Below are 57,671 nucleotides of genomic sequence, written 5' to 3'. Positions count from 1 at the left end.
CTCGCTGAGAAGAGCCGGGTCATCGGCCAGTGAGAGCCAGCGCGTCGCCGGCCACTCGTCGGCGAGCGCCGCACGTACTTGGTCCCAGTCCGGGCTGTCGCGGCCATCGCGCAGTCCGCTGTTCCGCGATGCGTCCAAGGTGTGGCGGACCGCGTCCTGCAGAGGCGCGGGCAGGTCACCTGGGACAGGCTGTGCGGTTTCCGCGAGAAGAGTGGCCACCAGCAAGTCCGATGGTACGTCCCCGGCCTCCGGGGTGTCCCGCAGCCCGGAAGAGCGAGAAGGGAGGGCGAGATCGACGAATCGGTCGTCCGCGCCGAGATCACCCCAGTAGACGGGTACCAAGGTCGTGTCCGCGGCCACCTGCAAGGCCGCGACGGTAGCGGTAAAGGCGTGCGGGTCGCGGTTGCCGACGCCATGAATGACGAAGACCGGATGGTCCATGTCTCTCCTGTTCCGGGTGTGCTGGTGTCTCCTAGGGGATGGCGGCGCGTGCTGCGGGGCTGCCGTAGACGGCGTACGCCAGCCAGGTGGGGTCCCCGCCCTGATCACGGATGGCCCGTCGTGCGTTCAGCGTGGCCTGCCCCAGGCTCTGCCGCTGGGTGACCAGACGCTCGTAGAAGGTGTCGGCGAAGAGCAGCGCGGAGTCGGACCGTACCGGCCACAGGGTGCCGACGAAGGCGCCCGCGCCGGCCTGCAGGAACTGCGCTGCCCAGCCCAGGCTGGTGGAGAACCAGTCGATCTGTCCCGCGCTGCGACAGGCGTTGAAGAACACCAGCGGGTGGGTGGTGCGCAGAGCACCGGACTGGGTGGCGTAGGCGAGATCGATCGGGTCGAAGAGGCCGTCCGCCATGGTGACGTGAGAACCGGAGCTGGTGAAGGCGTTGTGGCAGGCGAAGTGCAGCAGCCCGTCGAGCCCTTCGTCGATGAGGCCGCTCACTGCGGCGCGATGGGTCAGCGTGCCGCCGTCGGTCACGGCATCGCCCAGTCTGGCCCGGAGGGCGACCACTTCGCGTTCCGCTTCGGGAGGCGAGCCCGGTGGCACCACGAAGGCGGCGCGGGACAGGGACAGTTCGCGCACCCGGTCCTGCCCGAATACCCGGCGGACCACGGGAAGCCACTCGGCGAGGAATCCGTCGCCCTCCCGCTGGCCGTCCAGGGGATACAGCAGTTCCCAGGGCACGGCATCGTGGTCACCGAGGACGGTCAACGAGGTGACGCGCCCCGCTTCCGCCCAGAACTGCTGGCGCACGGCGTCGGGCACCGCCGTCGCCCACAGCTGCACACCGAGGTTGATCAGCCGTCGGCGTGCCTGGCTGTGATCCCCGCCGCTGTCCCGCCCGGCCGCGGCGGCCGTACGCCGCAGTTCGTCGTAGATCCGCTCGCGTGCGCCGTGGGATCCGCCCGCCACGAGGTGGAAGGACTCGGGTGCGTACGTGGTTTCGCTGAGCAACTGGAAGCTGTAGGCGCCGTCCGTGCCTTTGAGGACCTGCAAGGTCACCTCGCCCGGGTCGAACGCGAGAGTGGTGAGCGGCGCCCGGCGCGGCGGGCCCGCCCTGGCCGGTGTGTCGGGCCGCACGGAGACCTGGGTGCGCAGTTCACCGAGGAAGGTCCCCTGGTGGAAGGCCCGCACGGTGACGGTGTGCAGGCCGGGCGCCATGGTCCGCAGGCCGAATTGCAGCCAGGGTGAGTCCTGGCCGGGACGAACGGTGAGCCACTGCTGCAGATCTCCCAGCGCCAGCAGACCTGGAGCGTGCACGGTGATGAGGAGCCGTGCTCCCGCCGCCGGGATGGGAAACGCCCGGAGCGCCACGCCGGAACCATCCGTTTCCCGGGTGACCCGCACATGTAGCGGAACCTCCCGGTCGGGAGGCGCCTGCTCGACCAACTCCGCTTCCAGGAGCCGCGGCTCCCCGCCGTGCCTCTCACTCCCCGTCGAGACGCCCTGTTGCTGTGGCACCTGCGGGACACCACTTACGGATTCCGGCCGGCTCGGGGCTTCACCAGGTGGTCTCCTCGTGCGGGCCGCTTTGGTCGACCGTATTTCCAGGGTCGTCGCATCGGCGTCCGCGGCCTTGGCTCTGAGCCGCACGGTGCCGGTCGCGGCATCGACCACGTCGACCAGCCGCGCCAGCAGTTTCACTGTGTCTTGGTTCCCCAGAGCGTGCGCCAGCTGAACCGCCCTGCCCAGTCTGTCCGTTGCCCGGTCGTCGTCACCGGCCTTGCGGGCGTCGAGGCCTTCCTGGATGGCCCGGGCCAGGTCCGCCTGCCCTGTGTGGCGCGCCACCTGCTCATCGATCGACGTGGACGCCTCCGCGTCGGCGGTCCACTGGGCGCGTACCAGGGCCTGGGCGAGGGTTGTCGCGGCACCATCGTCCTGCGGGATCACCAGCTCGACCCGGACGGCGAGCATTTCCTGGCCCGTGCCACCGGCCGGGACCCGGGCGCGGATGTGGTAGTCGCGGGACTCCAAGCCCCAGGAACCCGTCGGATAGTCCCCGGCGCGCGGTCCCGCCGCACTGCGCCTGCCGGTCAGGTCTTCGAGGGTGGGCGCGACCTGCTTGACCGACACGACGTCCACGCCCATAGGCGTCCACAGCCGCAGGGCGACGTTCTCGGTCCCCTTGCCCGTCACTTCCGACATGATCTGCGTGAGCTCGTCGGGGAGCCGGGCCGGGTCGGCGATGATGTCGACGCTGCCCAGCAGTGCGGAAGCGATGGCCGCGAGCTCCTTCACGTCCCCGTCCGTACCGACGCCGCGCACATCGCAGATGAACCGTCCCGCGCAGGCGTCGAGCGCCGCCTTGAGTGTCTCGGGCGACTCGTGTTCGTTGCGGCCGGCGGTGAGCAGGATGCCGTGCCGGTACGGTCCTTCGGCCGACCGCAGCAGCCGCTCGGCGAGCCGCAGCCAGCTGCCGAACGCGGTTCCGCCGCCCGCGGTGAGCCCTTGCAGCGCCTGTTTGGCCAGTTCGCGGCTGGCCGCATTCGCCACTGCCAGCCGGCCGTCCCCCGGAAAGACCTCGGCGGCCCGGTGGGTGCCGCCGACCACGGCGAATTGCGTGCCGTCGCGCAGCATGTCGATGGCGGCGGCCGTGGCTTCCCTGGCACCCCGCATCGTGATCGGCGGACAGTCCATGGAGCCGGAGCAGTCCACCATGATCACCACGGCGGCGTCCGGGCCCCGCGCGGCCCGGGGCGGTCCTACCCTGTTCCCCCTGACGATGGCGTTGACGTCGCGGCCACCCTCCGGCAAGTACGCGTTCTGGTAGACGTCGACACGGAACGTCGAGGATCTGGCCATCAACTCGCTCCCCCTCAACCGTGCCACGGCTGGGCGGCGTCCCTTTGCAGCGTGCTCGCAGATTCGGGCCAGGGTCGGCGGCCACGGTGGAAGACGAACGGCTTCATAGCCGTCAACATACCGATCTCGAAAACAACACCGCCCGGGAAGGCGGAAGTTGGCCGGGCGGCCCCAGGTTCGCTCCGGCCAACCGCGGACCCCGCGTCGCGCTGACTCCCCAACCCTCAAGCGCCGGATTCCGACGGTGCCCCTGGCCTCGCTCCAGCAGTAACAGCTCGTGCCGGGCGCTGAGAGCGGCGCCGAACCTCTACACGGCAGAAGAGAACGCCGGGAGATACCCGCCGGACTGGCCACTGGCCGTGGGGTGGTACGACTCTTCCACGGGCAGGGTGACGCTGTGGAGCCACGGGTCGCCGGAGCAGATCTCGTGCCCCTTGAAGGTCGCGTTGACGCCGGCGAAGGAGAATCCGTGGTCGGCGGCACGCTTGGCGATGACGGCATTGATGTCGTCGTCGGCGGCGTTGAGGGCGGCGCGTGACTTCTCGCTGATGCCCACAGCGCAACCACCCCCCAGCTTGTAGAAGCGTGGATAGCCCATGACGACCACCTCAGCGCTGGGCGCCTTGCTGTGGATGGCGTCGTAAACCTGGTCCAGCTTTCCGGGGAGGGTGGTGCTGATGTACGAACGGGCTTGGACGACGCGTTGCAGGCAAGCACGCTCGCCCTGCAGAACGCAGGTCGTCACTGTGTCGGCGAACCCGGCGTCGTTGCCTCCGATGGTGATGCTCACCAGCGACGTGGACCGGTTCAGCGGGCCGAGCTGGTCCTCGACGACATCGCCGGTGCGGGCGCCCGCGCAGGCCGTGAACGCGAAGGAGGACGGTGAGTGCGCGGCGCGCCACAGAGCCGGGTAGGACCTGATGCTGCGTTTGCAGTCGCCGCTGGCTCCGTCGTAGCCACCAGCCCCGAGGCCGGCGGAATAGGAGTCGCCGAGGGCAACGTAACCGCCGGTGCCGGGCGCCGCGGAGGCTGCGAACGCAGGCGCTGTCGCCGCAACTCCGTTGAGGACAAGGGCGGACAGCGAGCAGAGAAGCGCGGCCCATCGCCGTCGCCTCACGACGCCCCGCCGAGCAGGGGCAGATACGCGACGGTACGCATACGGAAAGTCAGTCACGCCCCAGGCAACGACCCAGGAGGCCACCCGGACACGGGCCCGGTAACGGCTCAACAGCCTGCACGGCGGACACTGGCGATCAGCTCGGTTCGCGACCCCGTCGCCCGTCTCTGCGGGCCGCCTCTACCTCTGGCCGATGGTGGCGGGCGGCGGGGTCCAGCGGGCTGTGGGCAGGACGGTGGTGCTCACTCCGTAGTCGGCCTTGAGGTGTTCGGGGATGGCGTAGTGCATGACGCGTCCGCGGGTGAGCGACGACAGTTCGAGGACGCTGGTGAGGTACCCGAGCCGGTCGAGGGCCCACGCGACGACCGGCGAGCGGTCCTCAAGGGATTCCAGTACGCCAAGGACCGCGGGAGCCGCCTTGACGAGGGTGTCCCAGGGGGTGCGGGGAACCTTCAGCCAGTCGGCGCAGGTGTCCCCGATCAGGTAGCGGATCAGGGCGGAGACGACGGGGTCGAAGAAGGTGCCCGGCACGACTTCCTCGTAGAGGTCGATGAGCTGCCGGGTGAGCAGGGCGCCTTCCTCGCTGGGGCCCATGTGGCGGGTCATGTACAGATCGGAGAAGACGCGGGCGTCCTGGATTGTTTGGGGTACGTGGGCCTGGTCCACGCCGAGGAAGGCGCCCACGACCCGCCAGGCGTAGTAGTAGGCGTCGGCGCCTTCGTTGCTCATGTGGATGCCGAGTCGGTGCAGGGCGTCGAGGACCTGGATGGAGAACATCATCTGCCCGCCGATCATGTCCTCCTGACAGATCGGGGTGCCCAGGGCCGCGATGTCCCAGAGGCCCTCGCGCTTGAGGTGGTGGCGGATGGAGGCGTGCAGCAGGCGTACCTTCTGGGCGGCCGGGATGAAGCGGCTGCCGGCTTCGAAGGCGTCGGGGCGCATCAGGTAGACCGTGAACTGCCCTGTCTCGGCCATCCTTTTGGAGGGGTACTTCAGCGAGTGGGTGGCCGAGAGCAGCTTCGCGACGTGCGGCAGGACGTAGCAGGCCGGCATCGAGGCGAAGGACAGTGCGGTGGAGATGTGCACGTTGTTGTCGATGAAGAAGAGCCGGGCCTTCTCCATTTCGGCCCAGTCCACCCAGTCCGGTGGTGCGCCGGTGGCGTGCAGGTATTCGCGGGCCACGTCGGGCAAGCCTTCGGGCAGGTCCTGGCCGACGGTGGAGACGTAGCGCATGAGGGTGTTGAACTTGCCGACTTCGCCACGCTCGAACAGGGCAGTCACGGTCGCGTCGGCGAGTTCGTCGCCCTGGGTGCGCAGGGCGTCCAGGGAGGCGGAGGTGTAGGTCATCACGGTGCTCCAGGGGTCAGTGGGTGCGGGTGGTGGCGTCGGCCGCCAGAGTGGTGAGCGCGCGGCGGGCCTCCCCGGTCACGTCGGCGCCCGCCAGTGCGTCCTGTGCCGCGCGCTGCCGGGCGGTGATCATCTCCTCGACACGGGTGACGGCTCCGGTGCGACAGGCGATGTCCCGGACCTGCTGCACCTGCTGCTCCGTGAGTCCTTCCTGGCCCAGCAGGCCGCGCAGTTCCTCGCGTTCGGCCGGACCGGCGCAACCGAGCGCATGGGCCATCAGCACGGTGGGGCGGTCGCCGGTCACGTCATCAGCCGGATCCTTGCCCGTCTCGGCGGGATCGCCGAACAGGCCGAGCAGGTCGTCGCGGAGCTGGAAGGCTTCGCCCAGCGGAAGGCCGTAATCGCTGTAGGCCTGCAGGAGGCGCGGCGTGGCGCCGGCGAGGAGACCACCGAGCTGCAAGGGGTGTTCGACGGTGTACTTGGCGGTCTTGTACCGGATCACCTTCACCGATGCATCCAGTTCGGGATCGCGCCCGGTCCGCAGGATCTCCAGGCATTCCCCGGCCACCAGTTCGCGGGCCAATACCGTCCACAGGGGCCGGGCTCTGTGGAGGAAGGCGCCGGGCAGGCCCGAGCTGGTGAACAGCTGTCCCGCCATCGCCATCAGCAGGTCTCCCACCAGCATCGCCAGTGCCCGGGCGCTGGGCTGAGGGCGGTCACGGCCGCTCGGGCCACGGTCGGCGTCGCGGACCTGGCCGCAGGCCGGCCGACTCAGGGCCGTGTGCACGGTGGGGCGGCCGTGCCTGGTGCTGCTGTGGTCGATCAGGTCGTCGTGCACCACGGCGGCCGCGTGGACCAGCTCGATGGCGGCGGCGGCCCGTACCAGCGCGTCGCTGTCGGGCTGTCCCGTGCCGCGCCAACCCCAGTAGCAGAAGGCGGCCCTCAGGCGTTTGCCGTGCCCGGTCGCGGCGTGGAGCTGCTCCGAGACCGGTTGCAGAGCGGCGTCGATGTCAGCCAGTGCATGTGCTTCAGCCGTGACGAACTCCTCCAGGACCGAGTCGATCCGTTCCTTGAGGAGGCTGTTCCCGGTGTTGTCCGTCACGAGGCGGTCGTCTCCCGCGAGTGTGTCCCGACCGTGCGGGCCAGGACCTCCAGATGTGCCGGTGTCGCACCGGCGTGACGGTCGAGAAACAGTCGGCCACGGGCCTTGGCCTCATCCTGACCGTCCGCCAGGAGCTCTCCGAGATCTGCGCGGCGCAGCAGGTTGTTGGCGCTGCCGACCGCGCTGCTCAGCCCGCTGAGAGCGAGATCGGCAAGCCCGGCCAGCAGGGTCACCACTTCTTCGGCCAGGTTCGCCTGGCGGTCGCCATGGTGAGTCACGATCGGCTCCTTGGTTTCTGCGCGCCGGGTTCGGCCTCGGCAGTTGAGGCCTACCGGCCGTGGCGGTCGGGGGTGGTGGGCCGCCATCGCTGTCAGGGCGAGGCCGTGTGACAGGACCAGCGGCGGTCCAGCCGGGTCAGGAGATGAGGGTGAGGGCCCCGGCGACAGCCATCACCCGACCGGAACGGAGCAGGTTAGACATGTAACGGTCCATCAGGCTCCCGGGCCCGGGAAGGCGCGCGCACCCCCGCATCAGGGCGCGAACCGATCTATGAAGTGCGCAGGGGGCGTGAGAAGGCAAGGCCTCCGGCGTACGCCACTGCCCGCGCCAGCGCTCTGCGCAACGCTCCAGCAAGTGGGTGCCTCTCGTGATCACGGTCGGCATGTGGTTCGCGCGCGGAGTTTTAATCGGCGCGCCTGCCCCGGAACGGACGGTGCATTCCTCCATCTCCAGCTCTTCATCACATCGAAGTCCAGCCCGTTGCGGCCGCGCCGGAAGCGGTGTTGAAGGCGTGTGGACATGCGCGATGACGATGGTGTGCAGTACGCCGCTCTGCTCGGGGGCTACTGGCTTGAGCCTTGCCTGCTCACCGAGGTTCCCCGGATCGCCAGGCGAGGGGCGGCCGGGTACGTCGGAGGGCGGTGGGTGGCTCGGTGCGTCCTGGTCGGCGTCGCCGCGGTCATGGTGATCGCGGCTGTGGCCGTCACCCTGCTGGAGTGAAACCGCGTGCGGTGGTGCACAAGCCGCGGGAGGCGGCCTGCTCCCTACACTCCGGTCGTGATCTCGATCAGCTCGGGGCTCTGCAGAACCCGCAGAGCGAACCGCCAGAGCTGGCCTTCCCAAGTGCTGACGTACAGCACACCATTGTCGAGGTCCAACGCGACGCCGAGAGCGGAGAAGCTGCCCGTGGCCTTGACCGCCACGCGCTGGGCGCCGCTGGCCAGGTCAACCTTGTACAGGACGTCGCCCCAGTGATCGCTGATGTACGCCGTGCCCGCGCCGTCCAGCGCGATGTCGCCGCTCTGCCGGGAGAGGGCGGTCACCGCACGCTTGGTGGGCCGGTCGGCCAGCAGGTCCACCTCCCACAGATTCCCTACGTGGTTCCAATTGCCGGTGTACGCCTTGCCGTTGCCGTCCAGCGTCGCTCCCGAGGTGGACGGCCCCAACCCGTCGACGATCAGCTTCTTGGTGTCCTTCTTCCCCAGATCGACCGCGAACAGCTTTCCGTCCAGACCGGTGACGTAGGCAGTCTTGCCCTCTGTGTCCAGCTTGACGGCGTAGGCCTGAACGCCGGTGACAACCGTCTCGGTGGTGCCGTTGGACAGATCGACTCGAACGAGGCGATTGCCGCTGTGGTCGGTGACGTAGGCCTTGCCCTCTCCGTCCAGGGCCACTCCCCCGGGACTTCCCAGGCTTTCGGTCGTCACGAACTCGCGCTTGACGTGATGGGTGAGCGAGACGCTGTAGAGCTTGCCGCTGTCCGTGACGACGTAGGCCTTCTCCTGCGCCGGGTCCAGCGCGACGCCCACGGCATGGCCCGCCATCCCGCCTGCGACAAGGAGGGCGCCCTCGGTCTGGTACCGAGTCCTGTCCAGATTCCTTCGCATGTCGTCGCTGATGTGCGGCTGATCTTCATCGCGAATTTTTGCCGCTTTCCTGAATTCCTCCTCTTCGGTCGAGGACTTCATCGTTGATGATGCCGTGCCGGATGTCGGCTTGGGGTCTTCGCTGACTTGACGCTGACGCTCGGCTGTCGCCTGGAAACTCGAGAAATGCGGACCGAGGAAGCCCTGCATGACATCCAGTGCCCCGTGTGCGGTCTGGCGCGGATGCCATGGGTCGCGCCCCTTCTCCAGACTCTGCACATAGGCCGACACGTCTCCCGATACGCTCTCCTCGTCTTCGTCCCAGGCGCCGTGGCCGGCACCAGGGATCGCCTTGCCGAGTTCCTCGGCGGACTTCTCGGCCTCTTTGGCCCGGTCGCTGCCGCTGTTGAAGGCGTTACCAAAAAGGTCATACCTCCCCGTGGGCCCGCTTTCTCGCTCGCCGCCGGTTTGGCCTTTGCCGTCAGACATGAGCTTCCCTTCTGCGTTCCCTCGCGGAACGACGCGTCGGCTCTGGCTTCAGCTCTTGTAGAACGGTGCTTCCTGCCCCTCGACGAAGCCGTCGCTGAGGGTGAGCTTTTCCAGCTCGAACACCTCCGCTTCCCCGGCCAGGACGGAAACGATCTCCGCCTCCCCTTTTTGACTCAAGTAGTCCCTGCCGTCCTCGATCAACTCAAGTACGTCGACCGCCCGCGCGACCACGTGATAATACTTCTCGGGTTCTGCTACTCCGCGTTGATCCTGCGTCTGCGCGCGCTTGCGCGTCTCATCGTCCTCTGCCCCTTGAATGCTCTGGATGCCGCTGAATTCCACGGGCTCCGCGTAGTACAGCGCCACCACTCCGCCGAAGGTAATGGGGAGTTCATAGTCGAACCTGCTGACCTTGCGCCGCTGGGTGGCCCGCACCACGGCCCGGGTGTCGACGGTGCCGCTCAGCGAGAACGAACCTTTGAACTGGGTGGTGAACGATCCGCTGACGGAAGCGCTGATCCCGAGCATCAACTGGACCGACAGTTCTCCGGTACCCGTAGCCGTACCGGTCGCCGTGGTGGTGCTCGTCCCCTGCGACTGCGACTCCGAGTCGACGCCCTGGTTGTCCTTGCTGTTCTTCAGGGTCGTCTTCTGGGACTGATTCAGGGCCATACTCTGCTGCAGTTGCTGTTGCAGGGACCCAGTGGCTTTCGCGCCGAACGTGAGCTGCACCTGGCCTTGGAGGGACCAGCTGACCGTGTTCGAAACCGAGTATTCGAAACCAGCGGTCCAGGTAACCGGCCGCGGGTCGGTTCGATTGACGAACGTGTTCTCATAGATCACGTCAGGGGGAGGCTGCTGAATGTCGCTCCGCTCCTCGATGAGCGGCACACCCATGTTCATGTAGGTGCCCCACCCGCGCCCGTGCGCAGAGTCTCCCTCCGGGAAGGTGCCATATGTCACCTTGTTGATGGAGAACCCGATGGGAGCGATCCAGCGGTCCGGCTCATCGGCGGATGCCTTCTGGACTTTTCCCTTGACCTTGTCCCACTTCCCGCTGACCGTGCTCCATTCCGGCGGTTTTTTCTCTGCTCGGCTCATGTCTTCCCAGCTTTTCCACCTGCCCAGGATGGGTGGAGGCTCGCTGGTGAGGAGCCTGAGTTCCCTCTGATTCTTGCGCGTGAGCGGGTGACGCATAAACCGCGTGGGTTTATAGGTCTTGCCCACCGCATTCTCACTTCCGGCTTCGGCGGGGCCGGGGACCTTTCCGGTCACTGGGGAGATAGCCATACTTCAGGCCTCCTTGCGTCGCGGAGGTGGCACGGAGTGATTTGTCTGCAGCGACTCTCAAAGCTGCATATCTTCGCATTATCCTCCGGAAGGCCTACCCGACCTTGCGACGCGAAACCCGGCGGGACGTACCGCACCGGGGAGCGTGCGGAAGCAGAAGAGGCGCGCTGACGACAATCCGGTAGTTGTCTTTTTATATGACTGAGTCGAGACCGGCTCTGCTTCAGGGCCGGCCCGAGGTGCTCCACGCGACCATGGCAGAATCACGGCCCGTGATCACAAAAGGGATGCGCACCACGCCGAGTCAGGCACGACGCGCTCGGGAGGCATCGTGAGTGTGCGTTCGGTACTGATCGTCGATGCCGCGAACGTCGTCGGCTCCGTCCCGGACGGATGGTGGCGCGACCGCAAGGGCGCCGCTGAGCGGCTGCGGGACCAACTGGCCGGAAGGGACGCCGGCGAAGAGGTGATCCTCGTCGTCGAGGGTGCCGCCCGGGGTGTCGAGTCCGTGGCCGGGGTGCGGGTCGAGTCCGCGCCCGGCAGCGGCGACGACCTCATCGTGGAACTCGCCGCCGCCCACGCCGACCGGCCCTGCACGGTCGTGACCGCCGATCGGGCGCTGCGCGAACGCGTCCGAGCTCACGGCGCCGGGTGCGTCGGCCCCCGTACGGTTCGACCCGCCTGACGCCCAGTCGGCCCCGCCGCGGTGGGCGCCATGAGGCCGGTGCGGTTCCCGGGGCGGCAGCGGCAGGTCCTACCGGGTGGGGCGGGCGGGGTGGTGGGGCGTCCGCGCGGGGCAGTCGGCGCGGGGGCCGTCGTCCTCGGAACGCGGCCAGTAGCGGCCTTCAAGGGCCTCGGCGCTGCGGTTCAGCCGGACCAGGATGCCCTCCAGCTCCCGTACCTCCTCGGGGGACCAGTCGGCGACGACCTGTGCCAGGCAGGACCGGTTGGCCTCACGGTCCTGGGCGAGGCGGCGCCCGCCCTCGTCGGTGATGCGCAGTTTGCGGGCCATGCCGCCGTCCGGGTCCGCCACGCGCTCGGCCAGTCCGCAGCGCAGCAGGGCCGCCGTCTGGCGGTTCACCGTCGAGGTGTCGAGTCCGAAGGCTTCCGCCAACTCGCCGATGGACATGGGGCCTTGGGTGTCGATCCGGCTGAGCAGCAGGTACGCCGACCGCTCCAGGCGTTCGGGGTCACGCTCACGCCGGGCGAGCACCTGGTGTCGTGAGAGCAGCATCAGCTCCCGCTCCAGCTTTTCCAGCACCACGCCTCCCAGCCATTCCGTCGCTCCATTGTCGCCGACCCGCCGACCACCGAGGCGAGCCCCCCTTCGAAGTCGACGCGTGGTGCCACCCCGGACGGATCGAGCGCCGGGTCTCGGCCACCACGTCGCGGCCCGCGGGCCCCTACCGCACCGAGGCGCCGCCGGGTGCCCCATCAGGGCGGCTCCTCCCCCACGAGCACGCAATATGCATGATACACAGCATGTGTACTATGCACTTCTCGTCGTACCCGGACGAGCCCCCTCATCCCTCGGAGGACCCGCATGACCGTCACCCCGTCCACCGCCTCTCGCGCGGCCGACATCCTGTCCCGGCCCGTGACCCTGAACGGTCTGACCGTCCCCAACCGCATCGCGATGGCCCCGATGACGCGGATGTTCTCCCCCGGCGGCGTGCCCGGCGAGGACGTACAGGCCTACTACGCCAGCCGGGCGGCCGCCGGTGTGGGCCTCATCGTCACCGAGGGGACCTACGTCGGGCACGAGTCCGCCGGACAGAGCGACCGGATCCCGCGCTTCCACGGCGAGGACCAGCTGGCGGGGTGGGCCAAGGTCGCCTCGGCCGTGCACGAGGCCGGCGGCACGATCGTGCCGCAGCTGTGGCACATAGGCATGGTGCGCGAGCAGGGTCAGGCGCCGTACGCCGACGCGCCCGCCGTCGGCCCCTCCGGCATCCGCGTCGACGGGACCGAGGGAACCGGCAAGGCCATGACCCGCGCGGACCTCGATGACGTCATCGGCGCGTTCGCCGACGCTGCCGCGGAGGCCGAGCGCATCGGCTTCGACGGCGTCGAACTGCACGGCGCCCACGGCTACTTGCTCGACCAGTTCCTGTGGGAGCGCACCAACCGCCGCACCGACGCCTACGGCGGCGACGCGGTCGCACGCACGAAGTTCGCGGCGGAGATCGTCGCCGCGGTCCGCGAACGCGTGTCGGCCGACTTCCCGGTGATCTTCCGCTACTCGCAGTGGAAGCAGGAGGCCTACGACGCCCGCCTCGCACAGACCCCGGAGGAACTGGAGGCGATCCTCGCCCCGCTGGCGTCCGCGGGCGTGGACGTGTTCCACGCCTCCACCCGGCGCTACTGGCTCCCGGAGTTCGAGGGCTCGGACCTCAACCTTGCGGGCTGGACCAAGAAGCTCACCGGCCGGCCGACCATCACCGTCGGCTCGGTCGGCCTCGACGGTGACTTCCTCGGCGCCTTCGCCGGTGAAGGCTCGGCTCTCGGCGACATCAACAACCTCTTGGACCGCATGGAGCGCGACGAGTTCGACATGGTCGCTGTCGGCCGCGCACTCCTGCAGGACCCGCAGTGGGCGGCGAAGGTCCTCGGCAACCGCTTCGACGAACTGCAGCCGTACGACGCGGCGGCTCTCAAGACGCTCAGCCGGTAGCCGGACGGCTCGGCCCGGGCCGCCGCGGCGATGACAACCGGGAGGGCGGCGGCCAGAAGCCGTCCTCCCCTGCCGCGTCAGTGTGGACGACACCCGGAGGCCCTGCACCCACGCGCTCGTGACAGCGTCGCCTCCGCGCCGGCCCTGGGAAGCAAAGCCTCACAACCCTGGGACGGCCGGGAAGTGCGTCGGCATCGCCGAACCGCCCACGAGCCCCGCCCGAGATGAACCCGCGCACAGGAAGCATCCGCGCGTGCCAGAGGAAGGTTCAGTGCGGGAACGTCCTCGGGGGGCGCTGACGGGGCAGCGTGGTGCGGAACTCCTCGATCACGGAACCCACCTGCCGCATCAGCACCGTCCGTTCCAGCAGGCCGAGGTAGAGATTGCGGCCTGCCAGTCCAGGCAGGTCCACACAGAAGTACAGCGCCATCAGCGGGTTGATGAACAACTCGCTGCCCTTGGTCCTTTCCGTGACCCGGACGTTGCCGAAGTCACCCCGCACGGCGGCGGCCACGGAACCGTTCACGATGCTCGGGTGGCTCGCGGTGTGACGCTCGGCGTGCGCGACCGCGTCGAGATACAGCGCGCCCTCCCGCCCCGCGCCGAGCAGCGAGAACGCGCCGAGATAGGAGCCGTCCCGGTCCAGGGCGGCCAGGTTCTCCAGCACGAGCGAGTGGTTCACGCCGTGATACGCGTCCACCCCGAACCCGAGACAGGCCACGAGCCGGTGCGGAACCTCGTCGAGTCCGTTCACTGCGGCCAGGCTCGCCATGTCCTCCTCCGGGGTGCCGAGACCGTGCTCGTCGCCGCGCATCAGAATGTCCGTGCCGCCATCCACCAGCACGACCGCGTCGACACCACCGAGATACTTGATCAGCGTCCGGTAGGCCGCGCGCAGCGGTTGGACCCCGACACTCGGGAACGCATACACGATCGGCGGCAGATCCTGCGTCACGAGCCACTGGGCCAGCGTTCGTTCAGGGAAATAGTCGCCGCGCACGGGGGTGTCGGGTCCGACGGCCGCGACGTCCTGGTCCACCCACGCGTCGAGGTCCAGGCCGTACAGGTCGGCGAACGACAAGTTGGCGAGGTGCACCTCCTTGCCCGCCGAACGCAGCGCGAACGCGAGCGGCAGCCCGGCGTAGACGTCGAAGCCACCCCCCGCGCCGACGATGAGCACCCGTCGCGCGTCGCGCAGGCGGGTGAAGAATGCCGGCTCCCCCAGAGAGATCACCGTATGACGCTAACAGGGCCCCGCTACGGGCGGCGGGCCAGCACGTGGGAGTCGAGGAAGCCCCGCTCAGACGCTGGGTCGTGGAGCAGTCGCGCCAAGGTGACAAGTCCTGCTCCGGACAGCAGATCGGCGAACTGCTCCGTCGGCCAGCTGTAGGCGGGCGCCACCTTGTGGTCGAAGCGGACCGGTTCCGAACCCTCCGTACCGAAGAAGGACACCAGGAGCACGCCTCCTGGTGCCAGGGCACGCACCTGCTCAGCGAGCAGCGCGGGCAGTTCGGCAGGTGGGGTGTGGATCATCGAGTAGTGAGCCAGTACTCCGCCGAGTGTGCCGTCCTCGACGGGCAGGGCTTCCATGCGCGCTTCGTCGAACCGCAGCTCCGGATGGGCCTGCCGGGCGTGCGCGACCATGGCCGGGGAGAGATCGAGCCCGAAGGCGTCCAGCCCCAGGCCGTGCAGCATGGCCGTCAGGTGCCCGGGGCCGCACCCGACGTCGGCTGTCCGCAGGTTCCCGGTGCCGCGCACGAACTCGGCGAAGGTGGCGATCATCTGCCGCGCGAACGGCTGCGTCTCCAACTGATTGGCAAACATGGACGCATACAGTTCGACGACCCCGTCGTAGGCCGCCCTGGTCTCATCCTGGTGTCGCAACACGGGAAGGAAGCTAACACCCGCGCCGCGCACCGCCGTTACCCGGCCCCCGCCCGGCCCGCGTCAACGCCAACCGAACCGCCTCAGGGGACCAGGATCGGTTCTCCAGGGCGCATGAAGCCCTGTCACAGGTCCGTGTCACACTCCTGCCAAGATCTGCAGGAAAACTGGGGAGGGCTTGTGCGATCGGTCAAGGTGACGCTGTTCACCGCCGCGATGACGGTAGTACTGAGTGGCTGCGGCGGATTCGAGGGGCCGTCAACGCCCCCTCCCACCATAGCTGGATCTGCGTCGCCCATGAGCGGAAGCCTCGCCTACGAACGGTCCCGCAAGGCCTGGGGAGAAACCGAATGGCACATCAAGCAGGCCTTCTTCTCGGAAGGTCTGACACCCTCGGGTGCCGACCCCTGGACCCCAGGACAATGCGATTCCAAACTGAGCGCGACCTACGACAAGGACGCCCGCACCAAGGTTTCCCGGTCCCTCGCCAACCTGGTCAAGGACGGCTGGGATCCCGTACCGAACACCCCCAAGGACACGCAGTTCACCAAGGGGAACCTGCGCCTGTCCGTCAGCCCCGAACATGACGTCTCCGAACCCGGAAGCCCCGTCCAGGCGAACGTGCCCCTCAAGTACGTCCTCCTCGACATAGCCGTCGTCTCCTGCGCGACCGCTTCCGGCGGCCCGTCTCACTGAGCGGCACCGCAACCTCGCAAAACTCCACCAGCAGCGAGGACTCCGAGCCCGCACACGCGGGTGACGCCGGTGACGCGCCCCGCGAGGCGGCCTTCAGCCGGACCCCGCATGTGGTGTTTCGGCCTCCTCTGGTGAGGGGGCCACGGAGCCGCGGACCGGCCCTGTGGAACGGCGATCGGGAACAACCCCTGCAGTCGGGACAATCGTTCAACAGGGAACGGTGGCTAGCGCTCGCCCCTCCTGACGCCCGGTAAAATCCCCCCGGGTTGTCCGCCGGTGAAGAACCTGATCATCTCTTGCGGGGTGGGATTGTGGGCGACTGCGGCGGCGGCCGCCGCGCTGCGCGTGAACAGCTCGCGCTCGTACGCGGCCAGCGCCGTCTCGATGTCATCAGGGTGTGCGGCGAGCGCCTTTGCGAGTTCGGCGCCGTCCTCCATGGCCAGGCCGGCGCCTTCACCGTTGGGCGTCGAGAGGTGAGCAGCGTCGCCGAGCAGGGTGACGCCCGGCACCCGGTCCCAGCGGTGCCCGACGGGCAGGGCATGGAGGGGGCGCAGGACTGGCGCGGTGGACCCGGCCGTGATCAGGGCGGTGAGTTCTGGAGCCCAGCCGGTGTACTCCTGCGCGATCCGTGCGGTGGCTGCCGCGGCGTCGGTGAAGTCGATGGTGGCGAACCAGTCCCGCGGCTTGGCCAGGGTGATGTAGGCGTGGAGGGTCCCGCCCTTCTCCCGGTGAGCCACGAGCCACTTGCCGTTGCCGTCCGGGTCGAGTGCGACGAGCGTTCCGCCGCCGACCGCCTTCGCGGTGGCCGGGTGTCGGGTGTCGGCATCGTGCAGGCAGGTCTCGACGAAGGACCGGCCGACGTATTCGGGGGTGGCGTCCGAAAGCAGCGGCCGCACTCGTGACCACGCGCCGTCCGCGCCGACCAGGAGATGTGTGACGACGGCGGCGCCGCCTGCGAAGGCCACCTCGTGACGGCCCCCGGGCAGGGCACGGACGCCCGTGGCCTTGCGGCCCCACTGGACGGTGTCGCCGGGGAGCGCGTCGAGCAGGATCTGCCGCAGCTCGCCGCGCTGTACCTCGGGGCTTGTGCCCGTGCCGTCGTCGGCCTGGTCGAACAGGACGGTCCCGTCCCGGTCGAGCAGCCGTATCGCTTGGCGGCCCTCCAGGACGAGGCCACGGAACTCGTCCATCAGGCCGGCTGCGTTGAGGGCGAGTTGGCCGTTGCGTTCGTGGATGTCGAGCATTCCGCCCTGCGAACGGGCCGCCGGGGAGGACTCTGCCTCGTAGACCGTGACCGGGAAGCCGTGGAGGTGCAGGACACGGGCCAGGACGAGCCCGCCGAGTCCGGCGCCGATGATCGTGACAGGAGTGTGCATGGAGCTCCTTGAAGCGTCGCAGAGGAGAGAGCAGTTGCCGGGCCGCAGAGGCAGCCCGAAATGGTTCAGACGACTACGACGCGGCGCCCGCGGGTGTGACCGGCCTGGCTGTCGATGTGCGCGGCCGCTGCCTCGGTGAGCGGGTACACCTTCTCGACCGGGATGTGGAGCTTGCCTCGCGAGATGAGATCGACGGCGTCGGCGAGCGCTCGCGGCACGTTCCCGGTCACACCGGAGAACCGGACACCCAGCTCCAACGCACCGAGATCGGCAATGGAGATCACCTTCTGCGGGTCACCGGTCAGCTCGACGAGTTCGCGGAGCACACCCGAGCCGGACAGATCAAGCGCCGCGTCGACCCGGCCGAGCCGCCGCACCCGCTCGACCCAGCCCTCGCCGTACGTCGTGGCGAGGGCGCCCAGGCTTCGCAGATAGTCCTGGTTGGCGGCCCCGGCCGTGCCGATCGCCGTGATGCCGCGGTCCCGGGCGATCTGCAGAGCGGCCGATCCGACGCCGCCGGACGCGCCGCTGACCAGCAGCGTCTGCCCTGGCCGCACGCCAACCTCGCGGATGATGCGCAGCGCGGTTTCCACCACGGAGGGATATCCGGCCGCCTCCTCGAACGACAGGCCCTCGGGCATCGCAGCCCAGGCTGAAAGCAGGGCGAACTCGGCATAGGTGCTCGCGCCTCGCCCGAACACGCGGTCGCCGGCCTTGACTCCGTGGACGCCGTCGCCGACCTCGTCCACCACCCCGGCGGCATCCTGCCCGATCCCCGCGGGCAGCTCGATCGGGCGGGCCTTCTGGAACTGGCCTTCTCGGATCCTCCAGTCGACGGGGTTCACCCCCGCCGCGCGCACGGCGATGCGTATCTGGCCTGGACCCGCGTGGGGTTCTTCGGCGTCGGCGAGGTGGAGAACGTCGGGGCCGCCGAACTCGGCGAAGCTCACTCTCTTCATGCGAGGACCATAGCACTACCGGTTAGTGTTTTGGTCTTGTTGTTAATTCATACCCAGTAGTGCCAAGGGGTAGCCGCGCCCTGCGGACGTCGCGACCGCACAAACGAGCGGTCCGCCAGAAGACCGACGCAGCCCGCCGGGGCTTCGACGAGCGGGGCGCGCCGGGGGTCGGGACCCTTGTCGTGGGAGCGGACGCCTCTCGGGAGCGGCCGCGCCCACAGCCGAGCCAGGCGCCGACGCGGGGCCTGAATACTGGACAGGGGTTTGTGGCCTATGAGTTACCTATGAGTTACGTGCATCCCGGTAGCGCCTATACGCGGGACAGCCGGTACATCACCACCCGCATCACCGCAGACGGACGCGATGGCTTTCCCGTCGAACCGGGCCGGTACCGGCTGGTGGTCAGCCGGGCCTGCCCCTGGGCCAGTCGAGCCATCATCGTGCGGCGGCTTCTCGGACTGGAAGACGCACTGCCGATGGCCGTGGCCGGGCCGACCCATGACGAGCGCAGCTGGACGTTCGACCTGGACCCGGGCGGACGCGACCCGGTGCTCGGCATCGAACGCCTCCAGGAGGCCTACCTGGCCCGCGATCCCGGTTACGACCGGGGCGTCACGGTCCCGGCGATCGTCGACGTGCCGACCGGCAAGGTGGTGACCAACGACTTCGCCCAGATCACGATCGACATGTCGCTGGAGTGGGCGGCGCACCATCGCGAAGGAGCGCCCGATCTCTACCCGCAGGCACTGTGGCAAGAGATCGACGCGGTGAACGAGACGGTTTACAGGGACGTGAACAACGGCGTCTACCGTGCGGGCTTCGCTGGCTCCCAAGAGGCCTACGACGCCGCGTACTCCGCCCTGTTCACCCGTCTTGACCAGCTCTCACAACGGCTCACGGACTCTCGCTACCTGGTCGGTGACACCATTACCGAGGCGGACATCCGGCTGTTCACCACACTCGTCCGCTTCGACGCCGTCTATCACGGCCACTTCAAGTGCAACCGGCAGAAGCTCTCCGAGATGCCCGTTCTCTGGGCCTACGCACGCGACTTGTTCCAGACCCCGGGATTCGGCGACACCGTCGACTTCGACCACATCAAACGCCACTACTACCTGGTCCACCAGGACATCAACCCGAGTGGCATCGTGCCCGGCGGCCCGGACCTGTCGAGCTGGCGCGACGCCCACGGCCGGGGCTCACTGGGCGGCCGCCCCTTCGGTAACGGCACCCCGCCCGGTCCTGTAGCTCCCGAAGAGGCCGTACCGCAGTGGTGACCCCTCGGGCGGGGCAGCCGGAGCGAGGCCGCACCGTGCTTCGCGCCCCGCGACGCTTGCCCTCGGCTCGGAGGGCAGCCGACGCCGCCGGTTCGTCAGGCAGTGGTCCAGGAGTGCAGGCGGGCGGCGGTCGCGCGCAAGGTGAGGGTGCCGGTGCGCAGTTCTCTGACGAGGTCGGGCATGGCGCCGGCAGGAGGCTTGGCGGGTTCGGCGGACTGGTGGAGGTAGCGCAGGGCGAGCGCGGATCCGACGAGGCCGTTGTAGTCGGTGAGCGGCCTGAGCGTCACGAACATCTGCAGCAGGACGGCGGCTCGTACGGGTGCTTCGAGGTAGAAGGGCTCGCCCGCGTGGAGTTCGTAGGCGTGCCGGTGGACCGCGGCCGCGAGGGCGCCCCAGTCGTCGATGCCGATCTCGCGGCCTGAGCGTTGTTCGAAGTCCTGCAGGGCGTCTTCGATCCAGCGGGCGTCGATGCGCAGGAACATCAGCGTCGGCCGGGGTCGAAGGCGCCGTCGAATTCGTCGAGCAGGCCCGTCATGTCCTCGACGAGGCCGGCGACGAAGGATTCGCGGGCGGGGTCGAGGTCGCTTTCGATGAGGCCGGAGACGTAGGCCTGCATGGTGACGCCCTTGCGCTGGACGCGTTCGGCGAGGAGCTCGTGGGTACGGGCGCGGACCCGGACGTTGAGCTGCTTCTCATCGGCTGCCATGCACCCAGGCTAGCAATTGCTAGCACCTCGGACCGGAAAACGTCTTACCTTTTGTTCGAACAGAGATTCGAGCACCTGGGTTATGGTGGATATCTGGCCACTGGGACAGAAGGGGCAAGGGGGTACAAGACGCAGGAGGAGCGGATGGGCGGGTTTGTGCATCTGCATGTTGCCTCCGGCTATTCCGCCAGGTACGGCGCTTCCCACCCGGACGCCTTGGTGCGACGGGCGGCCGAATGCGGCATGGCCTCGCTCGCCCTCACCGACCGGGACTCCGTGGCCGGAATCGTGCGCTTCGCGAAGGCCTGCTCCGCCCACGGCGTCCGGCCGATCCTCGGGGTCGACGTCGCGGTCGCCCCGCACCGCCCCACCGCGCCCGGCGCACGCCGCCGGACCCCGGTGCGCGGCGGCGCCCATGTGATCGAGCCGCCGCTACGCATTACCCTGCTCGCCCAGAACATCGAGGGCTGGGCCGGATTGTGCCGACTGGTGTCCGCCGCGCACGCAGCAGCCGGTGGCGGACTGCCAGTTGTGTCCTGGCCGATGCTCCACGCCCACGCCGGGGCGGGCCTGACCGCGCTGCTCGGCCCGGTCTCCGAACCCGTCCGCGCCCTCTCCGCGGGCCGTCCCGACCTGGCCGCCCGGCTGCTGGATCCCTGGCGGGAGCTGTTCGGCGACGCGCTGCGCCTGGAGGTGCTCTGGTACGGGCGGAGCGGCACCGGACCCGGCTCGCTGCGCCTGGCCGGACGGACCGTACAGCTCGCCGACGAGCTCGGCATCGAGGCGGTTCTCACCAACGCCGCCCGCTACGCCGACCCCCACCAGAACCGGGTCGCGGACGTGCTGGACGCGGCCCGCCTGTTGCGCCCCATCCCCTTCCGCCAAGCGGACCGCCTGGACCCGGGCGAGCGGTGGCTCAAGGACCCCGGGGCGATGGCGGCCGCCGCCGAGCGCGTCGCCCAGGCCGCAGGCGCCGGCCCGGGTCGCGCGGTGCGCCTGCTGGAGGCGACCCTGCGGACGGGCGAGGCCTGCCACGTGGACCCGGTCGCCGACCTGGGCCTGGGGCGGGCCCATTTCCCCGAAGCGGAGGTCGTCGGCGCCCGCGGCGTCGGGGATGTCGACCGGTTGCTGCGCGAACGGTCCCTGTCCGGCATGGCCCGCCGGGGCCTCGACCAGGACGCGACCGCGATGAGCCGCCTGGAGGACGAACTGTCGATCATTGCCCGGCTCGGGTTCGGCACCTACTTCCTGACGGTGGCCCAAGTCGTCGCGGATGTACGGGAGATGGGCATCCGCGTCGCCGCCCGCGGCTCGGGCGCGGGCAGCATGGTCAATCACGCCCTGGACATCGCGACGGCCAACCCGCTCGATCATTCGCTGCTGTTCGAACGGTTCATCAGTGTCCGGCGCAAGAGCCTGCCGGACATCGACGTCGACGTGGAATCCGCGCGCCGCCTGGAGGTCTACGACCGGATCTTCGAACGGTTCGGGGCGGAACGGGTCGCGGTGACCGGCATGCCCGAGACCTACCGGGCCCGCTTCGCGCTGCGCGACACCGGCCTCGCCCTGGGCATCGCACCCCATCAGGTGGACCGCATCGCAAAATCGTTCCCCCACCTGCGGGCCTGCGACATCACCTCGGCCCTGGCCGAGCTGCCCGAACTGCGCCCCCTGGCAGCCGAAGCCGACCGCTACGGGCCGCTGTTCGAGCTGGCCGAGCAGCTGGACGCGCTGCCCCGCGGCTACGCCATGCACCCGTGCGGAGTGATCCTCAGCGACCGCTCCCTGCTGGACCGGCTCCCGGTACAACCCACCCCGGGTGGCAACTACCCCATGGTCCAGGCCGACAAGGAAGACGTCGAAGACCTCGGGCTCCTCAAGCTGGACGTGCTCGGGGTGCGGATGCAGTCCGCGATGGCGCACGCCGTCGCCGAGATCCATCGCACCAGCGGCGAGACCATCGACCTCGACGACCCGCAGCAGGTGCCGCTGGACGACTTCTGGGCCTTCAAGATGATCCAGAACAGCGACACCGTCGGCATGTTCCAGCTCGAATCCCCCGGCCAGCAGGACCTCCTCGGCCGCCTCCAGCCCCGCAACCCGCAAGACGTGATCGCCGACATCAGCCTGTTCCGTCCCGGGCCCGTGGCCGGCGGAATGCCGGCCGTCTACATCGCGGCGCGCCACGGCGCAGCCCCCGTCTATCCGCACCCGGACCTGGAGCCGGTGCTCGCCGACACCTACGGGGTGACGATCTGGCACGAACAGATCATCGACATGGTCGCGGTCATGACCGGCTGCGACCGCGCCCTGGCCGAAGTGTTCCGCCGCGCTCTGTCGGACGCGTCCCGCCTGCCAGCACTGCGCGCCTGGTTCGAGCAGGAGGCCGGAGCCCGGGGCTACTCCCCCGCCGTCCTGGGGCAAGTGTGGTCAGTGATCGAATCGTTCGGCGCGTACGGATTCTGCCGGGCCCACGCCGTCGCCTTCGCCGTGCCCGCCCTGCAGTCGGCCTGGCTGAAGGCGCACCACCCGGCGGCCCTGTACGCGGGGCTGCTGGAACACGACCCCGGCATGTGGCCGGCCCGCGTGATCCTCGCGGACGCGCGGCGCCATGACATTCCGATCCTGCCCGTCGACGTCAACCGCTCCCACACCAGCTACCGCGTCGAACCCGGTCCCGACGGGCGGGCCGGGGTGCGGCTCGCGCTGTCCGCGGTCAAGGGCATCCGCGACGACGAAGCCGCCCGCATCGCAGCCGGCCAGCCGTACGGATCGCTGGCGGACCTGTGGCAGCGGGCCCGGCCGTCGCTGCCCACCGCCGAGCGCCTGGCCCGCATCGGCGCCCTCGCCCCGGTGGCCGGCGACGCGTCCCGGCGTGACCTGCTGCTCCAGCTCACCGAGCTGCACCGCCAGACCCGCGCCCGCCCCAGCAGCGGACAGCTCCCTCTGGACACCGCCCCGCTGGCCCAGGGCGCGAGCGGACTGTCCGAGATGACCGGCCGCGAGCAGCTCGGTGCCGAGCTGGAGGTGTTGTCGATGGACGTGTCGCGGCACTTGATGGACTACCACCACCGGCTGCTGTCCGAGCTCGGCGCGGTCCCGTCCCGGCGCCTGGCCCAGCTGCACGCCGGGCAGCGCGTCCTGGTCGCCGGCGTGCGCGCCTCGACGCAGACGCCGCCCATCGCGTCGGGCAAGCGCGTCATCTTCGTCACCCTGGAAGACGGCACCGGCCTGGTCGACATCGCGTTCTTCGAAGACAGCCACGCCGCGTGTGCACACACCATCTTCCACTCCGGGCTCCTTCTGGTTCAGGGCACCGTGGAGCGGCGCGGGCCGCGCCGCACGGTGGTCGGCGCCCGCGTATGGGACCTGGACGAGCTCGCCGCGGAGCGCCGTGACAACGGTCTCGACGCCGCCCTGGCTCTCGTCGGCGCCTCGGCACCGCAGCCGACACCCGCCCAACCCCCGAGCGGAACCCAGGAGCGGGTACGCAGGGACGGGCAGCGGACCCTGGTGAATGGGACAGCTGGCGCGAGGCTGCATCCGTACGCCGATCTCCAGCCCGCGGGAACCCGGTCCGCCGACCTGAAGGCGCTCGGTCACACCAGCCGCGGCAGCGCGGGGTGAGCGTCATGAGCCACAACCGTGCGCGGTGCATCATGCGGGTCTTCTTTCACCCGGGCCCCGACGACGACGCGGACCACGTGTTCGGCGAGCTGATGTCGCTGGTGGAGAACTTCACGCCCCGCTACCAGCCGCACCCCCAGGATCTGGCGGTCGACCTCGACCTCACCGGCGCCCTGCGCTACCTCGACCGCACCCCCTACGAGGCGGCACAGGTGCTGGCGCTGCGCGCGCTGGCCCTGCACGGGGTGCCGACGACGATCGGCGCCGGGAACTCGGTGATGATCGCGGCGATGGCAGCCGCAGCCACCGCGCCCGGGCGCATCACCGTCATCGATCCCGACCCGGACTCCGTCGAAGCGTTCCTGCGACCCCAGCCCACCGCGCTCCTTCCCGGCGTCGGACCGGCTACGGCGCGCACGCTCAAAACGTTCGGCATCCGTACCGTCGGCGAACTCGCCGACACCCCGCCCGCCACCCTCGCCCGCATCCTCGGCGCGAGCCCCGCCCGCGAGCTCCACGCCCTCGCCTGCGGCATCGACGAACGGCCCGTCCAGCGCGAGACGCTCATCCGCACCACGTCCAGCACCCATCGCTTCCCGGCCGACGAACTCGATCCCGCCCAGCACCACCGCGCCCTGCTCGGCCTCGCCGAGGAACTCGGCGTGCGGCTGCGCACGGCGAAGGAGGTCTGCCGTGCGCTGACACTGACCGTCCGCTATGCCGACCGGACCTCCACGACGCGCACCCGCACCCTGACCGAGGCGACGGCGCACTCGAACGCCCTGGCACACACCGCCCGCGACCTGTTCGCGAGCCTCGGTCTCCAGCGGGCCCGCGTCACCGCCATCACCCTGCGGGCCGAAGGCCTCACCAGCGCCGAACACGCCTACCAGCAACTGCTCCTGGATCCCGCTGACGACAAACGGCGCCGCATCGAGGCGGCCGCCGATGCCGCACGCCGCAAGTTCGGACCGAAGGCCGTCCGCCCCGCCTCGCTCGCCCGCCGCCGACCGTCCTCCCCTACCGGCTGAGGCCTCGCATCACAGGGTGCGGAGGACCGCGACCACCTTGCCGAGAATGGTGGCGCTGTCGCCCGGGATCGGCTGGTAGGCGGAGTTGTGGGGCATCAGCCAGACCTGCCCGTCCATGCGGCGCAGGCGCTTGACGGTGGCCTCGCCGTCCAACAGGGCCGCGACGATGTCGCCGTGGTCGGCGGAGTCCTGACGCCGGACCGTGACGATGTCGCCGTCGCAGATCGCGGCGTCGATCATGCTGTCGCCGACGACGGTGAGCGCGAACAGGTCGCCCTCACCGACCAGGTGACGTGGCATGGCCAGGACGTCCTCGACCGCTTCCTCGGCCAGGATCGGGGAACCGGCCGCGATCCGACCGACCAGCGGAACGCTCACCGGGGCCGAAAGGTCGGCGGCGGACGTGGAGTCCTGTCCATTCCAGCCGTCCCGGACGCGGTAGGCACGGGGGCGGTGCGGGTCGCGGTAGAGGACGCCCTTGTTCTCCAGGGCCATCATCTGGTGGGCGACGGACGAGGTGCTCTTCAGCTTGACCGCGCGGCCGATCTCGCGCATCGAGGGCGGGTATCCCTGGCGGGCCACCTCGTCCTCGATGAAGGCGACGATGGCGGCCTGCCGGGAAGTGAGCCCGTTGGGGCCGGTCCGGACACCGGGCGGGCGGCCGGGTCTGTCGACGGCGTCAACGGCGTACATGTGTGGTGCCCCCTTACGGACCGTGCGTCCGGGGGACACTAGCCGACCAACCAGACCAAAGGGAACACTATCCCGACGGGGTGCGCCAAGGGGGCACGGGGTGGCCCCGGGATGATCGCCGCCTCACTCGGCAGCCCGATCCGCCCTCGAAACACCGGCCGGATCCGGCATGTACGGCGGGAACGCGGTATTGAACTCCGCGCTCTTGGCCGGGATCGTAGTCGGTCTCACGTTCCCCCTCACATGCGCGAGGTGCGCCACGGTGAACGACCGCTCCACGGTGAGCTACGGCCCCGGACCCGATCAGGTCGCCGACCTCGCCGTCCCGGCCGGGGCGACCGGGCCGGTGCCTTTGGCGGTGTTGCTGCACGGCGGCTTCTGGCGCGCGCAGTACGACCGTCAGTACCTCGCGAAGGCGGTCGACTCGCTCCTCGGGGACAACATCGCCGTGGCCAATGTGGAGTACCGGCGGACCGGCGCGGGCGGGGGCTGGCCCACGACCTTCACGGATGTCGCCCAGGCACTCGGCGTGCTGCCCGCCCTCTTCGAGCGCGCGCATCCGGGCCGGGTCGACCTCGACAGGATGGTGTATGTCGGACATTCGGCCGGTGGACAGCTCGGGCTGTGGGCGGCTCTGCGCCACCGCCTCCCCCCGGGAGCACCCGGTTGGAGTGTGCAGCCCGCCAAGGTGGCCGGGGTCGTCGCCCTGGCCGCTGTGGCGGACATGGCCGAATCGCATCGGCTGAACCTTGGCGACGGCGCGGTGGCTCACTTCCTCGGGGGCGGCCCGCACGACGTGCCCGACCGGTACGCGGCGGCCGACCCGGTCGGCCTCGGCGCGTTGGACGTCCCGGTCTTCCTCGTGCACGGAGAGCTGGACGAGATGGTGCCGGTGTCCGTTTCCCGGCGCTACCAGCAGGCGGCCGGGGGCACGCTCATCGAGGTGCCGGGCGCGAGCCATGTCGATGTCGTCCGGCCCGGTTCCGCGGCCTGGCCCGCCGTCCAGGCCGCGGTGCGTCAGATCCTGGACAAGGCATGACGCGTACGCCCTCAACGGCTGGTCCCGCCGTTCTTCGCCGGGCGGAACATCTCGGCCACCAGGAAGGCCAGTTCGAGGGACTGCTGGGAGTTGAGCCGGGGATCGCAGGCGGTCTCGTAGCGTCCGTGGAGGTCGGTGTCGCCGATCTCCTGGCCGCCACCGAGGCACTCGGTGACGTCCTGCCCGGTCAGCTCGACATGGATGCCGCCGGGATGGGTGCCCAGGTGCTGGTGGACCTCGAAGAAGCCGCGGACCTCGTCCACGATCCGGTCGAAGTGCCGGGTCTTGTAGCCGCTGGACGAGGTGTGGGTGTTGCCGTGCATCGGGTCGCATTGCCAGATCACCTGGTGCCCGCTCGCGGTGACCTTCTCCACCACCGTGGACAACACGTCACGGACGCGTTCGCTGCCCATGCGGGCGATCAGCGTCAACCGGCCCGGCACCCCGTGCGGGTCCAGGCGTTCCACGTACTCGGCCGCCAGCTCGGGGGTGACGTTCGGGCCGAGCTTCACCCCTATCGGGTTGGCCATCAGCTCGGCCAGCGCAATGTGGGCTCCGTCCAGCTGCCGGGTGCGCTCCCCAATCCAGAGGAAGTGGGCTGAGGCGTCATAGAGTTGGGGCCCGTGCCGGGTGTCCAGCCGGAGCATGGAGCGCTCGTAGTCCATGAGCAGCGCCTCATGGCTGGCGTAGATCTCGGTGCCCCGCACCTGGGCGTCGTCGGCACGGCAGGCGGACATGAAGCGCAGCCCCCGGTCGATCTCGGCGGCCACCGCCTCGTACTTCTGGCCGGCCGGTGAGTCCCGCACGAAGTCCTGGTTCCACGCATGGAGTTGGTGCAGGTCTGCCATGCCCGCCGCGTTCAGGGCCCGCACCAGGTTCATCGTCGCGCCGGCATTGGCATAGGCCCGGACCATGCGGGAGGGGTCCGGGGTGCGCGCCTCCCAGGTGGGGTCGGCGGAGTTGACCATGTCGCCCCGGTAGGAGGGCAGGCCCTGCGCGTCGGTCGGCGAGGAGCGGGGTTTGGCGTACTGTCCGGCGATCCGTCCCACCTTCACCACGGGCAGGCTCGCTCCGTAGGTCAGCACGACCGCCATCTGCAGCACGGTGCGGATCGTGGATCGCAGGTGGGTTTCGGTGTTCGCGGCGAAGGTCTCCGCGCAGTCGCCGGCCTGCAACAGGAAGGCCCGGCCGAGCGCCACCTCGGCCAGTCGCTCGCGCAGTTGGTCCACTTCAGCGGGGACGGCGATGGGAAGCGCGCTCTCCAACACCCTTCGCGCCCGCACCACCCGGGCCGGATCGGGCCAGTCCGGTTGGTGGGCCGCGGGGCGGGCCAGTGCTTCGTGGAGCCGGCGCCGCAACTCGGCAGGCAGCGACACCGCCTCCGGAGCCGGGTCCGCGGGCGGCGATTCCACCAGGCCGAACACCTCATCGGAACGCACGGTACTTTTCATAGGCACCTAATTCGTCGATTGACGTCCATAAGCAGCACACCGAGGCGTCGCGCTCAGTTCGCGCGGCGCCCTAGTTCGGGGCGCGCCCGAAGAAAGGCGCGCCGCCTGTTTCCGGCACCCGGCCGGCGTCGATTCAATCGGCGTGTCAGCAGCACCGTCGGCACTCGGCCTACGGCGGCTCTCTTGGAAAGTCGATCTTAGAGGCGTGGCCACGGAGCCACGTGAAGCGAAGCGCCACCCCTTCCCCCAGGGTCCCCCGTAACGCGCTGCGTCAGATAGCGGCCAGGATAGCCAGCCCGGCTCCCGGCACGGAACGTGCACGGCGACAATCAGCCACCACGATCATGGAGAATAAGCAACTTGGCTTGTCTGCGACCCGGCGAATCTCTGCGAAGTGCCACCAAACCGGAGTGCCGACAAGGAATTTCGGACGAACCGGAAAGCCCTTGCCTCCAGCCGTGGCGCCATGCAATGCTGCGGCTGCAACGGGGATGGTGACGGTTGTGGAATATCACGATCCGTTTAACTGTGCCGATCTCCGCATCAGTTCCGTGGACAACTGTGTCGACAGCCGGTCTCCGACCGTGGCACCCGCACTGTGCACCGCGTTGAAACATTGATCTCCAGGCCGAGCGCGCAAGGCCGCGGGCCGTGTACGCCCATGCAGCGCCGTCGTGTACATACCAGAAGGGATATCGGCCGGCTCATCATGACAACCGAGACCCACGCACGCTCGAACAACGTTGTCGGCGATCACGCGATAAGGCTCGCCGACAACCTCAATGCCTTCAGCAGATCGGATCTGGAGCGGCTGCGGGACACCAATCTCCAGACGATGGTCGCAGCGGCGCGCAACAGTCCTTCGGTGAACCGTCGTTGGCCGGAGCTCGACCGGGTGAGCCACCCGTCCGAACTGACCCGACTGCCGATACTGACACCACAGGACCTCGCCGGTGGCTCTCCGCCCGGCTCCGAGGAATTCCTCATGGACGGCGGGAAATCGGGTCTGGTGATCCGCTCCAGCGGAACCTCGGGCCTCAACAAAGTCCTCTACCACTCCTGGGAGTTCACCCGGCAGGTGAACCGGCTCGGCGCGAGGGGCATCCACGCCGCCGCGCCCCCGCTGCCCCGCCGGGTGGCGAACTGCATGCACCCGGCGGAACTGGGCGGCGCCTTCACTTTCGTGCAGGACGTGCTCCAGCTGGTGCCCGCCCTCGCCTTTCCGCTCGGCAACAAGCCCTCCATGGCCCACATAGCCGAACTGGTGCGCGAGCACGGAATTGACACGATCGTCTCGTCCCCGTCCCACGGTGCCGAACTCGTGGCGACCGAGACCGCGGCGACGGTCCCGCACCTGCGGCGGCTTCTCTACATGGGCGAGCCGGTCGGACAGGCGCGCAGGGACGCGATCGCCGCCGTGGCCCCGGAACTGACCGTCCGGTCCTTCGCGTACTCCACGACCGAGACCGGCCCGATCGGGTACCAGTGCGCCCATATCTCCGCGGCGGAACACCATGTGCACGAGGACGCGGTCGTGGTGGAGATCGTCGACGAAAGCACCGGTGAACCCGTGCCCGCGGGCCGTCCCGGGGCGGTGGTGGTCACTCCACTCGCGACCACCGGAATGGCCCTGTTCCGCTATCGGATCGGCGACCGCGGCCGGATGGACCCGCCGGGATGCGCGTGCGGCAGCCAGACGCAGCGGCTGACGCTGCTGGGCCGCATCGGCCAGACGCTGATCGTGGACACCTGGAAGGTCTCGTCCGACCAGCTCCTGGAGCGACTGGCCGCCTTGGGAGTCCTGGACCCGGCCGACTGCCAATTCCAGGTGCTCTGGGAATTTCCCCACTACAGAGTCCGGTTGCTGCTCTCGCCCCGGACGCCGACCGGAATCACCACGGCGGCCGTCGCGGAGTCCCTGCACGAAGCCCATCACATCCACCAGGTCATCACCGGCCCACGGTGCGTCGAATTCACGGTGGAGCGGAGGGGCCTGGAGGAGTTTGCACAGACCGAACGGAACAAAGTCCCGGTTCTCTACCAGAGGATGTGACATGCCCGTCGGGAATACGGCCCCGCTCGAGGCGTTACGCGGAGAACTCGACCGCATCGACGAACAACTTCTTGACATCATCAGGCGGCGCATCGAATGCTGTGTGCGCATAGCGGACCACAAACGCGAGAACGGCGTCCCCATGATGCAGCCCCATCGCATCGGGATCGTTCAGCAAAGGGCAGCCGAATACGGCGCGGCCCACCACGTCGATCGCGATTTCCTTCGCCGGCTCTACGAAGTGATCATCGAAGAGACCTGCCGGGTGGAGGACCTGGTGATAGCTGGAGACATCGCCTTTCCGGCAACAGGCGGAGGCAGTATTCCAGAATGAGCTTTCCAACGGGGGGAAATCCGGGATGCGTACACTGCTGATAGACAACTACGATTCCTTCACCTACAACCTCTACCAATACCTCGGTGAGGTGAACGGCCGCCCGCCTACCGTCGTGCGCAACGACGTGGACGCCGATGCCATCGACTTCGACGCGTTCGACGCCGTGGTCGTGTCGCCGGGCCCCGGCCGGCCCGACCGGGAACGGGACTTCGGGGTCAGCGCACCCGCCATCCGGTCCGGTCTGCCCACGCTCGGCGTCTGCCTCGGCCACCAGGGCATCAGCCATCTGTTCGGCGGAACCGTGGAGCACGCGCCGCAGCCGATGCACGGCAGGGTGTCACCGGTCATCCACACGGGCGTGGACATCCTCAAGGGCCTGCCTTCACCGTTCTCGGTGGTGCGCTACCACTCACTCGCCGTGACCGAGATGCCCGACGACCTCGAGACCATCGCGTGGACCCCGGACGGCATCCCCATGGCCCTGCGGCACCGGTCCGAGCCGATCTGGGGGGTCCAGTTCCACCCCGAGTCCATCGGCAGCGAGTACGGCAAGGAGCTCCTCGCCAACTTCCGCGACCTGGGCCGTAGTTGGCCCCGCCGACGGACAACGCGCCCCACCACCTCCCCCAGCCCCGTGGCAGAGCCGACGCACACGCCGGCTCAGGCCGGTCAGAGCCCCCTTCAGGTGCACGTCCGCCAGGTGCCCCACCTGCCTGCCGCCGACGCGCTCTACCGGGACCTGTTCGCGGATCAGGGGACCAGCTTCTGGCTCGACAGCAGCGCCGTGCTCGACGGACTGTCCCGCTTCTCCTTCCTCGGAGCCGCCGACGGACCGCTGGCCGAGTACGTCACCTACGACGTCGCAGAGCGCACGGTCAGCGTGCTGCACGCCGACGGTCAAACACAGCAGGTACGCGAGGAGTTCTTCGACTACCTCGACGGGCGGTTGCGGCAGCGCGCGGTACCGACGCCCCAGGGGCTGCCGTTCGACTTCAATCTCGGTTACGTCGGCTACCTCGGCTACGAGTTGAAGGCGGAGACCGGCGGTCAGGCGGCTCACCGGTCGCCGACCCCCGACGCGGCCATGCTGTTCGTCGACCGGCTCGTGGTCCTCGACCACCTGGAGCGGACCAGCTATCTGCTCGCCCTCAGCGACGGTGCCCAGGCGGGCACCGACGCGGCCGAGGCCTGGCTGGCCGACACGGCCGACCGCCTGTGCGCGCTGCCGTCACACCACGGGTCCCAAGAGGCGCCGCCCACCGTGCTCACCACCGAGCCCGACCGGTACGAGGCCAGTCCACGGCACGGCAAGGAGGCCTACCTCAAGCTCATCGCCCAGTGCCTGGACGAGATCCGTGACGGGGAATCCTACGAGATCTGCCTGACCAACACGGTCGGCGCGGCCGGCGCGATCGACCCGCTGCGCACCTACACCCAGCTCCGCCGGATCAGCCCCGTGCCGTATGGGGCCCTGCTCGACTTCCGGGACCTCGCGGTGCTCAGCGCCTCACCCGAGCGCTTCCTGTCCATCGGTGCCGACCGCATCGCCGAGTCCAAACCGATCAAAGGAACGCGGCCGCGCGGCGCCACTTCCAGCGAGGACGAGGCACTGCGAGCCGACCTGTTCGGCCACGAGAAGGACCGGGCCGAGAACCTCATGATCGTCGACCTGGTCCGCAACGACCTCAACATGGTGTGCGACGTCGGCAGCGTGCACGTACCCGTCCTCTTCGACGTGGAGACCTACGCCCCGGTGCACCAGCTGGTGTCGACGATCCGGGGCCGGCTGCGCCCGTCGGAGTCCGCGGTCTCGTGCGTGCGGGCGGCCTTCCCGGGCGGTTCGATGACGGGGGCGCCCAAGCTGCGCACCATGGAGATCATCGACCGACTGGAGGACGGGCCGCGCGGGGTCTACTCCGGGGCGCTCGGCTGGTTCTCGCTCAGCGGGGCGGCCGATCTGAGCATCGTCATCCGCACCCTGGTGTCGGCGAACGGAGAGACCACCTTCGGGGTCGGCGGCGCCATCGTCGCGCTGTCCGACCCGGAGGAGGAGTACACGGAGACCGTCGTCAAGTCGCGGGCCATGCTCGCGGCGGTGGCCGCGAGCGCCGCCGGATCCGCCACCGCGTCCGCCGTCCACACTTCTGTCAAACAAGCGGAGTTGAGCCGATGAACACCCTCACACTGGGCCGGTGCATCGTCGTGGGAGCGGGAGCGGTGGGCGCCATGTTCGCCCGCCTGCTCACCCACTCGGGGGCCGACGTCCTGGTGGTCGACCTCGCCCCCTCCTCCCCCGGCTCCCCCTCGCCCACCCCGTTCCTCCCGGGCGATGTCACCGACATCGACGCGGAGTTCGCCCATGAACTGGGCCGTGCGGACACGGTGCTCCTGGCCGTTCCCGAACAGGCCGCGCTGTCGGCGGTCAAACCCCTGACCGGGCTGCTGCGACCCGGCACCCTGCTCGTGGACACCCTGTCGGTCAAGACCCCCCTGATCAGCCTGGTGCGCGAGTCGGCCGACGCGCTCGAAGCGGTCAGCCTCAACCCGATGTTCGCACCCTCCCTCGGCATCGAGGGCCGCCCGGTCGCCACCGTCGTCGTCAACGAAGGCCCACGCGGCCGGGAGCTGCTGCGACTCATCGAGGGCTGGGGCGGACGGGTGGTCCGGGTCGACGAGCACGACCACGACCGGCTCGCGGCCGCCTCCCAAGCCCTCACCCACGCGGCCGTTCTCGGCTTCGGCCTCGCGGTGTCCCGCCTGGACGTGAACATCGAGGAGCTGCGCGCCATCGCCCCGCCGCCGGCCGCCATGCTGCTCGCACTGCTCGCCCGGATCACCGCCGGCTCCCCGGAAGTGTACTGGGACGTCCAGGCCGCCAATCCGGAGGCGCCGGCCGCCCGCGAGGCACTGGCCGCCGGGCTGCGGCGGATCGCCGACCACCTCGGGGGCGTGGCCGACTTCACCACCCTGCTCGACGAGTGCCGGGACTTCCTCGGCTCCCATGGCGAGCACTACGCGGCCGTCTGCGCGCACGCCTTCGCGGAGATGAACACCCAGGTCTCCGGCGCGAGTTCAGCCCCCTCACCTCATCGGCCGGGAGACGGGGAGGGGGCTGCGCACCTGGCGGAGAAAGAGCCGATCCGGGCGAACTGGGTCGAATCCCGGATCAGCAAGACCTCCGACTCGATGGACCGCGCCTTCGACGAGGGCCTGACCGGCCACGTCGTCACCGAGCGCAGGGGCAAGCGCGTCCGCCTGCAGGACGGGTCGGAGTCGGTGGAGTTCGTCTCCTGCTCCTACCTCGGCCTGGAGGAGCACCCGGCCCTGGTCGACGCCGCGGCCGAGGCGCTGCGACGCTACGGCGCTCACCTGTCGTCGTCCCGGAACCGGATGCGCCCGGTGTACCTCGGTGAGCTGGAGGAGCTGCTCTCGACGGTGTACCGGGGCAACAAGGCCGTCGCCTTCACCTCGGTGGGCAACGTGCACCTGGGACTGCTGCCGCTGCTCGGGTCCGGCGCGCTGCCCAGCTATCCGGTCGCGCCCGGCGGCGTGACGTTCATCGTGGACCGCACCGCCCACGCCTCCATGCAGGTCATCCGGGGCATCCTGGAGCAGATCGGCCCGCTGCACCGCTTCGACCTCGCCGACCAGGAGGCGCTGGCCCGCATCCTGGCGGACTGCGGTGCGGCCGGGCGCACACCGATCGTGCTGGTCGACGGCGTCGGCTCGATGGGCGGTCTGATCGACGTGGTCGCTCTGCGCGCGGCCCTCGAACCGTACGGCGGCCATCTCTACGTCGACGACGCGCACGGCATCTCCATCGCGGGCCCGCTGGGCGGCGGGTACGCCTTCGAGGAGTTCGGCGACCAGCTCCCGCCGAACGTGGTCATCGCCGGTTCGCTGTCCAAGGGGTTCGGCGGGGCCGGCGGCTTCGCGCTGGTTCCCGCCGACGCCGATGTACGCGTGCTGCGCAAGTTCGCCAACCCGCTGGTCTTCGGCCACTCGATCATGCTGCCGATGCTGGCCGCCGACGTCGCCGCCGCCCGGCTGCATCTCAGCGGCGAAGTGGCGGCGCTGCAGCAGCGGCTGTGGCACAACGCCGACGTCCTCGACACGCTCACCGGCGGGCAGTTGGTCAACGCCGGCCTGCGCTCGCCGGTCCGGGGCGCGCACTACCCCACCGAGGAGGCCGGGTTCGCCGCCGCCAGGCGGCTGCGGGCGGCCGGAGTGCTCGTCCTGCCCGCCTTCTTCCCGACCGTGGCCAAGGGCACCGGCCTGGTGCGCCTCGCCCTGTCCGCCCTGCACGAGCGCGAACACCTGGAGATCGCGGCCGAAGCCCTGGCGCTGCCCCCCACCGAGAGCTGACCTGTCGTCACATCCGTCGACGCACACGTTCCTGATCCCGCACCTTGCTTTCCCATCCATGAGGAGACAGCACTACCGTGACGATCACTCAGGAAGACAAGCAGTCGTACGACGTCATCGTTGTCGGCAACGGGGCGCTCGGCCTCTCGCTGGCACTCACGCTGGCCCGCCGCAAGGTCCGGGTCGCCCTCCTCGGACAGCCGCACCGCCCGTGGGCGGCATCGACCGCGGCCGGCGCGATGAACGGCTGCTTCGGCGAGGTCACCACCACCCTGGTGGCCAGCGAACACGGCCGGTCCAAACTGGAGATGGACATCCAGGCCCGCAAGATGTGGCCCGAGTGGTCGCAGCAGCTCGCCGAGGAGACCGGCCAGCCCAACGTCCAGACCGCCGACGGGACGGTCGTCCACCTGAACACGGTGGGCCACCCCGGCATCGACGAGGGCAACTACGAGGCGATCCGTACCGAGTTGGACCGTTACGACGAGCCCTACGAGGACATCGACCCGGCCGACATCGAATGGATGGAGGCCCACGCGAGCCAGCGTTCACTGAAGGCGTTCTTCATCCCGGGCGAGCACGCCGTGGACTCCCACCGGCTCCTCGACCAGCTCCAGGCGGCCTACCTGAGCACCGGCGGGACGCTCATCGCCGAGCACGCCGTGCGCCTCGTCTACAGCAACGGCAAGATCGACGGTGTGGTCCTGGAGTCCGGGGGCACCCTGTCCGCCAAGGACGTCGTGCTCGCGGCAGGCGTCCGGTCCCAGGACCTGCTCGACACGGTGCCCGACATCGCCCGCCGGGTACCCCGCCTGGTCAGCGGATACGGCGTCTCGGCGCTGATCCAGACCGACGACAACACCGTGCCGCGCAGCGTCATCCGCACCCCCAACCGGGCATTCGCCTGCGGTCTGCACATCGTGCCGCGCACCGACGGCCAGGTGTACGTGGGCGCGACCAACATCATCTCCCCGGAGCCGATGGACACCCCCGTCCTGCGGGACGTCCAGTTCCTCCTCGACTGTGCCCACCGCCAGGTCCGTACCGGACTGTGGAACGGCGGTCTCGCCAAGCTGCAGGTCGGCAACCGGCCGGTCTCCCTGGACGCCTTCCCGCTGCTCGGCGAGACGGAGGGCCTGGCCGGCCTGTGGATGATGACCGGCACCTACCGCGACGGCCTGCACCTGTCCCCGCTGCTCGCCAAGGAGATAGCCGGCCGGATCCTCGGCGAGAAGGCCGAGCTGGACATCGACCGTTTCCGGCCGGTGCGGGCACCGATCCAGCCGATGAGCCGCGAGGACGCGGTGAATCAGGCGGTGACCCACATGCTGGCCACCGGTTGGGAGTACAACTGGCAGGTCACGGTCGACTGGCCGGTCATCGTCGAATACAACATGCGCCCGTCGTACCAGAAGTGGGCGGAGGACTTCGACCCGCAGTTCACGCCGCCGCCCGAGCTGCTCGCCGCGTCCAGGATCCACCCGAGTCTGGTCAAGATGCTCCAGGACTACTACGAGGCCAGTCGCGCCGAGGCATGATCCACCACGGTCCGCGGGGCGGCGGAAGCCGCCCCGCGGGCTGTCGTGCTCCCCGCACGCCCGCTCCTCCTGCTTCCTGCTGTTCCTTCCCGTTCATGACATTGAAAGATCGAGGTCTCAGTGTCCGCACGCGATCGTGAACCGAACCAGATCCCACGCCGCGAGGTGCTGCGTTACAGCGGCGGACTGGCGGTGGCGGCCGAAGCCCTCTGGCTCGCCCCCTCGCTGGCGGGCGGAGCAGGCCAGGCGGAGGCCGCCCAGGCCACCGACGAGACCGCACGGTCGGTGGCCGTCCACGAGAGCTCCAACCTCCGTGCGGTGATGTCGCCCGACGGCCGCACCATCGCCCTGGACGCCCTCAACTCGATCTGGCTGCTGCCCGCGGACGGCGGGCAGGCACACCGGCTCACCGACGACGTACAGGACTCCACCCAGCCCGACTGGTCGCCCGACGGCAAGACCCTGGTCTTCCAGTCGTTCCGCGACGGCGTCTACAACCTGTGGCGGATCGACGCGGACGGCTCCGGCCTGCGGCGCCTCACCAGCGGCCCCGGCTACGACCTGGAGCCCCGCTTCTCGCCCGACGGCAAGTACGTCGTCTACGCCTCGGACCAGGACCAGCGCAGCCGGATCCGCCTCCTGGAGCTGGCCACCGGGAAGATCCGCGTGCTCGTGGACGAGGGCCACGCCTACACCACGCCGTCCTGGTCACCGGACGGCACGCGCGTGGTCTACGTCGTCGACTACTCCGTCATCGAGGCGGTCGACGTCGCCTCCGGCCGCCGCGAACAACTGGTCACCGCCGCGGGCGACGCGACGTTCTTCGGCCCGCAGATCGGCCACGACGGCACGACGCTCAGCTACATGCGGGTGACCGGGCCCCGCGGCGAACTCGTCGTCGGCGACGCGGTGGTGAGCGGGGACGAGGACGTGTCGCCGTTCGCGCCGTGCTGGCTGTCCGCCACAGAGCTTCTCTACACCTCCGACGGGAAGATCCGCCGCCGTCAACTCGGAGGCGGCGTAAGCGACATCGCGTTCACCGCGGTCGTACCGCTGGCACGCCGCGACTACCGCCGCAAGGTCAGGGACCTCACCGCCATGGGCCCCTTCGACGTCAAGGGGATCGCGGGACCGGTCCTGTCGCCCGACGGCGGCCGGATCGCCTTCCGCGCGCTCAACGCGCTGTGGCTGCTGGAGATCGGTGGCCGGCCCCGGAAGATCGTGTCGGACGGCTACTTCAACACCGACCCGGACTGGTCGCCGGACGGGCGCTCGCTCGTCTACGTCAGCGACCGGGCAGGCACCGCCAACCTCTGGCGCTTCGACCTCGCCACCCAACGCTCCGAGCGGCTCACCGACCTGCCCAACGCCCAGCTCACGCCCCGCTGGTCGCCGGACGGCGCGAAGATCGCCTACCAGGACGAGAGCGGTGCGACCTGGGTCTTCGACCTCGCGGCCAAGACCGCCACCAAGGTCCTGCCCGCCATGTACCAGCCGGGCCGGCCGAGTTGGTCCCCCGACTCCACCCGTCTCTCCCTCGCCGCGATCCGACCGTACTCCCAGCGCTCCCTCGCGGGTCACAACCAGATCCTCACCGTCGACCTGCACGGCAACACGATCCGCTACGAGGCCGTGGCAACCGACCGGTCCATCGCCACCCGGGGCGACGACGGCCCCGTATGGACGGGCGACGGGAAGTACTTCGTCTTCGCGATGGAGAGCCTGGCCTGGCGCGTGCCGGTCGACGCGAGCGGCCACATCACCGGCGCGCCGAGCCGGCTCACCGACGAGGTCACCGACTCGATCTCGGTGAGCGCGGACGGCCGGACCCTCCTCTACCTCTGCAACGGCGCCCTGCGCACGGTGTCCATCGACGGCGGGCGCCCCCGCACCATCCCGGTCAACCTGACCTGGCGGGCGGCCGACCGCCCCGAGCGGATCGTGGTCCGCGCCGGGGCGATCTGGGACGGAAGCAGCTCGCAGCTGCGCCGTGACGTCGACCTGGTGATCGAGAACGGCAAGATCGCGGCGATCGTGCCCCGCGGCAGCAGATCCGGCGGCCGGGTCATCGACGCGTCCGGGCTCACCGTCATGCCCGGCCTGATCGACACGCACAACCACTGGCACATCCGGGGCCGTCAGTGGGGCGACCGCGCCGGACGGCTCTGGCTGGCGTACGGCATCACCACCAGCCGCTCCCCCGGCGACCCCGCCTACCAGATGGTCGAGACGCGGGAGGCCCTGGCGAGCGGGGCCCGGGTCGGCCCGCGGTACCTGGGCACCGGTGAGACCCTCGACGGGACCCGCGCCTACTACAACTTCATGCGTCCGGTGTTCACGCCCGAGCAGCTCGAACGGGAGCTGGACCGCGCGCGCGGCCTCGACTACGACCTCATCAAGTCCTACATGCGGCTGCCGGTGTCGTTCGAGAGACGCGTGGTGTCCTGGGCGCACGACCGGGGCATCCCGGTGACCTCCCACTACCTGTATCCCGCCGCCCACACGGGACTTGACGGCATGGAGCACACCGGCGGCGGCAACCGCCTGGGCTACTCCCGGACGCTGAGCTACGCCGGTGGACGCACGGCCTCCGACTCCGTCGCGATCCTGGCCGCGAGCGGCATGTGGATCTCGACGACGACCATCTTCGCCAGTGAACTGTTCGTGGGGGACCGCTCGCTGCTCGACGACGACCGGACCAAGGTGCTCTACCCCGACTGGGAGTACCAGCGGCTCCTGCGGAAGGCCGCGAACGCCGACGGCGGCCCCGGCTCCGACGTCAACCACGCGTGGACCATGGGCGACGCGGACATGCTGCTGCGGGTGCACCGGGCCGGCGGGCTCGTGGTCGCCGGGACCGACGCCGCCCTGGACGACGTCGGCATCAGCCTCCACCAGAACCTGCGGGCGATGGTCAAGTACGGCTTCACGCCCCGCGAGGCCCTGACCACGGCGACCGGGAACGCGGCCAAGTGCCTCGGCATCGACGACAAGGTCGGCTCCATCGCCCCCGGCAAGCTCGCCGACCTCGTCTTCGTCGAGGGCGACCCGCTGCACGACATCCGGGCGGCGGCCGCCGTGAGGACCGTGCTGGTCGGCGGCCATCTCCGGACCGTCCCCGAACTCCTCGCCCCCTTCCGGACTCCCGCCGCCAAAGCCCTCGCCGGCCCGGGTGTCGCGGTCCGCCCCGACGCCCCCACCGCGCTCCACCGCGACGACCACTACTGGCACGAACCGGAGTGGGCGCACAACGGCTGCTGCCGGGCCCGATAAGGAGATTGTGCTCATGCGCTCGTATCGCGACCTGATGACCGTGCCTGGTGCCGCGGCCTTCGTGGCCGCCGGGTTCATCGGTCGGATACCCATGTCCATGCGGACACTCGGCTGTCTGCTGATGGTCGAGTCCCTCACCGGCTCCTACACCCTCGGCGGCGCGGTGGCCGGAACGTTCGGTCTCTCCAACGCCTTCACCGCGCCGTTCCTCGCCCGCCTCGCCGACCGCCGCGGCCAGCGGCCGGTCATCCTGTGGTCGACGCTCGTCCACACCTGCGGAATCCTCGCCATCGTCCTGGCCGCCGAGTCGGGGATGCCCTCCTGGACGTACTTCCCCCTCGCCATCCTGGCGGGAGCCTCCGCACTGCCGCTGGGGTCGCTGGTGCGCGCCCGGTGGAACGCCGTACTCAACGACGGCAAGCGCATGCAGACCGCGTACGCCCTGGAAGCGGTGCTCGACGACGTCGTGTACATCGTCGGCCCGCTCCTGGTGGTGTGGCTCGCGGTCGACATCTTCCCGAGCGCGGGCCTGATCGGCGCGATCACCCTCACCGTGGGCGGCTCGCTGGTCATGGCGACGCTGCGCCGTTCGGAGCCGACGATCCACCCGGACGCGGACCTGCCGCGCATCGGCGTGATCCGGATGCGCGGCATGCCGCTCCTGACGTGCGGCTACCTCGCCACCGGAACCCTGCTCGGGACGGCCGACGTGGCCGTCCTCAACTTCGCCGACACGCAGGGCGAATCGGGGAGGGCCGGCCTGCTGCTCGCGCTCATGATCGTGGGCAGCATGATCGCCGGATTCGCCTTCGGCCTGGTGAACTGGAAGCTGACGGCGGCTCGCCAACTCCTGCTCACCAATGTGCTGTTGTGCCTCACGATGGCCCCGCTGGTGTTCGTCGATTCGATGGCCGCCATGTACGGATTCGTCGTCCTGTCCGGCGTGGGCATCTCTCCGGTCCTCATCACTGGCAGCACGGTGGTCGGTTCGATCGTGCCGCGCCAGGCACTCGCCGAGGGCTTCGCCGTCGTCGGCAGCGCGCTCACCCTCGGCATGTCCGCGGGAAACGCCATCGCGGGTACGCTCGCCGACCTGGGGGGCAGCCGGCTCGCCTTCATCTTCGTGGTCGGCTTCGGGGCGCTGGCCGCCCTCACCACCGCCGTCGGGGGCCGCTCGTTCACCCCCGCCCCGGAGGAACCCGCCTCGATCACCGCAACGGTCATGGAGTAACCGAATGATCAGCCTGGGCCACCCGATCACCACCGCACGCCTCGTGCTGCGCCCGTTCGTCGAGGACGATCTCGACGCGCTGTACGACATCCAGCGCCGGGAGGACGTCAACCGCTACCTGTACTCCTCGCCGCGCACCCGTGACGAGGTGCGGGCCAAGCTCGCCGAGCGGATCACCTTCACCACGCTGGAGGACGAGGGCGACACCCTGCTCCTCGCGGTCGCCCTGCGCGCCTGCGGCACCCTCATCGGCGATGTCAACCTGCACTGGACGAGCCGGACCCACCGCCAGGGCGAGATCGGCTATGTGCTGCACCCGGACCACCGGGGCCAGGGGTTCGCCGCCGAGGCGACCAGGCCCCTGATCCAACTGGGATTCGAAAAGCTCGACCTGCACCGGATCGTCGGCCGTCTCGACGGCCGCAACACCGCCTCGATGCGCGTCCTGGAGAAGCTGGGCATGCGACGGGAGGCGCACCTGGTGGAGAACGAGTTCGTCAAGGGCGAGTGGACCGACGAGGTCATCTACGCGATCCTCGCCCGCGAATGGCACCCGGACAGCTGACCACCGCGCCGGTTCTCAGTCGCCCTCCCGCACGGTCGCAGCGGCCCGTTCCGCGAGTTCGCGCACGCCGTTCGCCGCGTTCTCCGACAGCTCGGCGAGTATGTCGTCGGCGTCCGAGAGGAGGGCGCGGGACTCCCTGAGTACGGCCGGCACCGGTCAGGGCGAGGGCGAGCCGGTCGTGCTCCTCGGCGGCTCAGCCCGTGAAGGGGCAGGGCGGCAGGGTCTGGCAGACGGATTCCGGCGGCTGCCCGGGCTCCAGTGGTGCGGGGGTTCCCACCGTGGTGACGTAGAGCCAGGTCAGGACGGCGACGACGAGCATGGTCGGGAGGCGGTACAACGGCTCCTCGGCCCGCGGCTTAGCAGCGCGCCGAGCGCCAGGAGTGCGACGAGCATGACGGCCCACCCGGACACCGTGGCCGTCGCCAGGTTCGGGGCCGGCTCGTGGTCCTGGCCCAGGCAGAACCGCTAGGCCGCGGCGGCTGTCGCCGAACAGCGTGCCGCCCGTGGCCCGGACCGCGGCGGCCGCCACCCATCCCCAGTTGCTCCGCCGCTCCCGCGCTGACCGCATGCCGCCTCCACGTGCTCTTCGGTGCTTCCGGAAACGCAGCTCGCCGTATTCCGGTTCCGCGATGCCCGTCGGCCCGGAGCCGATTCCCGTCCCCACCGTCCCACGTCGTCTCACAACGGGATTGGGGACGGTTGGGACGAGCTGAGGATGGCTGCCGGGGCCGGAATCGATCTAGGTTCAGGTCCGCGAGTCCCGCCGGCGATCCTGCGTTCCGGCGCGGCCGGCCGTGCCGTGCGCCTCCTGCACCGCGCGAGGCAGCGCACGCGGCCGGCCCTCCTCAGCCTGCACCCCGCTCCGGCGGGCCGACTTCCCCTGGGTGGCGACCATGCCAGATCATCACACTCCGCAACCGGAGGCAGCACCCCGCCGCATGTTCGACGACGTGGGGGCCGCCGGCCTGTCGCGTCGTCAGGCCCTGACCGGCGGCACCATCGCCCTCGCCGCGTTCCTCGGTCTCTCCACGTCCCCCGCCTCCGCCGCCTCCGCCGCCTCCGCCGCCTCCGCCGGGCGGCCGGGCACGGCCGGTGCGACGGCGCACCCGCTCGGCTTCACCGCCGTACCCGCGAGCAGCGCCGACACCGTCGCCGTGCCCGCCGGGTACTCCGTACAGGTGCTCGCGCCGTGGGGGCAGGCCGTGCGCGACGGCGGCCCGAAGTGGCGCGCCGACGGCGGCAACACCGCGGCGGAGCAGGCCGAGCAGGTCGGTTCCCACCACGCCGGCCTGCACTTCTTCCCGGGCACCGATGACTCCCGCGGCACCCTGGTGCTCACCCACGAGTACACCGACGCGGCCCTGCTGTACGGCCGCACCGGCGCGGCCACCAACGGACAGGTGAGCAAGGAGCAGGTCGCCAAGGCGCTCGCCGCGCACGGCGTCAGCGTGCTGGAGGTGCGCCGCACCGGCGGCACCTGGCAGCTCGCCGACTCCCCGCGCAACGTGCGCGTCACCGGGGCCACGCCCGTCGCCTTCTCCGGACCGGTGGACGCCAACCACCCGGCCCTGCGCACCAGCAAGCCCGCCGCGGGCACGCTCGGCACCGGCGCACACGGCGTGACCCCGTGGGGGACGTTCCTGGCCGGCGAGCGCAACACCGCCGGCTACTTCGGCACCGACAACAGGACATGGCGGCCGACCCGCGCCCAGAAGCGGGCCGGCCTCAGCGCCCGCGGCGACGGCTACGGCTGGCACCGCGCCGACGCACGCTTCGACCTCGCGGCGAACGGCAACGAGGCCAACCGCTTCGGCTGGGTGGTGGAGATCGACCCGGGCAACCCGCAGGCGGCGCCCGTGAAGCGCACCGCGCTGGGCCGCTTCCAGCACGTCGGGGCGAGCGTGACCGAATCCGCCGGCCGGGTCGTCGTCTACAGCGGCGACGACGAGAACGGCGGCTACCTCTACAAGTTCGTCGGTTCGGACAGCTGGTGGCGGCTGCGCTCCCAGGGCCGCAGCCCGCTGGACCACGGCACCCTGTACGTCGCCAAGTTCGAGGACGACGGCACCGGCCGCTGGCTGCCGCTCACCCACGGCCAGGGCCCGCTGACCGTCGCCAACGGCTGGGCCGACCAGGCCGACGTGCTGCTGCGGGCCCGGCAGGCGGCGGACTCGCTCGGAGCCACCCCGCTGGACCGGCCCCAGCAGACCTCGGTCGGCCCGGACGGGACGGCCTTCTGCGCGCTCGCGAACAGCCCGGGCCTCGGCCACTGCGCCGCCGGCCCGAACGCCCACCGGGCCGCGGTCAGGCCGCGCGCCGAGAACCCGTACGGCCACATCGTCCGCTGGCGCGAGGACGCGACGGCCGACCAGGGCGATGGCCGGGCGACCGGCTTCCACTGGCAGGTCTTCGTGCTCGCCGGCGACCCGGCCCACGACCGCCAGGTCCACCTGGACGCCGCCGGCATGTTCGCCTCGCCGAAGAACCTGTGGACCGACGCCGACGGCCGGCTGTGGATCGGGACCGGCATCCCGGCCTACGACCAGAATCGGGCGGAGACTGGCCACGAGCACCTGGGCAACAACGCGATGCTGGCCGCCGACCCCGCCACCGGCGAGGTCCGCCGCTTCCTGACCGGCCCGCGCGGCGCCGAGATCGCCGGCGTGGTCACCACTCCGGACCGCCGCACCATGTTCGTCAACGTCCAGCACCCGGGCGAGCACACCCTCGCCTGGGGCACGCCCACCCAGGACGATCCCCGCGTGGTCGGCAACTGGCCGGACCACGACCCCTCCGGGCGGCCGCGCTCGGCCGTGCTCGTGATCCGGCGGACGGACGGGGGCGTCATCGGGGCCGCGTAGCGCGCCCGACACCCCGCCTCACCCAACGCCCGCCCCTCCTGTCCTGTCAGCAAGCTCAGCACGACTTCCGGAGAACCAGATGGTCACCATCATCTCGCGCAGTGAATGGGGCGCCCAGCCGCCCAAGACGACCGACTTCGGCTCCTTCACCCCGTGGGTCGGCGGCATCGTCATCCACCATGAGGGCGGCGGGCACAAGTCCGTCGATCCCCACAGCCAGTGCGCCGCACTGGTCCGGAAGATCCAGGACCAGTCGATGCACCACGACCTCCGCCAGGACGCCGCGGAGTGGTTCGACAATGGGGAGCCCGAGTACGACGACATCCCGTACAACTTCCTGGTCTGCAAGCACGGTGCCATCTACGAGGGGCGCGGACTCAACTATCGGTCCGCCGCGAACAGCAAGGAGACGCCCGGGGCCAACGCCAACTACTACGCCGTGATGGGCCTGATGGGCGCCGACGACGACGTGACCCCAGAGATGGTCGCGGGCATCAGGGCTCTCTGCGGCTACCTGCAGGACGAGAAGGACGCGGGCCTCCAGATCCTCGGGCACACGGACGTCCGCACGGTGACCCACACGGACTGCCCGGGGAAGCTCTACCCGTACGTCAAGAACAACTCCTTCGTCATGCCCGGCGCGGGCACCGGCGGCGGCCCCGACTCCGACACGCTGCACATCTACCCCCGCGCCCAGTGGGGTGCCCGCCCGGCGAAGGACATCACGCCGGTGGCCATCGGCGCCCGCACCGGGTTCACCGTGCACTACTCGGACGGGCCGACCACCCAGACGCTCCGGTCGATCCAGAACTACCACATGGACTCCAACGGCTGGTCCGACATCGGCTACAACTTCCTGGTCGACACCAGCGGCCGGATCTTCGAGGGCCGCGGCTGGTATCTCCAGGGCGCACACGCCTACGGGGCCAACACCACCCACATCGGCGTCTGCTTCATCGGCGAGAGCGGCGACGCCACCGACATCGCCCTGTCCGCGATCCGCTCGATGTACGAGAAGGCCTGCGACATGGCCGGCCACGTCCTCACCAAGACCTACCACGGCATGCTCCCCGGCAACTCCACCGACTGCCCGGGGGCGCAGCTGCGCGCCTGGGTCCAAACCGGCATGCCGGCGCAGGTCCGCCCGATCGACTGGGCGGGCAGCGACTACACCCCACCGCCCACCGACTCCAGCGGCGCGAACGGCGGCGGCATGACCCAGGTGCGGTCGGTCTCCGCCCAGCAGAAGGCGGTCAACGACCTGGGCTACAGCCCGGCGCTGGCCGTCGACGGCGCCTGGGGCCCACTGACCGCCGCCGGCGTGCGCTGGCTCCAGGGCAAGGTCGGCGTCACCGCCGACGGCCTGTGGGGGCCCGGCACCGAGTCGGCGTTCAAGGCCTTTGGGGGCGGCTCCTCCAGCGGCGGCCCCATGACGTCCGTGCGCTCGATAGCGCGCCAGCAGCAGGCCGTCAACGACCTGGGCTACAGCCCGGCCCTGGCCGTCGACGGCGCCTGGGGCCCACTGACCGCCGCCGGCGTGCGCTGGCTCCAAGGCAAGGTCGGCACCAACGCCGACGGCCAGTGGGGCCCGGCCACCGAGTCCGCGTACTTCGCGTACATCGACGACGGCGCCGGCCTCACCGTCGACGGCCAGTTCGGCACCCTGACCATCATGGCCGTCCAGCGGGTCTGCGGCTCCACCCCGGACGGCCAGTGGGGGCCCGACTCCAAGCGTTCGCTGCAGCACCACCTCAACGTGTGGGGCAACGCCGGACTCGTTGAGGACGGCGACCCCGGCCCCGCCACCTACAAGGCGCTGCAGACCTTCCTCAACGCCAGGGGCGCCGGCCTCACCGTCGACGGCCAGTGGGGCCCGGCCACCATCTCGGCTCTGCAGAACGCCCTGAACCAGGGCAGGTTCTGACCATCGGCCCGTACCGGAGGCGCCGGGTGATCCGCTGCGGATCACCCGGCGCCTCCCGTTCTGCTCTGGCAGACATGCCCAGGGTCCACCCGTCTCCACGAAGGAAGATCCGTAGGCAGGGCCCGCCCCTTCGCGCCGTTGTCGACGATGTGGCGGATGTCGTCGACGATCTCTCGCCGCGGCTATTTTTCCGGATGCCCACAGGTCTTGGTCTGGAAGGCCGGGACGGGAAGCAGGGGTTCGAGAAGGGCCCATTCGGCCACCGAGGTGTCGGACGGGTAGCGGCGGCGACGGGAGGCAGCGGGCATCGCGGGCTCGGCGGGATGATCGGCAGCGGGGGCTATGGGGAGAGCTGGGCGAGGGTGGTGCGCACCCCGGTGAGCGGGGCGGACCTATCGCAGCCTCCCCTACTGCGGATCCTCGGGCCCCCGGCGGTGGTGGCCGCGGCCAGGATGGGCGACTGACTGCCCTTCAGTGCGCGGGCCAGCCGTCCAGGTGGCGGTGCATCGTGACGACGGGCTGGGCGCCGGCCTGCGGCGCGGTGGCCGCGGCGTTGTGCAGGACGCCTGTCACCTCGGCCGCCAAGGCGTCCACCTGCCTTTTGAGGTCGGCCGCGGGGACGGTCGACCGGGTGAGCGCGTCGAGGCGCTGGTGGATCAGGGTGAGCCGGCGCTGGGCGTTCTGGTCGAGAGTGAACGGCTTCGAGGTGGAGACGATGAACTGGTAGGCCCCGGCGAGGGTTTGACAGCCGGTACAGGACTGGTTCGCGGCGTCGCTGACGTTGACGGCGTTCAGGTGGGTGCGGACGTTGGCCATCGTGACGATCTGGAAGGACAGGGCCACCGACCGGCAGTGGGCGTCGGCGGAGCAGCCCACGGACACGGCGTTGGCCTGGTTGCGTACGTCGGCGCTCTTCACCGAGCCGAACTGCTGCACCGTAAAGGTGTCCTTGACCTGGGTGTGGTGCAGGGGGTCGGCATGGGTGAAGGTGTGATCCTGGGCGATCGCCACCCCGCTCGCCGTCGCATGGGTGCTGGCCTGGGCGGGGGCGGCGGTCGCGACGCTCGCCACGCCGGCGGCGAACAGCCCGAGGCGTACGGAGCGGCGGGTGAGCAGGCTCGGGGTGGAAGGCGGCTTCTGATGGCGGCGCATGGAGGTCTCCTGAGGTGGTCGGCCCCGCGGCACACGGTCTTTCACGTCGCGGCCGGGCTCGGGGCGGGCGTCGGGCTGGCGGTGGGGGGTGGGCTCTGTGGCGGGGGCGTGGAAGTCGGCGTGGGAGGGGGAGGCGATGCGGGTCGTCCGGAGGGTGTCGCCGAGGCCCGGGGCTTGGTCGGTCCGGCGACGGCCGGGGGCTTGGAGGGAGTGGTGTGAGGTGTCGGTGACACCTGCGAGGTCGCGCTGGGGCTCGCCGGAGCACTGGATCGGGGCCCCGCCGAGGGTGAGCCGGTCCTGAGCGACGGTGTGACGGGAGTGGGTGGGGCGGTGGGGTGCCGTCGCCGCGCGGGGGTGTGGCGGAGCGGTGGCCGCGACGTCGGGACACCGGGTTGCAGGACGGGTGCGATCGGCGGCTGTTTGGGCAGTGGCTTCGGTGTCATGCCTGACACCCATGCGTAGCTGAGGCCGGTCAGCGCGGCGAGGGACAGCGCGCAGAGCGCGATCCTGAGCCGGGGTTTGTGAGCGGTGGATTGCGCGGCCGCCCGGATCAGACGGCCGGCAAGCTTCACCGACAGGTAGGTTACCCCGGCCATCGGGCACAGCAGCATCACCGAGCCGATCACGCCGACCAGTCCCGAGGCGAGGTGTCCGGTCGTGAACGCGGCTGCGGTGCCCCCCAGTTGTTCCGTCAGCGACCGGGTCATCGTGGTGAGGATGCGGGGCAGGTTCCACAGGCCGTACCCGAGCTCACCCGCGAGCAGGGGCACCATCGTCAGGACCCAGGTGGCGACGATGACGCGGGCGGATCGTTTGAGGCCCGCGACTTCCCTGCGGGCCGCACGCCCGCGGCGTCCTGGCACCAGGCTCAGCAGGATGGGGCGGACCTTGCCGTACAGGTCCGGGATCCCGGCGAGGTCGCCCAGGATGTAGTAGCCGTCGAGGCGGACGGCCGGCATGAGTTGTTCCAGGACCTCGAAGTGCCCCAGATACACGGCGGACAGGAAGAACACCTGCCCGGTGGCGAAGTAGGCGCCGGCCATCCCCAGCATGAAGACGACGTTGAAATACACGCCGCCGAAGTCGGTGCGCAGCCTGCCGGCCCGCCCGATCCGGTAGACGTCGGTGACGTCGGTGTAGAGGGAGGGCCAGATGAGGAAGAGCCCGCAGCCGATGCATCCTGGCCGGGCGCCCCCGTACTTGCAGGCCGAGGCGTGGCCGAACTCGTGGAAGACGAGCGAGGCCACGGTCAGGGCGAAGACCACCAGGATCAGGACCGGCTGGTCCAGCACTTCCAGGACGGGTTCGACCGCCCCGAAGAAGGCGAAGAACCAGACGTCCATGGCCACGGCGGCGGCCAGCACGAGGGCGACCGCGGTGGGTGAGTGCAGCCAGGCGAGGCTGCGGGCGATCCTGGCCACCCGCTGTTCGCCGAACAGCACCCGGTGGCCCTTGAGGGCGAGCAGGAGATCCGATCGCGGCGCGGAGACCTCCTCGTCGGCCACGCCCTCCGGCACGGTCACGCCGAGGGGCGTCAGCTTCTCCTCGATCAGATAGCGGACGTTGTCCGTGCTGACCTCGCGGCCGTACCGGGCGCTGACGCGGTGGGCGACGGTCTCCAGGTCGCGGACGCCGTCGACCGATTGGGCCACCAGGTACAGCAGCCGGGACAGCTGGACGACCTGCCCGTCCCCCCGCCGGGCGATGTACTTGGGCTCGGTGAAGCCCGAACCCTGGTATTCGCCGTGCAGTTGGAGGCCGACACTCAGCCGGGGCACGGGCGGCCGCTCGGGTCTCGCGGCCCCGGCGGCCGCCCGGCTCTCCGCCGGGGGGCGTTCGTACACCACCGGGAGTCCCCCCGGCCCGGGCAGCGGTGGACCGCCGCCATGCCGTGCTGTGGTCCCGTCTCCGAGCAGCGACATGTGTTCGTACTCCCCCCGGCGCGAACCGCGCGTTCCGCTCGCGCGGCCCGTCGCGGGTGGTGCGCGTGCTACTGAGAAATGTGGATGGCCTGGGTGCCCTCGGAGGACGCGACCGACCACAGGGAGTGGTCGTTGAGCGCGGCCGACTCGTTGTGCGCGGTCACGTTCGCGACGTGCTTGGTCACGGTGGTGCTCCGGCCGAAGCTGAACTTCAGACGTCCCAGTGCCTCGCGGCCGGGCAGCAGTTCCGCGCTCTCGGCGTCCAGCTCGTGGTTGTCGATACTCATGGCATGTCCTTTCCGACGGTGGTTCGTTGTAGGGGGCAGTGCGCGCCGGGCACTGGGGTATGCCCGGCGCGGTCGTGCAAGGTACGGCGGCGCAGGTGCTACTGGGTGATGGTGATCTGCTGAGCGGCGCTGGACTCCGCGGCCGACCACAGGGAGTGGTCGTTGAGCGCGGCCGACTCGTTGTGCGCGGCGACGTTCGCGACGTGCTTGGTCACGGTGGTGCTCCGGCCGAAGCTGAACTTCAGACGACCGAGCGCCTCGCGGCCGGGCAGCAGTTCCGCGGACTCCGCGTTGAGCTCGTGGGCTTCCATCATGGTGAATCCCCCCTCAGGGATGGTGGGTTGCGGTCCGGTGCAGGCAGATCCCCTGCCAGCGATGTCCAAACCGATTGGACGTGCTGTCCAACGAGATTGGACAGTAGTGTCCGTCAGGGCCGCCGCGCAAGCGATTCCGGAAGACACCCTCAGAGGCGCGGCGACGCCGCCCGTAGAATCGGTCCGACGCGGAAGGTTTCCGCCCAACGGCGAGCAGGAAGCGACCATCAGTGGCCAACGCACTGCAACAGATCATCCGAGAGTGCCTCGACCGTGAAGGTTGGTCCTACGGCGAAGTGGCACGTCGCGGCGGTCTTCCCCGCTCCACCGTCCACCACCTCGCGACGGCTGACCGCGTCGTGCGCATGCCCCAGCCGGCCACCCTGGAAAATCTCGCCAAGGGCCTCGGACTCCCCCTCGACACCGTGCGCCGAGCCGCAGCCGAAGCCTGCGGTATCCACATCTACGCGGCGGACTCTGCGGCCACCGACGCGGCCCGAGCCGAAACACCGGATGCCGACCCCGAGGTGGAGGTGCTCATCGCCAGCCTCCAACGCCTCTCCCCCGACGACCGACGCCACGTGGCGGCCCTCGTCGAATCCCTTCTTGACCGCTCACCGTCTCAGGAGTAGACCGCGCACCACGGGGCGGGGCCCTCTCGCCCCAACTCGCGCCCCATGCTGCTCACTTGAGGCGCCCCGGCAGAGCCCCGCGGGGCTCGTCGGGGTGAGGGCATTCCGGCGTAGACGCCCGGGGCCACCCGCGCGGTTGCCGGTCCACACAATCTCGGAGAAAGAATCCACTCGGCCCGAAACAGGCCGCATCCGCCGCTAGTGTCTCCTTCTGCTCGGGGCACGTGAGCCGCACGCCCCAGACTTCCTGGGGGACATGTGCTGTTCGTGCACGGCGGGCCCACCACCGCAGTGGTCAGGGGGCGCACCGGAGAGTGGGTCGTCCTGCTCTCCGGCGAGCTGCCCCCGGTCCTGACCGAACCGGCGATCGCGGAGCTCATCGACCTCGCGGCCGCAGTCCTCGACGGGGAGGAACTGGCGCTCTTCCGCCGCTGCCTGGACGCCCTGCGCCACGGCGCGGCCGGCACTCCACGCTGCGTCGTGATCGACGGCGCGATCCTGACCGTCTACGACTCCTGAGGCCCGCGGGCCTGCGGTACGAGCCCGACGGCGGATACGGACGGATGCCGCGATCCGGCGGGCCTCGCATGCGGTGCGCGCCGGAACCCGCTCCCCAGCCTCCAGCGCTCCGGAACCGCCCACGTTCTCGGGAGTGGTCCGCGACTCGCTGCCCGCCACCGGGGACCGGTCAGGTAGCGGCGGGCGGTGTCTCGGCAGGGCGGCCCCGCTCCCCGGCGATCCAGGCATCCACGCGTGACCACTGGTCGGTCAGCCAGGCCTCGCGGGCCTGCTCTGCGGCCGGTATCGCGTGGCTGGGTACGGTCCACCAGGTGGCGCGTACCGCCGTGCGCAGGGGGACCGACTGCCACAACCGGGACGGCGAGTCGATGCGGTCGAGCCCGGTGTGCGCGACGAAGACGACGGCCGCTCCGGCGTCACCCGCTCCGGACAGCGCCGCGAGCGATCCCTCCATGCGAGGCGGCAGGACATGGCGCTGCCGCCGGGCGCGAGCCGCTCGCCAGGTCTGGCCGGTGCGGTTGAGCCAGCCGATGGCCCGACGCCTGCGCCGTTCGGTGAAGTTGCCGCCCTCAGGGAAGACCACCAGCGCATCCCCCGGGCGCAGGGCGGCCGCCAACGAGCCGATCGCCCCCGAAGTTCCCGCTTCGCCCCGGCGCGGGACGAAGCAGTGCGGAAGACGGCTGAGCAGGAGGTCCATGCACGGGTCCCAGCGGAGGAACTGCTTGAGGACGACCTGGGGGCGCAGTCCCGCGCCGCAGACGAGGGCGTGGACCAGCAGAATCGAGTCCCCGGGACCAGCGTGGCGGGCGAAGACCACCACGCCGTCGCAGGGCGGGTGCGTCCGCTGCGGAATCGGCGGGCCCACCTCCACCCGCAGCGCGAAGATGCGTCCCGCGCAGGCGACCAGGAAGGCCAACAGCCGTGCAAGCACCTGGTAGTTGAGCGTCATCGACCGCTCCTCGCGCTCCGCGCCGCTGCCCAGGCAGCGCAGATACACGACACCCGCCGCCACCACACCGGCAAGGTCGACGACGAGATACACCAGGGCGTAGAGCGCCAGCCGTTGCATCGGCCAGGCCCGCCCAGACCGTCCGGCGAGCAGCGACAGCGGAGCGAGCGCCACCGTCACGACCAACAGGGACGCGGCGACGGGAATCAGCGCGAGGAGTGCGGGGATGCTGACGCATCGTCTGGCCACGTCCCGTGCAGCGAGCGCCCGGCTCATGGAGCTTCGTCCGTGCGGGGCTTGCCCGCCGCCTCCAGGTAGGCGGCCGACGCCTCGTACGCCAGCTCCATCCGTCGCCCGGAGAGGCCGAAATCGCGGTGGCGGAACTTACGGCCCGCGATGTCCTCCCCCTTGCCGGACGCCGCTCCGGTGGGCAGCACGTGCACCTCGACGCCGGGGGGCAGGTCGGCCATGTCCCGGGTGAAGCGGTGGCGGCGCGCGATCTCGAAAGCCACGGCGGCCACCTCCCACGGCGCGCGGGGCACGTGCAGCGGCCGCTCGACGCGGCCGACCTGCAGCACATAGACCGTGCGGGCCCCGGCGGCCACCGCCCGGCCCACGGGAATGCTGTTGATCAGTCCACCGTCGAAGAAGTGCTCGCCGTCGACCTCCATCGGCGGCAGCAGTCCGGGCACCGCACACGAGGCCATCACCGCCGGGACCAGGGGACCCTGGGTGAACCAGTGCTCGGCCGCGCCCTCGATGCTCGCCGCGACACACTGGAAGGGCACCGGCAGATCCTCGATGCGCCGTGCCGGGAGCCAGGTCTCCAGGAGTTCGCGCAGCGGAGCCGAGGAGTAGACATGGGTGCGGTTGCGGGCGGCCAGCCGCAGGCGCTGGAGCACCGACCCGGAGAAGACGCCCGAGCGGCCCAGGTTCCCCCACAGCCCGCCCAGCTGTTCAACGGTCCGCTTGGTGGGCTCGGCCGCGATCGCCGCGCCGTTGATCGCACCGACCGACGTCCCGACCACCAGGTCCGGGCAGATTCCGGCCTCGATCAGCGCCCTGAGCATCCCCACCTCATAAGCCCCGAGCGCCCCGCCTCCACCCAGGACGAACGCACAGCGGTAGTCCGTCCCCGGCCCCCCGGGCCGCGGTGTCACGGCAATGTCACCCATACCCAGCGCTTGCCCCGCCCCGGCGAGCCCAATCCGCACCCCGTTCCCACCTGGCAGTCCCGCCCGACGACCATCCGACAGCGGCCGCGCCCCGCGCCGAGGCACGCACCCGAACCGGCCGCTTCCGCCGCGACCCTCGCTGCCGCGACCGACACGGCCGCCCATGCGCGGCGTCGCGGCGAGAAAGCGACCGTCCTGATGATCGTCACTGGGGCCGGTGCGGTGGCGAGCGCGCCTCTCCTCCGACATCCACCGGGGCAGCCCAGACACCAGGGCCCGCTTGCGCGGGAGACAGCCTTGACACAGCCCGACAGGCCCATCGCGCGGGCAACGCACGTGCACCTCCGCGACGTTGCGCGCAGGCCCACCCAAACCTTTGGCCAACTCATTGACCCAAACCTTTGGGTCGGGCATTCTCATCTCCGCGAAGGGAGTGTCGATGACTCAAGAAACCAGACCGGAACTGGTACTGCGCCCTGTGCCGTTACGTCAACTGCCCACCTTTCGGAGGCTGTTGATCGCTGCCCCGATCATCAGCCTGATCCTGCTGGGCGGTGCGATCAGGGTGATCGCGCGATCCGCCCGGTTCGGCATCGGGGCAGCCGGGGGCATCCTCATCGTGGTGCTGCTGTGTGCATCCGTCGCCCTCGGGCTGGGCCTGTACAGCTGGCAGCGCTCACGCCGCCAACAGGTGCGCCATGCGAACGGCCGACTGACCGTGATCGACCGCCGGGGCCGGAGCAGCTCGGTCGAACCGACCGCCGCCACCGCCCATCCCGTGCGCGGGTCCAAGGGCGAGTCCGTACTCCTCGTGGTGTCGGGCACAGCAGGAGAGACACCGCTGCTGCTGCGGGCGGAACACTGGGACTGGCAGTACGTCGACAAGCAGGTGTTCCGGCCCGCGGGCTTCACCATCGCCGTGGCATCGGAGAGCGAGAGCACACCACGCGCCCTGCGCACGGCCTACCCGGACCTCCGGCTGCCGTTTTCCGTCGCCCGGCCCTATCTGACGGCGGCCCTGATCACCGTAGGAATCCTCGTCCTGATCACGGTCGTGGTCGGCCTCGTGACCCTCCCCTACCTGACGGCGAGCACCGGCTCGTAGAGCTCAACCGGCCGAAGCCGCCCCGCGTCCACGTCGGAGAGAATGGGGGAAAGGGACATGCGGGCGGGGAAAAGGGCGTGGGCATGGCGGGCAAGAATCGACCGGCGACACTGCAGGGAATCGCCGAGCAGTTGGGGCTGCACGTCTCGACGGTGTCGCGGGTCCTCAACGGGCCGGCCGGGGAGCGCGGCCGCGCCGCCTCGGGGAAAACCGCCGACCGCATCCGCAAGCTCGCCCACGAACTCGGCTACCAGCCCAACCCGCACGCCACCAGCCTGCGCACCCATCGCAGCAACCTGATCGGCGTGCTGTTCCCGCGGCTTGCCGAGATCGTCGTGGCGACCATTTACGAGGGTGTGGAGGAGGAGGCGGCCCGGCACGGACTCTCCACCTTCGTCGCCAACACCCGCGACGACCCGGCGGTGCAGCGCGAACGCCTCGCCATGGTCCTGGGCCGACGCGTCGACGGGGTGATCATCGGAGATGCACACCTGGACGGCGCCGCGCTGGCCGACCCGGCCCTGCGCGCCGTCCCTTTCGTCCTGGTCAACCGGCACGCCCCGAACGCCCAGGACGCCGCAGGACTGATCACCGTGACCTGCGACGACCACCTCGGCGGCCGCCTGATGGCCGAGCACCTGCTGTCGCTGGGCCATCGCGACGTCGCGGTCATCGCCGGAGAGCCGTTCGCGAGCACCGGAGCCGACCGCACCGCCGGCTTCCTGGAGCGCTACCGCGAGGCCGGTCTTCCCCTGCCCGCGCACCGGGTCCGCCACTGTCACTTCGACACGCGAGGCGGGCGCGCGGCCGCGACCGAACTGCTGCACCCCCTGGACCGTCCCACCGCGCTCTTCGCCGTCAACGACTTCGCCGCCATCGGCGCGATGGGCGCGGCCCGGGACATGGGCCTGCGGATCGGGCAGGACGTGGCTCTCGGGGGCTTCAACGACACCCCGCTCGCCGCCGAGCTGCCGATTCCTCTCACCAGCGTCCACTCCCCCATGGCCGAGCAGGGAAAGCACGCGGTCCAGCAGCTGGTCCGCTTGATCGCCCGTAAGCCCGCCGCCTCCCAGCGCCTGCGACCGGTACTCACCCCCCGCGCCTCCACCGGACGACCCGTCGGACCTGACCTCACCTGAACGCCCGCAGATGTCGAAAGGCACCGGGGAGGAGTAGAGCGCGCGAACAACTTCTGCCGCCTCAGGCACATCACCCTCGGCTCGGGCGTCAGCCGACGCTGGGAACGTCCTGTTCCTTGCTCAGCAGGATCCCGCGCGGTCCGAAACCGGATGCCGAGTAGAAGTCGACGGCGTCCTTGTTCGGAGCGAAGATTCCGGCGTAGAGGACCGAGACACCCCGCTCCACGGCGGCTCGCTCCGCCGCCGCGACCAAAGCCGCCCCCACACCGCGGCCACGATGTCCGTCCAAGACCACGGTGTGGATCTCCGCCCCGCGACGAGGCACCAGGATCTGATGATCCGGGGGCTCTGCCAGCAGAACCAGCTCCGCCATCCCCACCACCTCGCCCTCCACCTCCGCGACCGAGATCAACACCTTGGATCCGCCTGCGAAGACCTCCTCAAAGTGTCTCCGCACCGCTTCACCATCGGGAACCCGGTAGATGTCCGGTGCGAGCTGGATGTGCCGTTCGGCATTCACCGCGCGCAGACGGCACAGAGCGGGCACATCCCCGCGTTCAGCGGGCCGAACCAAGATCGACATGTGCAGAGCCTCCCACCGCCCCGCCCGGGTAACAAGGCATGCCCCAACTCTCGCGGAAGCGAACGTTTCCTGACGCGGAACTCACCCCGTTTGCGGGGTGGACGTCGGGGCAGGCGGACGTCGTGCTTCGGACCGGAGGCACGCTCCGCAGGACCCGTATGTCCTGGGCGCGCTCCCCTTCGGACCTGCCCTGCGCGTATACGGGTTCGGCGGCGTCACTCAGCCATCCCGACGACATGCCAGGAGAGCAGCGCCATGACGATCACCGCCATCAGCCGTCACCGCAGCCATGACGACGCCCCCGACACCGCCGCTGCCTTCGCCCACCTCAACACCCTCGACGAAGGTCCCGAGCGGGACGCGCTGCGCGAGAGCCTGGTGGCCCAATGGCTCCCCATGGCCAGGCGCCTGGCCGGCAAGTACCGCAACCGCGGTGCCGACCTCGAAGACCTCTACCAGGTCGCCGCGATGGGGCTCGTCAAGGCCGTCGACCGCTACGAAGCCGCCCGCGGCGCCTTCGAGGCCTACGCCGTCCCCACCATCACCGGCGAAATCAAGCGCCACTTCCGGGACTCGCTGTGGTCCGTCCACGTCCCGCGCCGGGTCCAGGAGCTCCGCAACAAGGTCCGCGTCGCCCGCAGCGAACTCCAGACGAGGCAGCCCGGAGAGCCGACCATTGCCGAACTCGCCGCCCACACCGGCCTCCAGGAAGACGAGGTCCGCGACGGACTCGAAGCCCTCCAGACCTTCAAGACCCTCTCCCTCGACGCGGAAACCACCGGGGCCGGCGCCGAGGACGGCGACGGCACGGCGCTGGCCGACAGCCTCGGTATCACCGAATCCGGCTTCGACACCGTCATCGACCGCGAAGCCGTCAAACCCGCCCTGCGCGCCCTCCCGGAGCGCGAGTCGAAGATCCTTTACATGCGGTTCTTCCAGGACAAGACGCAGAACCAGATCGCCGACGAACTCGGCATCTCCCAGATGCATGTCTCCCGCCTCATCGCCCGCACTTGCGCCCGGATACGCCGCCAGGCCCTCGCCGAGCATCAGATCGCCGCGTGACCCATGGCCCACACGGGCCTTTCACCGTGGCCCGGCTTGACGCTGCCGCCACCACGATCCGGTGACCGTTTCCCCCACGGCCAACCGGCCATCTGCTCGGCATGGAGATACCGGTGGCCGCCCCGGCCCGGGACCTCATGACGACCGCCCGCATGCACGACGAGAGGATCACCCCCATGGGCAGCATGCCCCCGCTCAGCCCCGAACAGCGCCAGGCCGCACTGGACAAGGCAGCCGCCGCACGTACGGAGCGCGCCAACGTCAAGAGTGCGCTCAAGCGCGGCACCCTTTCGCTGCACGACATCTTCGCCAGCACCTCCGAAGCAGTGCGCAAGATGCCCGTCCGCGCGCTGCTCGAATCGCTCCCCGACATCGGGAAGGTCCGCGCCCAGAAGATCCTCACCGAGATGGACATCGCCGAAAACCGCCGCGTACGCGGCCTCGGCACCCTGCAGAAGCAACGCCTCCTGGAGCTCCTCACGCCCCGGACCGGCTGAGCGATGCCGAAGTGATGCGATCACCTGGGGCCTCCTACGGTTTTGAGGGGTGAGCGGGAGTGCGTGGGCCCCGGGCTGCAAGGGCCCACGCGCTCCCGTCCACGGTTGGTCACCGGCGGGGTGACCGTGCGTCCCGGCTACTTGGGCATGAGGACCGTGTCGATGATGTAGACGGTGGCGTTGGCGGTGGGGACGTTGCCGCAGACCACGTTCGCACTGTCGTTGACCTTGTAGGAGGTGCCCGAACCGGACGTGGTGAGCTTG

51 protein-coding genes and 1 pseudogene (1 of these 52 running past the window's edge) are annotated in these 57,671 nt (G+C 70.1%); 24 read left to right on the top strand and 28 right to left on the bottom strand.

Annotated elements, in window-relative coordinates; all coding sequences use genetic code 11:
- The 7 genes and pseudogenes from DT019_RS35440 to DT019_RS35415 all read right to left on the bottom strand — a co-directional run.
- Positions 1–441 carry the 5' portion of a hypothetical protein gene (locus DT019_RS35440; RefSeq protein ID WP_114041109.1) on the bottom strand. It extends 702 nt beyond the left edge of the window, so 441 of the gene's 1,143 nt are visible here — the first part of the coding sequence; the start codon lies at positions 439–441; its stop codon lies beyond the left edge, outside the window.
- 31 nt (positions 442–472) lie between these two features.
- Positions 473–1,657, bottom strand: coding sequence for a CHAT domain-containing protein (locus DT019_RS40545; RefSeq protein ID WP_223279927.1), 1,185 nt, complete (start codon positions 1,655–1,657; stop codon positions 473–475).
- Between the two features lie 351 nt (positions 1,658–2,008).
- Positions 2,009–3,298, bottom strand: a pseudogene (locus DT019_RS40540) (VWA domain-containing protein); the annotation flags it as partial.
- A gap of 307 nt (positions 3,299–3,605) precedes the next feature.
- A complete protein-coding gene (locus DT019_RS35430) occupies positions 3,606–4,415 on the bottom strand; it encodes an SGNH/GDSL hydrolase family protein (RefSeq protein ID WP_114041107.1) in 810 nt (269 codons plus the stop codon).
- Positions 4,416–4,595: 180 nt separating this feature from the next.
- On the bottom strand, positions 4,596–5,762 hold the full coding sequence (locus DT019_RS35425; RefSeq protein ID WP_114041106.1) for an oxygenase MpaB family protein: 1,167 nt from the start codon (positions 5,760–5,762) through the stop codon (positions 4,596–4,598).
- 16 nt (positions 5,763–5,778) lie between these two features.
- Entirely contained in the window at positions 5,779–6,864 is a 1,086-nt protein-coding gene (locus DT019_RS35420) for a polyprenyl synthetase family protein (protein WP_114041105.1), read from the bottom strand.
- Complete coding sequence (locus DT019_RS35415; protein ID WP_114041104.1) at positions 6,861–7,142, bottom strand: polyprenyl synthetase; 282 nt, start codon at positions 7,140–7,142, stop codon at positions 6,861–6,863. Before DT019_RS35415 ends, DT019_RS35420 begins: the two co-directional genes overlap by 4 nt.
- A gap of 520 nt (positions 7,143–7,662) precedes the next feature.
- Here DT019_RS35415 and DT019_RS35410 point away from each other — a divergent pair.
- Positions 7,663–7,863 carry a hypothetical protein gene (locus tag DT019_RS35410; protein ID WP_147267386.1) on the top strand — a complete coding sequence of 67 codons (201 nt, stop codon included), beginning with the start codon at positions 7,663–7,665 and terminating at the stop codon, positions 7,861–7,863.
- 44 nt (positions 7,864–7,907) lie between these two features.
- On the opposite strand, the gene DT019_RS39220 is transcribed toward DT019_RS35410, so the two are convergent.
- Positions 7,908–9,218 carry a YncE family protein gene (locus tag DT019_RS39220; RefSeq protein ID WP_147267385.1) on the bottom strand — a complete coding sequence of 437 codons (1,311 nt, stop codon included), beginning with the start codon at positions 9,216–9,218 and terminating at the stop codon, positions 7,908–7,910.
- Between the two features lie 48 nt (positions 9,219–9,266).
- The gene (locus tag DT019_RS35400; protein ID WP_114041101.1) at positions 9,267–10,508 is read right to left on the bottom strand and encodes a gluconolaconase; all 1,242 of its coding nucleotides are present in this window, start codon (positions 10,506–10,508) and stop codon (positions 9,267–9,269) included.
- A 331-nt stretch (positions 10,509–10,839) separates the two neighbouring features.
- Here DT019_RS35400 and DT019_RS35395 point away from each other — a divergent pair, with 331 nt between their 5' ends.
- Complete coding sequence (locus DT019_RS35395) at positions 10,840–11,193, top strand: NTP pyrophosphohydrolase (RefSeq protein ID WP_114041100.1); 354 nt, start codon at positions 10,840–10,842, stop codon at positions 11,191–11,193.
- Between the two features lie 69 nt (positions 11,194–11,262).
- On the opposite strand, the gene DT019_RS35390 is transcribed toward DT019_RS35395, so the two are convergent.
- Positions 11,263–11,742, bottom strand: a complete 480-nt coding sequence (locus DT019_RS35390) for a MarR family winged helix-turn-helix transcriptional regulator (protein WP_223279926.1) — start codon at positions 11,740–11,742, stop codon at positions 11,263–11,265.
- A gap of 309 nt (positions 11,743–12,051) precedes the next feature.
- Here DT019_RS35390 and DT019_RS35385 point away from each other — a divergent pair, with 309 nt between their 5' ends.
- A complete protein-coding gene (locus DT019_RS35385; protein WP_114041099.1) occupies positions 12,052–13,182 on the top strand; it encodes an NADH:flavin oxidoreductase in 1,131 nt (376 codons plus the stop codon).
- A gap of 268 nt (positions 13,183–13,450) precedes the next feature.
- Here DT019_RS35385 and DT019_RS35380 read toward each other — a convergent pair whose 3' ends face one another.
- Together DT019_RS35380 and DT019_RS35375 are read right to left on the bottom strand one after the other, a co-directional pair.
- On the bottom strand, positions 13,451–14,416 hold the full coding sequence (locus DT019_RS35380) for a DUF1152 domain-containing protein (protein ID WP_114041098.1): 966 nt from the start codon (positions 14,414–14,416) through the stop codon (positions 13,451–13,453).
- A gap of 23 nt (positions 14,417–14,439) precedes the next feature.
- Positions 14,440–15,069, bottom strand: a complete 630-nt coding sequence (locus DT019_RS35375) for a class I SAM-dependent methyltransferase (protein WP_114041097.1) — start codon at positions 15,067–15,069, stop codon at positions 14,440–14,442.
- A 294-nt stretch (positions 15,070–15,363) separates the two neighbouring features.
- Here DT019_RS35375 and DT019_RS35370 point away from each other — a divergent pair, with 294 nt between their 5' ends.
- The gene (locus tag DT019_RS35370; RefSeq protein WP_114041096.1) at positions 15,364–15,762 is read left to right on the top strand and encodes a hypothetical protein; all 399 of its coding nucleotides are present in this window, start codon (positions 15,364–15,366) and stop codon (positions 15,760–15,762) included.
- A gap of 224 nt (positions 15,763–15,986) precedes the next feature.
- Here the strand turns inward: DT019_RS35370 and DT019_RS35365 are convergent, their stop codons facing one another.
- On the bottom strand, positions 15,987–17,138 hold the full coding sequence (locus DT019_RS35365; RefSeq protein ID WP_114041095.1) for an FAD-dependent oxidoreductase: 1,152 nt from the start codon (positions 17,136–17,138) through the stop codon (positions 15,987–15,989).
- Positions 17,139–17,203: 65 nt separating this feature from the next.
- Complete coding sequence (locus DT019_RS35360) at positions 17,204–18,097, bottom strand: NADP-dependent oxidoreductase (RefSeq protein WP_114041094.1); 894 nt, start codon at positions 18,095–18,097, stop codon at positions 17,204–17,206.
- Between the two features lie 284 nt (positions 18,098–18,381).
- Between DT019_RS35360 and DT019_RS35355 the strand changes: the two genes are divergently transcribed.
- Positions 18,382–19,374 (top strand): glutathione S-transferase family protein, encoded by a 993-nt coding sequence (locus DT019_RS35355; RefSeq protein WP_189390224.1) that lies wholly within the window; start codon positions 18,382–18,384, stop codon positions 19,372–19,374.
- Between the two features lie 95 nt (positions 19,375–19,469).
- On the opposite strand, the gene DT019_RS35350 is transcribed toward DT019_RS35355, so the two are convergent.
- Both DT019_RS35350 and DT019_RS35345 read right to left on the bottom strand, forming a co-directional pair.
- On the bottom strand, positions 19,470–19,856 hold the full coding sequence (locus DT019_RS35350) for a hypothetical protein (RefSeq protein WP_114041093.1): 387 nt from the start codon (positions 19,854–19,856) through the stop codon (positions 19,470–19,472).
- Positions 19,856–20,080: a hypothetical protein gene (locus DT019_RS35345; RefSeq protein ID WP_114041092.1), complete on the bottom strand. Its 225-nt coding sequence runs from the start codon at positions 20,078–20,080 to the stop codon at positions 19,856–19,858. Before DT019_RS35345 ends, DT019_RS35350 begins: the two co-directional genes overlap by 1 nt.
- A gap of 144 nt (positions 20,081–20,224) precedes the next feature.
- Here DT019_RS35345 and DT019_RS35340 point away from each other — a divergent pair, with 144 nt between their 5' ends.
- Both DT019_RS35340 and DT019_RS35335 read left to right on the top strand, forming a co-directional pair.
- Entirely contained in the window at positions 20,225–23,707 is a 3,483-nt protein-coding gene (locus DT019_RS35340; protein WP_114041091.1) for a DNA polymerase III subunit alpha, read from the top strand.
- A gap of 5 nt (positions 23,708–23,712) precedes the next feature.
- A complete protein-coding gene (locus DT019_RS35335) occupies positions 23,713–24,738 on the top strand; it encodes a DNA polymerase thumb domain-containing protein (protein ID WP_223279923.1) in 1,026 nt (341 codons plus the stop codon).
- 9 nt (positions 24,739–24,747) lie between these two features.
- Here DT019_RS35335 and lexA read toward each other — a convergent pair whose 3' ends face one another.
- Positions 24,748–25,431, bottom strand: a complete 684-nt coding sequence (lexA, locus tag DT019_RS35330) for a transcriptional repressor LexA (RefSeq protein WP_114041089.1) — start codon at positions 25,429–25,431, stop codon at positions 24,748–24,750.
- A 262-nt stretch (positions 25,432–25,693) separates the two neighbouring features.
- Between lexA and DT019_RS35325 the strand changes: the two genes are divergently transcribed.
- Entirely contained in the window at positions 25,694–26,470 is a 777-nt protein-coding gene (locus DT019_RS35325) for an alpha/beta hydrolase family protein (RefSeq protein WP_223279922.1), read from the top strand.
- A gap of 11 nt (positions 26,471–26,481) precedes the next feature.
- On the opposite strand, the gene DT019_RS35320 is transcribed toward DT019_RS35325, so the two are convergent.
- Positions 26,482–27,846: a class II 3-deoxy-7-phosphoheptulonate synthase gene (locus DT019_RS35320; RefSeq protein ID WP_411292767.1), complete on the bottom strand. Its 1,365-nt coding sequence runs from the start codon at positions 27,844–27,846 to the stop codon at positions 26,482–26,484.
- 784 nt (positions 27,847–28,630) lie between these two features.
- Here DT019_RS35320 and DT019_RS35315 point away from each other — a divergent pair.
- The 8 genes from DT019_RS35315 (at position 28,631) to DT019_RS35275 (ending at position 41,283) form a co-directional block, all read left to right on the top strand.
- Positions 28,631–29,974: a phenylacetate--CoA ligase family protein gene (locus tag DT019_RS35315; protein WP_189390222.1), complete on the top strand. Its 1,344-nt coding sequence runs from the start codon at positions 28,631–28,633 to the stop codon at positions 29,972–29,974.
- Position 29,975: 1 nt separating this feature from the next.
- Complete coding sequence (locus DT019_RS35310) at positions 29,976–30,308, top strand: chorismate mutase family protein (RefSeq protein WP_114041085.1); 333 nt, start codon at positions 29,976–29,978, stop codon at positions 30,306–30,308.
- A gap of 25 nt (positions 30,309–30,333) precedes the next feature.
- Positions 30,334–32,484 carry an aminodeoxychorismate synthase component I gene (gene pabB / locus DT019_RS35305; protein ID WP_114041084.1) on the top strand — a complete coding sequence of 717 codons (2,151 nt, stop codon included), beginning with the start codon at positions 30,334–30,336 and terminating at the stop codon, positions 32,482–32,484.
- Positions 32,481–34,676, top strand: a complete 2,196-nt coding sequence (locus tag DT019_RS40535; protein ID WP_223279921.1) for an aminotransferase class I/II-fold pyridoxal phosphate-dependent enzyme — start codon at positions 32,481–32,483, stop codon at positions 34,674–34,676. Before pabB ends, DT019_RS40535 begins: the two co-directional genes overlap by 4 nt.
- Positions 34,677–34,753: 77 nt before the next feature.
- Entirely contained in the window at positions 34,754–36,214 is a 1,461-nt protein-coding gene (locus tag DT019_RS35290) for an NAD(P)/FAD-dependent oxidoreductase (RefSeq protein ID WP_223279920.1), read from the top strand.
- 120 nt (positions 36,215–36,334) lie between these two features.
- Entirely contained in the window at positions 36,335–39,487 is a 3,153-nt protein-coding gene (locus DT019_RS35285) for an amidohydrolase family protein (RefSeq protein WP_223279919.1), read from the top strand.
- Between the two features lie 13 nt (positions 39,488–39,500).
- Positions 39,501–40,718, top strand: a complete 1,218-nt coding sequence (locus DT019_RS35280) for an MFS transporter (RefSeq protein ID WP_114041083.1) — start codon at positions 39,501–39,503, stop codon at positions 40,716–40,718.
- 4 nt (positions 40,719–40,722) lie between these two features.
- Positions 40,723–41,283: a GNAT family N-acetyltransferase gene (locus DT019_RS35275; RefSeq protein WP_114041082.1), complete on the top strand. Its 561-nt coding sequence runs from the start codon at positions 40,723–40,725 to the stop codon at positions 41,281–41,283.
- Positions 41,284–41,298: 15 nt separating this feature from the next.
- Here DT019_RS35275 and DT019_RS39955 read toward each other — a convergent pair whose 3' ends face one another.
- On the bottom strand, positions 41,299–41,436 hold the full coding sequence (locus DT019_RS39955; RefSeq protein WP_189390220.1) for a hypothetical protein: 138 nt from the start codon (positions 41,434–41,436) through the stop codon (positions 41,299–41,301).
- Between the two features lie 40 nt (positions 41,437–41,476).
- A complete protein-coding gene (locus DT019_RS39950) occupies positions 41,477–41,620 on the bottom strand; it encodes a hypothetical protein (RefSeq protein WP_189390218.1) in 144 nt (47 codons plus the stop codon).
- A gap of 601 nt (positions 41,621–42,221) precedes the next feature.
- Here DT019_RS39950 and DT019_RS35270 point away from each other — a divergent pair.
- Together DT019_RS35270 and DT019_RS35265 are read left to right on the top strand one after the other, a co-directional pair.
- The gene (locus DT019_RS35270) at positions 42,222–44,144 is read left to right on the top strand and encodes a PhoX family protein (RefSeq protein ID WP_223279918.1); all 1,923 of its coding nucleotides are present in this window, start codon (positions 42,222–42,224) and stop codon (positions 44,142–44,144) included.
- 79 nt (positions 44,145–44,223) lie between these two features.
- The gene (locus DT019_RS35265; protein WP_114041080.1) at positions 44,224–46,068 is read left to right on the top strand and encodes an N-acetylmuramoyl-L-alanine amidase; all 1,845 of its coding nucleotides are present in this window, start codon (positions 44,224–44,226) and stop codon (positions 46,066–46,068) included.
- A 471-nt stretch (positions 46,069–46,539) separates the two neighbouring features.
- On the opposite strand, the gene DT019_RS35260 is transcribed toward DT019_RS35265, so the two are convergent.
- The 4 genes from DT019_RS35260 to DT019_RS35245 all read right to left on the bottom strand — a co-directional run bounded on the left by DT019_RS35260 (position 46,540) and on the right by DT019_RS35245 (position 49,743).
- Positions 46,540–47,220 carry a hypothetical protein gene (locus DT019_RS35260; RefSeq protein ID WP_114041079.1) on the bottom strand — a complete coding sequence of 227 codons (681 nt, stop codon included), beginning with the start codon at positions 47,218–47,220 and terminating at the stop codon, positions 46,540–46,542.
- A 41-nt stretch (positions 47,221–47,261) separates the two neighbouring features.
- Positions 47,262–49,142: a hypothetical protein gene (locus DT019_RS35255; RefSeq protein ID WP_114041078.1), complete on the bottom strand. Its 1,881-nt coding sequence runs from the start codon at positions 49,140–49,142 to the stop codon at positions 47,262–47,264.
- A 68-nt stretch (positions 49,143–49,210) separates the two neighbouring features.
- Positions 49,211–49,429: a hypothetical protein gene (locus DT019_RS35250; protein WP_114041077.1), complete on the bottom strand. Its 219-nt coding sequence runs from the start codon at positions 49,427–49,429 to the stop codon at positions 49,211–49,213.
- Between the two features lie 98 nt (positions 49,430–49,527).
- Complete coding sequence (locus tag DT019_RS35245) at positions 49,528–49,743, bottom strand: hypothetical protein (RefSeq protein ID WP_114041076.1); 216 nt, start codon at positions 49,741–49,743, stop codon at positions 49,528–49,530.
- 230 nt (positions 49,744–49,973) lie between these two features.
- Here DT019_RS35245 and DT019_RS35240 point away from each other — a divergent pair, with 230 nt between their 5' ends.
- Together DT019_RS35240 and DT019_RS35235 are read left to right on the top strand one after the other, a co-directional pair.
- Positions 49,974–50,375 (top strand): helix-turn-helix domain-containing protein, encoded by a 402-nt coding sequence (locus tag DT019_RS35240; protein WP_114041075.1) that lies wholly within the window; start codon positions 49,974–49,976, stop codon positions 50,373–50,375.
- A gap of 258 nt (positions 50,376–50,633) precedes the next feature.
- Entirely contained in the window at positions 50,634–50,894 is a 261-nt protein-coding gene (locus DT019_RS35235; RefSeq protein WP_223279917.1) for a hypothetical protein, read from the top strand.
- Positions 50,895–51,063: 169 nt separating this feature from the next.
- Here DT019_RS35235 and DT019_RS35230 read toward each other — a convergent pair whose 3' ends face one another.
- Together DT019_RS35230 and DT019_RS35225 are read right to left on the bottom strand one after the other, a co-directional pair.
- Positions 51,064–52,119 (bottom strand): 1-acyl-sn-glycerol-3-phosphate acyltransferase, encoded by a 1,056-nt coding sequence (locus tag DT019_RS35230; RefSeq protein WP_114041074.1) that lies wholly within the window; start codon positions 52,117–52,119, stop codon positions 51,064–51,066.
- Positions 52,116–53,018 (bottom strand): patatin-like phospholipase family protein, encoded by a 903-nt coding sequence (locus DT019_RS35225; protein ID WP_114041073.1) that lies wholly within the window; start codon positions 53,016–53,018, stop codon positions 52,116–52,118. The genes DT019_RS35230 and DT019_RS35225 overlap by 4 nt, the downstream gene beginning before the upstream one ends.
- Positions 53,019–53,532: 514 nt before the next feature.
- Between DT019_RS35225 and DT019_RS35220 the strand changes: the two genes are divergently transcribed.
- Positions 53,533–54,123, top strand: coding sequence for a hypothetical protein (locus DT019_RS35220; RefSeq protein WP_114041072.1), 591 nt, complete (start codon positions 53,533–53,535; stop codon positions 54,121–54,123).
- An 83-nt stretch (positions 54,124–54,206) separates the two neighbouring features.
- Complete coding sequence (locus tag DT019_RS35215; protein ID WP_114041124.1) at positions 54,207–55,262, top strand: LacI family DNA-binding transcriptional regulator; 1,056 nt, start codon at positions 54,207–54,209, stop codon at positions 55,260–55,262.
- 88 nt (positions 55,263–55,350) lie between these two features.
- On the opposite strand, the gene DT019_RS35210 is transcribed toward DT019_RS35215, so the two are convergent.
- Positions 55,351–55,845, bottom strand: a complete 495-nt coding sequence (locus DT019_RS35210; RefSeq protein ID WP_114041071.1) for a GNAT family N-acetyltransferase — start codon at positions 55,843–55,845, stop codon at positions 55,351–55,353.
- Positions 55,846–56,100: 255 nt separating this feature from the next.
- Here DT019_RS35210 and DT019_RS35205 point away from each other — a divergent pair, with 255 nt between their 5' ends.
- A complete protein-coding gene (locus DT019_RS35205) occupies positions 56,101–56,910 on the top strand; it encodes a SigB/SigF/SigG family RNA polymerase sigma factor (protein ID WP_114041070.1) in 810 nt (269 codons plus the stop codon).
- 176 nt (positions 56,911–57,086) lie between these two features.
- Positions 57,087–57,407 carry an integration host factor, actinobacterial type gene (mihF, locus tag DT019_RS35200; protein WP_114041123.1) on the top strand — a complete coding sequence of 107 codons (321 nt, stop codon included), beginning with the start codon at positions 57,087–57,089 and terminating at the stop codon, positions 57,405–57,407.
- 137 nt (positions 57,408–57,544) lie between these two features.
- On the opposite strand, the gene DT019_RS35195 is transcribed toward mihF, so the two are convergent.
- A partial coding sequence (locus DT019_RS35195; protein ID WP_189390217.1) for a fasciclin domain-containing protein occupies positions 57,545–57,671 on the bottom strand: 127 nt, incomplete at its 5' end.

Source organism: Streptomyces sp. SDr-06 (genome assembly GCF_003324565.1).
In the GTDB taxonomy this organism is placed as follows: domain Bacteria; phylum Actinomycetota; class Actinomycetes; order Streptomycetales; family Streptomycetaceae; genus Streptomyces.
This window is presented reverse-complemented; position numbering and strand designations above follow the sequence as displayed.

Bases quoted from the DNA above. Each gene is read 5' to 3' on its own strand.
- DT019_RS40545 (WP_223279927.1), bottom strand. From the start codon at position 1,657: ATGGCGCCCGGCCTGCACACCGTCACCGTGCGGGCCTTCCACCAGGGG.
- DT019_RS35280 (WP_114041083.1), top strand. From the start codon at position 39,501: ATGCGCTCGTATCGCGACCTGATGACCGTGCCTGGTGCCGCGGCCTTC.
- DT019_RS35340 (WP_114041091.1), top strand. From the start codon at position 20,225: ATGGGCGGGTTTGTGCATCTGCATGTTGCCTCCGGCTATTCCGCCAGG.
- DT019_RS35215 (WP_114041124.1), top strand. From the start codon at position 54,207: ATGGCGGGCAAGAATCGACCGGCGACACTGCAGGGAATCGCCGAGCAG.
- DT019_RS35255 (WP_114041078.1), bottom strand. From the start codon at position 49,142: ATGTCGCTGCTCGGAGACGGGACCACAGCACGGCATGGCGGCGGTCCA.
- DT019_RS35425 (WP_114041106.1), bottom strand. From the start codon at position 5,762: ATGACCTACACCTCCGCCTCCCTGGACGCCCTGCGCACCCAGGGCGAC.
- DT019_RS35355 (WP_189390224.1), top strand. From the start codon at position 18,382: ATGAGTTACGTGCATCCCGGTAGCGCCTATACGCGGGACAGCCGGTAC.
- DT019_RS35370 (WP_114041096.1), top strand. From the start codon at position 15,364: ATGAGCGGAAGCCTCGCCTACGAACGGTCCCGCAAGGCCTGGGGAGAA.
- DT019_RS35265 (WP_114041080.1), top strand. From the start codon at position 44,224: ATGGTCACCATCATCTCGCGCAGTGAATGGGGCGCCCAGCCGCCCAAG.
- DT019_RS35365 (WP_114041095.1), bottom strand. From the start codon at position 17,138: ATGCACACTCCTGTCACGATCATCGGCGCCGGACTCGGCGGGCTCGTC.
- pabB (WP_114041084.1), top strand. From the start codon at position 30,334: ATGCGTACACTGCTGATAGACAACTACGATTCCTTCACCTACAACCTC.
- DT019_RS35310 (WP_114041085.1), top strand. From the start codon at position 29,976: ATGCCCGTCGGGAATACGGCCCCGCTCGAGGCGTTACGCGGAGAACTC.
- DT019_RS35270 (WP_223279918.1), top strand. From the start codon at position 42,222: ATGTTCGACGACGTGGGGGCCGCCGGCCTGTCGCGTCGTCAGGCCCTG.
- DT019_RS35210 (WP_114041071.1), bottom strand. From the start codon at position 55,845: ATGTCGATCTTGGTTCGGCCCGCTGAACGCGGGGATGTGCCCGCTCTG.
- DT019_RS35410 (WP_147267386.1), top strand. From the start codon at position 7,663: ATGCGCGATGACGATGGTGTGCAGTACGCCGCTCTGCTCGGGGGCTAC.
- DT019_RS35360 (WP_114041094.1), bottom strand. From the start codon at position 18,097: ATGAAGAGAGTGAGCTTCGCCGAGTTCGGCGGCCCCGACGTTCTCCAC.
- DT019_RS35390 (WP_223279926.1), bottom strand. From the start codon at position 11,742: ATGCTGCTCTCACGACACCAGGTGCTCGCCCGGCGTGAGCGTGACCCC.
- DT019_RS35250 (WP_114041077.1), bottom strand. From the start codon at position 49,429: ATGAGTATCGACAACCACGAGCTGGACGCCGAGAGCGCGGAACTGCTG.
- DT019_RS35400 (WP_114041101.1), bottom strand. From the start codon at position 10,508: ATGGCTATCTCCCCAGTGACCGGAAAGGTCCCCGGCCCCGCCGAAGCC.
- DT019_RS35260 (WP_114041079.1), bottom strand. From the start codon at position 47,220: ATGCGCCGCCATCAGAAGCCGCCTTCCACCCCGAGCCTGCTCACCCGC.
- DT019_RS39220 (WP_147267385.1), bottom strand. From the start codon at position 9,218: ATGTCTGACGGCAAAGGCCAAACCGGCGGCGAGCGAGAAAGCGGGCCC.
- DT019_RS35205 (WP_114041070.1), top strand. From the start codon at position 56,101: ATGACGATCACCGCCATCAGCCGTCACCGCAGCCATGACGACGCCCCC.
- DT019_RS35345 (WP_114041092.1), bottom strand. From the start codon at position 20,080: ATGGCAGCCGATGAGAAGCAGCTCAACGTCCGGGTCCGCGCCCGTACC.
- DT019_RS35230 (WP_114041074.1), bottom strand. From the start codon at position 52,119: ATGAGCCGGGCGCTCGCTGCACGGGACGTGGCCAGACGATGCGTCAGC.
- lexA (WP_114041089.1), bottom strand. From the start codon at position 25,431: ATGTACGCCGTTGACGCCGTCGACAGACCCGGCCGCCCGCCCGGTGTC.
- DT019_RS40535 (WP_223279921.1), top strand. From the start codon at position 32,481: ATGAACACCCTCACACTGGGCCGGTGCATCGTCGTGGGAGCGGGAGCG.
- DT019_RS35245 (WP_114041076.1), bottom strand. From the start codon at position 49,743: ATGATGGAAGCCCACGAGCTCAACGCGGAGTCCGCGGAACTGCTGCCC.
- DT019_RS35335 (WP_223279923.1), top strand. From the start codon at position 23,713: ATGAGCCACAACCGTGCGCGGTGCATCATGCGGGTCTTCTTTCACCCG.
- DT019_RS35350 (WP_114041093.1), bottom strand. From the start codon at position 19,856: ATGTTCCTGCGCATCGACGCCCGCTGGATCGAAGACGCCCTGCAGGAC.
- DT019_RS35385 (WP_114041099.1), top strand. From the start codon at position 12,052: ATGACCGTCACCCCGTCCACCGCCTCTCGCGCGGCCGACATCCTGTCC.
- DT019_RS35275 (WP_114041082.1), top strand. From the start codon at position 40,723: ATGATCAGCCTGGGCCACCCGATCACCACCGCACGCCTCGTGCTGCGC.
- DT019_RS35315 (WP_189390222.1), top strand. From the start codon at position 28,631: ATGACAACCGAGACCCACGCACGCTCGAACAACGTTGTCGGCGATCAC.
- mihF (WP_114041123.1), top strand. From the start codon at position 57,087: ATGGGCAGCATGCCCCCGCTCAGCCCCGAACAGCGCCAGGCCGCACTG.
- DT019_RS35225 (WP_114041073.1), bottom strand. From the start codon at position 53,018: ATGGGTGACATTGCCGTGACACCGCGGCCCGGGGGGCCGGGGACGGAC.